The sequence below is a fragment of the Pseudomonas sp. SWRI92 genome (assembly GCF_014268685.1).
Lineage (GTDB): Bacteria > Pseudomonadota > Gammaproteobacteria > Pseudomonadales > Pseudomonadaceae > Aquipseudomonas > Aquipseudomonas marvdashtae.
In genome coordinates, this window is the sequence record NZ_JABWQY010000013.1 from 57,672 (window position 1) to 115,180 (window position 57,509).

Sequence of the window (57,509 nt, forward strand, 5' to 3'; positions counted from 1 at the left end):
CGATGTACAGCCCCATCGCCAGGCCGATGTGCCTGGGATGGATTTCCTCGCTCAAATACGTCATCGCCACCGCCGCCAACCCGCTCAACGACAGCCCCACCAAGGCGCGCAGCAGCAGTACACCTTCCCAAGTCGGCATCATGGCGCTGGCAATCGTGCACAGCGACGCGGCGAACAGCGCCGTGACCATCACCGGCTTGCGCCCGATGCGGTCGGAAATCGGGCCGGTGATCAACAGGCCGATGGCGAGCAGGCCGGTCGCCACCGACAGGATCAGGCTGCTCTGCGCCGCGTTGATGGAAAACTCCCGAGACAGCAGCGGCATCATCGGTTGCACGCAATACAACAGGGCGAAGGTCGCAAAGCCACCGCAGAACAGCGCCAGCACCGTGCGCATGAACAACGGCGTGCCTTTCTCGATGTAGATGTCCTTCAGTTCGGCGGTGACGTCCTGCGCACGCGGCGGCATTTCATGGGCCAGTGGAGCGACAGCAGTTTTCACGGTGGACCTCGCAAGAGCACGATCAGGCAGGCAATGAAAAAAGCATATAGCCGGCTAATGTTTCTATCCAATATATTATTCGACCTGTTTAAGACGTTCAGCGACCTATTGGATGGCCTCATGGAACTGCGTCACCTGCGTTATTTCATCGCCGTTGCCGAAGAATTGCATTTCGGCCGCGCTGCGCTGGTCCTGGGCATCTCCCAGCCGCCGTTGAGCCAGCAGATCCAGGCACTGGAACAGGAGATTGGCGCACGGTTGTTCGAGCGCACCAATCGTCGGGTCGAATTGAGCGAGGCCGGGCGGTTGTTCCTTGAAGAAGCGCGACGGGTGTTGGTCCAGGTGGACAAGGCCGCCGACGTGGCCCGCCGTGCCCAGTTGGGTGAATTAGGCGAGCTGAAAATCGGCTTCACCTCCTCGGCACCGTTTAATTCCACCATTCCCCAGGCGATCTTCTCATTCCGGCAACGCTTCCCGGCGGTGCACCTGAACCTGCGGGAAATGAGCAGCACCCAAGTGGCCGATGCACTCGTGGACGACGTGATCGAGGTGGGCATCATGCGACCGTTACCGCTGCCCGACACCTTGACGGAAATCGAACTCAGCCGCGAACCGCTGGTGGCCGTGCTCAGCGCCAAGCATCCCCTGGCCCAGGGCAATGAAGAGGGCCTGTTTCTCTCGGCCTTGGCCCTGGAGCCGTTCGTGTTCTTCCCCCGCAGCTACGGCAGCGGCCTCTACGCCCAACTCCTGAGCCTGGCCCGCGACGCCGGCTTCAGCCCGCATTTCGCCCAGGAAGCCGGCGAAGCCATGACCATCATTGGCTTGGTCGCGGCGGGGTTGGGCGTCTCGGTATTGCCGGCGTCCTACCAGCGCATGCGTATCGATGGGGTGGTCTATCGACCGCTGCTCGACCCGGCTGCGGTGTCGGCGGTGTGGCTGGTACAGCGCAAGGACCAGCGCTCGCCGATGGCGGCGGCGTTTGTGGCGTTGTTGACCGATGGGGTGGAGTTGTAAGGCCATAAAGCTGAAGTGGGTAATGACAGGCCCACCCGTGCTCGGGCATACCAACATTACTTTAGTTTTCCAACGCTTCGGCCGATATCCCATTGTTCGACCAACCCAATCATGGAGAAACAGGATGTTCAAGCAGTTGACCTTTACCGCCTTGCTGGCAGTCGCCGCGCTGACCACAGGGTGTGCTTCGGTAAAAATGGCGGATGACACCCAGGATGCGCAAGCGAAAACCTTCCAGACTGTCCCTGACAAAGCGAACATCTACGTTTACCGCAACGAAAGCATGGGCGCTGGGGTGAAAATGCCGGTAACACTCAACGGTAAAGCTGTTGGGCAGACCGTTGCCAAGTCGTATTTGATGCTATCGGTACCGGCCGGCCAGCAGACGTTGGTGTCGTCTGCGGAAAACGATTCAGAGCTCAAGCTCAGCACAGAAGCTGGCAAGAACTATTTTGTCTGGCAGGAAGTGAAAGTGGGTTTCATCAAGGCTCGTAACAACCTACAGGTTGTCGATGAAAAAACCGGCCGCGCCGGGGTGGTCGAAAGCAAGTTGATTCAAGCTGAGTAACTCGGCTGTCTTGAGTCGTGCTGATTAAGAAGGGCGCCCCAAAGGCGCCCTTCTTCGTTCATGACGCTGTGGGGGCTTCTCTTTCAGTCATCCCCCCCAGACCGTCGCAGGCTTGTTGACGTGATAGTCATAAAACCCCTGCAGCGTCCAGGTATCGCCCTGGCGTTCAAACGCGGCGCGCCATGCACCTCGGCCGCTGCCGGGGGACAACTGGGCCATGTCGTACCAGTAATATTGATTGATTTTTTTAGTGGTCACCCTGCCCGCACGAATGTTATCCATGATTTCCATTGTTTTTGCCCTGGCTGTTTCGGGGAAGTTGGCGTATGACATTTGTGTTTCAGCCAGTGGGCTGGTGTCTACCTCAAACTTGTCCCGTGCGAGGGTTGGCTCGGGTAAAACAGGGGAGGGAGGCGCGGGCTGTGTGCCGGTCACTTTATTTGTCCGTGCCTGGGTGACGATTTCGATGTCGAAGGGTTCGTAGTACGAAAGTGTGTTTGTAAACTTATTGATATCCTCTCCGGTGACCAAGGTCATGGATCGCTGTGTCTGGCCCTTGTTGGCAATGAAGTAAGGAATCCGATGGTTCCTTATTTCTGTCAACAGCCCCGGTTTGTGCCGGCGTATCTTCTCTTGCCTGAGGGCTTCAACCAACTCGTTGTGGTATTCGACCGAGGCGATGTATGTTCGCCTGGCAGCCACTGTTTCCGGTGCATTTCCAGGGAACAGTTTCAATGCCTTGGCATTCATGGTGGTTTCTGCCGCCTCGATCATTTCCCGGGTTTCCCTCGCTATTTTTTCTATGGCTGTTTTCTTTTTCCCTTGATTGGCGGTATACGCCATGAATACGGCGCCGGTGACGTTATCGGTGATGACCGCTGTATTGACGTGAATCCGGTCGTCGCTAAAGAACTCTTTTTTATTTGTCAGGACCGTGTCGTAGATTTTTATTTTCTGCGGATCCGTGAGGTGTACGCCTGATACATTTGTCTCGATGTCTTTACTGCTGAGGAGGACGACGCTCCAAGTGTTCATCTTGTCCAGCAGGTTGTTATGCGCCGTTTGATGGGGCGCCAAACTGGTGGGGTCTTGCGTCAGGTCATATATCCGTGAGCGATAAGCTTCTATATCGGGCACGCCTGTCTCCGCCATGCTTTCGCGAAGGATGCGTTCGGCCAGTTCATCGGGCATCGAGTTGAAGATACGCTTTGCGGTGTTGACTGTATCGCCGTAGCGATAGCGATTCTTGACCAGCACCCCTTCCACCAATGCATTGATCGTTTTCTGCCGTGGGGTTTCCGCGGTCCAGCCGAGCAGGCTGTGTACAGGTCCACCGCCGAGCAACCGTAACGGCTCTTCAATTTTCCATTGGCCATTTTGCCAAGTCACTGTCCGTTGGTGCGTGCGGTTGTTTGGCGCATAGATGATCCTTTCGCCCGCCTGCACCTGTGTCTTGTAGTAACCCTCGCCCAGCTTCAAATAATCCTGCCCGCTTGCGTCGCTGTAGCGGCTGCGCCCCTCGGGCACCAATCCCTTGCCGTCAAATCCTTTGAGAACGAACGGTTCCAGGTCTGGGTCCGGCATGCGAGGCAGGGCCGATAGCGCCGGGCGTGCCTGACCTCGATGGCGGCCGGCGCGTGCCATGATCAAGTCCTGCCCTGCCTCGGCCAGGACGTCCCCCAGCCCGCCGATGAAATCGTGGGTCCACTGATGGAGGCTGCCGCCCTCGGAGTCTATCGCGGACACTGCGGCGCCCGCGGCCATGGTCGGCAGGATCGCACGCCCCAATAGGCCGCCCAGCCGACCTGCCGGGAACATTGACATCGCGCCCGTCAGCAGCATGACCGCGCTGCGGCGTCCTTCTTGGGCGGAGGCGCTGTCGCGCTCGGCATTGGTCACCGTCAACATGTCCACCGTCTTGATCCCATGGGTGATTTGCGTCTCATGCAACGCCTTGAACACATCCCCCTCTACCACGGGCGAAGAGATTGTCTTCGCGAAATCATCCTGTGCCCTGTCCTTGGCCCTGGCGAAGACCGACTGTGTGACTTGCTTGATCTTTTCATCGAGCGTCAGCTCTTCGGAGGCCACCACCAGGCTGGCAAGTTGCTCGGCCTGTTCGAGCAGCGGCAAGTGTGAAATGAGCCAGCGGGTCATCTGCGACGTAGCGGTGAGTGTTTGCGCCAAGGTTAATTCCAATGCCCGGGCGCTTGCCGCATCCACGTCCCTGAACGTCTTGCCATCGGGCGCGCCTGGCGTGTACAGCGTCAACGAGGGGCGGCTCGCCGTCATCTTCACCCCAAACGCCAGCAATTCCTTCAGCACGCTGTCGCCCCATTGCAGTTGGCGGACCACTACCTCGTGCCCATTGACCTTACCGCGCACTGCCGCCGTCGGACCGTCCAGCGCGGCCAGCACCAACTTCAAGCCGGTATTGTCCCGGTCTTGCCTCAAGTCGCCCGAAATATGAGCCGCCCACACTTGGGCGCGCATCTGTTGCGCTTTCAGCGCCATCCACTGTGCCTGGCGCTCTCGGGCTACACGTTGCAGCTCGGCCGGAAGCAGGGCGCCAATGTTCGCCCTTTCAATGACTTCCACAATCTGTGCGAAGCTCAGCGGCCCTTCCACGGTTGGGTGAGGGGCATTGCGTTCGTCCCGGGTCAGGTTGGACATCGCCCACTGCGTCAGGGAACGACAGTCATCGACGATCCTCATCACGCTGCCTTGCGAGACCCCGGAGCCAAACGGCGAGCCCCCCGTTGGAGCGTGGGGATCGACCACGGTTTTCCTGATGCTCAGGGACACGTCCTCAGGGTCGACCGGTGGGTATTTCGCCTTGATGACGTCGGCGAGCAACTGGCGGGTCCGGTCCTCAAGGGCCTCCGGAGTGGCCAGCGTTACCGGGTCCGGTGGCAGGGGCAGGTCGGTCAGGGTTTTGTGCACGGCCTGCGTCGCCGTCCACCACGCCAGGCGATCGCTGGCGGTGACGTGCGAGTTGCCGTGCAGCCAGGCATGGAGTCTCTTCAGATTCAGCCGCAGCTCGCGCTCGTCCATGGCGCTCGCCAGATCCAGCTCGTGGCCGATGTCTGCCGCCACGTCGATCCTGTTCATCCAGGCGGTGATTTCTTCCGACACTGCCGGACCTTCCAGCACGGCGTTGCACACGGCGGCTTTCTGCGCTGCCCGCAGTTCCGTGACCAGGCGAATGAGGAAGTGCTCGGTGACGGGCTCGGCATTGACTTCATCCCCAGTGTTGCCGTCTTGCGTCAGGTCGGTCTTGAGCGCCTGCAATGTTTCGTACATTTGCAACGGCTGGCCCGGGCGGTACAGCACGGCAGCCCCCGGATCGCTGGCGTTGTCATGTCGCGACAAGGCCACGGCCCCGGACACCGGAACGCTGAAGCTCCACCGGCGGGGTGTAATTGCCAGGCTGAACACCCCGGGTCGAACCCGCTCCGCCAACTTTGCGCGAGACGCCGCGTCCGGTGCCGACAGCGCATAATCGGTCAGCGCTTTGTGCATCGGCGGGCTCAGTGTCGTGTCCAGCCGATGAAGGTCGGCCTGGGCCTTGAGTTGTCCGGCGAGTTCATCCACCAGCCAGTCGCCGACGTTACGCGCCTGGCTGAAGCTGGCCGGGTTGTTCCAGAACTCATCCAATGCACGGGTGAGCAGTCGTTCATAAAGCGCCGGCGTGGTGTTGATCAGCCGCTTGATTTCCGTTTTTACGGCGCGCTCGTTCAGGGCGACGGGCGCTACGGTAGCGTTGTCACGGTGGGTGACAATCTCGATGTCGTCCAGGTCATGGAAGAACGCGCTTGGATCGATCCTGCCGGCGACGGCTTGTAGTAAAAGCGTCTCGAGAAAGAGGATGTCCGCCACCGTCTTACGGATTGCCGGGCCATCGGCTGTGCGCTGCGCAGGCGGGATCGTCTCTTCTCGCAGCGTGCGCACGGACAGCTCGTGCACCGTCACGCTGTCCGCCAAGGCAGGGAAGGTTTTCCTGAACCAATAATCCAGGTGTTGCCTCATCACATTGGAAGGCCGTGGGATGGCGTCGTTCAGGCGGATCATGTCTTGCTGCGAAGCCTTGAGCTGGCCGACCAGCGTGGCATCCGGCAGCACGGCGCTGTCAGCCAGCGGTGGGTCGTCGGGTCCGGCGGAAGGGACCGAACCGTCAGTATCGGGGGTGCCCACGAAAGGCGGTAAGTCGTAAGAAGCTGTTAACGGGTTGTGTTCCACTGCTTTCTTCCTGGAAGAATGTTGGCAGCACAACCTATTCAAGAAAAGTTTGGGTGGGTGGTATATAGGTACCGCACTCAGGGGGGAGGAGGTAGGGTAAGACGAATCAAGGAATGCCGGTGAGGTGGGCGCACGCTTGTCATTTTTCTCTTGTGAGGAACACCAGGATCGCCGCGCGGGTAGCCTGCGTTTGCTCTTCCAGCAAGCGGCAAAGAGTGCCGATTCGATCGGTATCAACAAGACGGGGGCGGATGAAAAGTTGCGTCACGGACCCTTCGGCTGTAGGAAAACGCGCATTTCTAGTTACGACACTTCCGATTCGTAGCGCAGACCACTCCGCAGGGGTTGCGACTCGCCCACGCTGCAACGTCTTATTCACCATTCCGAAGCCGCCGGCTCAGCGCTCCTTCCCCCAGTGGCAAGGGAAGCAGCCTGAAGCCCATGAATGAGGTCCCTGGAAATGCACTCATCTTTGGATGCCCCCTACACCAACGAAATCTCCCATGAATCTCTTCTCCATCTGGATGACTTGTACTTGGAGCAGCCCCGGCAACTAGAGGGTTACGGCGAAGAAGTCGCGGCATTCATGAGTCGACAAAAAGCCTTCGTCGAAGCTCATCCGCCAATCGCCATCTACCGAGTGGCCACCGAGGGAAGCCAGACGCGCAATGGCGGAACGATCCAGCAAGTGTCATCGTCGTTGACGTTCACCTTGGACAATGGCTGGAAAGTACGCGCCGCGCAGAAAGGCGACCAGGTGGTGTATGCCGATGGCAGCACGGCACGGATCATCACCGGCGCCGGGAAAAACAATAGCGACATTGCACTGGTCGGCAGCCGCCTGAGCAATGGCGACAAGATCATCAATACGCTTCAGAAACGTTTCATGATCATCGTGCGTGAAGGCGTGCCGATGGCGGAGGATTTTTTGCCTGCTCTTCAACTGGCGGAGGTTCATTACCTGCACTCGCAAAGACTGTAATCAAATGAGGCCGGATAGGCGAATGCAGAAGAAGCCATGAGTTTTAAGAGAGAAATCTTGAAGGGCGCCGCAAGGCGCCTTTTCTTCTGTCAGGTTGCGACTTGCGCCTGCAAGCGTCGACCGACGACATCCAGCAAATCGCAGCCCTCATGCAAAGAGATCACCGGCAAGCGAGCCAATTCACTGTAGGCACCCTCTTCGAACACCAGGTTTTCGGGGTTCAAGAGTTAACGTTGATTGTTTAACGAAGCGTCCGGCGTGCCTACGGGGGGCTCCAGGTTCTCCAAAGCACGATTGACCAGCAGCTCGCCAAGCTCTGTCAGTTGTTGAAGGGCCATTGCCATGCTGCGGTTTGCGCCTTGCAGCTCGCCGGCGAGGTCGGTGGACATGACGTTCAGGGAGGCGAGGGTTTCGCTGGCGTGGCAGAGCAGGGATTGGGTATCGATGTTGGGGAGGACAGTAAAGACTCGACTAATGCATTCTGGGTGTTCTTGATGTGTGTCGACGGTAGAAACATCCTGTGATTCCGTGGCGTTTGGGATGACCTTTTGCATTCTGAAGCTCCTTGCTCGGTTATGAACTCGCCAATATCAAGCGATCCGCCTCATGAGGTGGTGGCTAGGCCTGATTTATTACCAGAAAATTTTGCTGGATTAATCATATTTCTGAACATCTATGTAAATAAATGCTTCCGATGTTAGTTGGATCGGTGTGATTGTTTGGGTGTTGCGTAATTGTCTGTAAGAATTTTCATCTTTGTTTGTAGGGTTATATCCGTGATTTGTGATTTTGTGACGAAGATGTAGCAGTGGTTGCAATTCACCAATTATCGACTATTTGACTGTATTGTTTTTTCTCATGATCGGGGTGTGTAGGATGCAGCCTGGCGAAAGCCACCGGCTCGGACTCGCCTAGGCGCGTGGTCGAGGGTGGTTTTAAGGAAAGGGTGGGTGTGTATGTATAAGAAAGATAGAACAGAACAACTAAAAAATAACATCAAGTATCTTATCAGGAGTCGAGGTGAAACACGGCTGTCATTGTGCAGTGCCAGTGGTCTGACTCGAACGACTATTTATAATATCCTTGAAGGTAGGGTTGTTAATGTCCAGCAGTCGACTATTCAAAAGATATCCGATTTTTTCGGGGTGTCTTATAAGGAAATAGAAACGGTGGACCTGGAAGGGCGGGAGGTCATAGAAAGCAGCGCTTCGTTATATGGAAATATGAATCCGGCGGCGGTTCCTATTATAAGAGAGAGTCAATTGGTCGACAGCCTGGGCAAAAGAATTGGTGAGCTGGTGGTGGCCAATCCGTTGACCTACTACTTTGGCGCGGCCAGCAATTTGATTGGCGTCCTTCTGGAGAAGGATATTAGCGGCGTGTATGACCGGGGAGACTTATTAGTGGTGAGGAAAGGTGGAGCGAGTAATTCAGGGGAAAAACTCGTCTACAGCAGGGCGACTAAAAAATTATTTGTTGTTAGTGAGCCTGGTTTTGATTCTGATGTGGCTTTGGTAATAGGTGAAGTGGTGGAGGAGCGATTCAATGGCCAATAGTGTGGAGATTGAGAATGATAAATACAAGCTCTTGGGTTTTGAGAGAAACAAAAAGCTTGCGATCATTATGGTGATGACGACCGGGAAGGTGATAAAAGTAAAGCTAAACGAGTTGGTGGGAAGTGAGATTGTAGATAATTTGAATAAGGTTGAAATTAAGGATATTTACAGGAAGTTTTATTCTGGCGGTAGCGCGGTGACTGCTTATGAAGTCAGCGATCGTCATGAGCGGTCTTGGATGGCCTATGTGGTGCTGAACTTAATGCTGTTCGGGCTCTATATCTTCACCAATGTTGCTGCGGCGAAGCTGGTCCATATAGAACTGTTTGATATTGTTGTGACTCCAGGGCTTTTTTTATATCCGTTGACATTTCTCATCGTGGATCTGCTTAATGAGTTCTATGGGCTTAGGCTTGCAAGGAAGGCGATATTGCTTGCTTTTGTAAGTAATGCTTTTATCCTTGCGCTACTGAGTTTTACCAATTGGCTTCCCGGGTTGACGGGTTGGAAGTTGGATGCGCATTATGGGGAAGTTGTTACTCATGTGTCAGCTGCATTAATAGCGTCTTCGGTTTCTTTTCTGTTTTCGGAGTACGTTAACTCTTATTTGTTGAGCAAGATAAAGAGGCTTACAAATTCTAGGTTTTTATTTCTGAGAGTGTTTGTCAGTACTTTTTTTGCGGTTATTCTCGATAGTTTTATTTTCTGTTTTATCGCCTTTTATGGAAAGATGGGAAACGCTGAGCTGTTGAGTATAATATATGTGCAGATAGCAATAAAAATTTGCTTCGCTCTATTCAATATCCTCCCCGCTTATGGGGCGAGGTCATTGTTCAAGCGTTATATCACTAACGTCCAACCTGCTTGAAATGGGCGGGATGGGTAATCTCCGATAACCCATCCCCTTCGAGCTGCCCTATACCTACAGCGCCAGTTTCTCTTTCAGGCGGGTCATGGTTCCTACCTTGTTTTCGAGAAACTGTTCCAAACCCCTGGCACGCAGATGGCAGGCATCACATTCCCTGCAGCCACTTCCTTGTATGCCGTTGTAGCAGGACAGGGTGTGGTGCCTGATCACTTCCAGTTGTTGATGATGATCGGCCAGCGCCCAGGTTTCTGCCTTGTCGAGCCACATGAGCGGCGTCTCAATGCGCAGTTTGTAATCCATGCCTGTTTCGATGGCATTGTTCAGGAGCCTGACGAACTGATCGCGACAGTCCGGGTAGCCTGAGAAGTCGGTTTCGCAGACACCGGTGATGACAGTTTCGGCGCCCACTTGATAGGCGTAAATCGAAGCCAAGGTTAAAAACAGGATGTTGCGCCCTGGGACAAAGGTGCTGGGTACACCGTGGGCGGCATTGCTGACATTCGGGACTGGGATGTTGTCCCGGGTCAAGCTGCTGACGGCCAGTTCATTCAGCAGCGAGGTGTCCAATACCTTATGGGCCGCGACGCCAAATTTTTTGCAAAGCTGTCGCGCCACTTCGATTTCTGCACGATGGCGCTGGCCGTAATCGAAGGTGATGCAGTGTATTTCGTCATACATCGGTAAGGCATGAATCAGGCAGGTGGTTGAGTCTTGACCGCCGCTGAAGACGATCACTGCTTTCTTGGGCATTTCCTTCATCCCTAAAATTCCGGCTTATGGTTGGGAAGGCGACCCTAGCGCGAAATTCAAGCTCTTTGGTGTGGGAAATATCGGAAATACGGTGGTTCGTTTTCTGAGTTTGCCTGCGATTGGAAAACTGTTTCAGGCAACGCACCCGTAAAAAAGGGCTGCTGCGCAGCCCAGCGGGAGCAAGCTCCCTCGCCACGGGGAATGCGAGGTCTATTGCACCTTCGCCAAATCCCCTTTCAACGCAACGCCCGCCATGATCGCGCCCGCGTGGCATTCATAGGTAGTCGGGTCCTTGCGTTCGTTGCTCTTGTAGAAGCTGACGATGTTGGTGACGGCGTTGGCGCCGGCATTCTTGGCGGCCTGGTGCAGGCTGATCAGCGCCGATTGCAGCACCCATTCGCAAGCCACTTCATCAGACTTGTTGAACGCGTTGGTTTTCTTGTTGGTGACCGCGCCAGGGCTGACCACGGTGACGTTGCCGGCCGGTTTGTTGCCGGCCAGGTAGAACTTCACGCTGCCGTCGATCTTGCCGGTGCGGATGGCTTCGGCGACGACTTTGTCGAACGGCAGGAACAGCGCGGTATCACGGGCCTGGCTGAGGCTTGGCAGGGTGCTGAGCAACAGGGCGGCGGTTACGGCGATTTTCTTCAACGACATAATGGTCTCCTTGACCAGAGCTAACGAGAATCAGTGCCAGCGGCGGAAGATCAGCGAAGTGTTGACCCCGCCAAAGGCAAAATTATTGTTCATCACGTATTCATTGCTCAACGAGCGGAACTCATTGCGCAGGTAATCGAGTTTGCCGCATTCGGGGTCGACTTCATCGAGGTTGAAGGTGTGCACGTACAGGTCGCGGTTCATCATCTCGATGCTGAACCAGGACTCCAGCGCGCCGCACGCGCCCAAGGTATGGCCGAGAAAGCTTTTCTGCGAACTGATGGGCATGTGTTCGCCAAACAGGCTGCTGGTGGCCAGGGTCTCGGCAATATCGCCCTGCTCGGTGGCGGTGCCGTGGCCGTTGACGTAGCCGATCGCGGACGGTTCGAGGCCGGCGTCTTCCAGGGCCAGCTCCATGGCGCGGCGCATGGTGCTCAATTCGGGGCGGGTGGCGTGTTGGCCGTCGGCGTTGCTGCCGAAACCGACGATTTCAGCATGGATCCGTGCGCCGCGGGCCAAGGCGTGCTCAAGGTCTTCAAGTACCAGCATGCCGGCGCCTTCACCAATCACGAGTCCGTCGCGGCCCTTGTCGTAGGGGCGTGGGCTGGTTTGCGGTGCGTCGTTTTTCAGGCTGGTGGCGTAGAGCGCATCGAACACCATTGCTTCGGTCGGGCACAGTTCCTCCGCGCCGCCGGCGAGCATCAACGGCAGGCGACCGAACTTGATCGCTTCATAGGCGTAGCCAATACCATGGCTGCCACTGGTGCAAGCGCTGGACGTGGGGATCAGCCGTCCGGTCAGCCCGAAGAAGATGCTGATATTGGCCGCCGTGGTGTGGGGCATCATGCGCACATAGGAGTTGGCGTTCAGCCCTTCGGCGACGCTGTTGAGCAGCATGTTGCCGAATGCCTTGATCTCGTCGGTGCTGCCGGTCGACGAACCGCAGGACACGCCCATGCGCCCATCCTTGATCGACGGATCGCCCAGCAGCCCGGCGTCGGCCAGGGCCTGCTCCGCCGAGCCCACGGCCAAGCGCGAAACCCGGCCCATGCTGCGCAGTTGCTTGCGGGTCCAGTGAGCGGGCACCTGATAGTCATCGATAGGTCCGGCCAGCCGGGTGTTCAGCTCGGTGAAGCGGTCCCACTCATGCATGCGCCGGATGCCGCTGCGGTTGGCGGCGAAGTTGGCGGCGATGGTGTCCCAGTCGCTGCCAATCGAGGTGATGCCGGACATGCCGGTGACGACAACGCGCTTCATCAGCACAAGCCTCCGTTGACGGCGAGGACTTGCCGGGTGATGTAGGCCGCTTCGGCGGACATCAGGAAGTTCACCGCGCCAGCCACTTCTTCCGGGGTGCCCATGCGCTGGGCGGGGATCATTTTCATCAATTCTTCCACGGGTACGTTTTCATCAAGCATGGCGGTGTCGATCAAGCCCGGCGCGACGCAGTTGACGGTGATCTTGCGCTTGCCCAGCTCGATTGCCAACGCCTTGGCCGCGCCGATCAACCCGGCCTTCGACGCGCTGTAGTTGACCTGGCCGCGATTGCCGATCAGCCCGGAAACCGAGGTGATGCAGACGATTCGTCCAGCGGCGCGACGACGGATCATCGGCATCATCACTGGGTGCAGCACGTTGTAGAAACCGTCGAGGTTGGTGCGCATCACCACATCCCAGTCGTCCTCGCTCAGGGCCGGGAAGGCGCCATCGCGGGTCAGGCCGGCGTTGAGCACCACGCCGTAATAGGCGCCGTGGGTTTCGACGTCGGCCTCAAGGATGGCCTTGCATGCGGCGCGATCGGACACGTCGAATTGCAGCACCCGGGCATTTCGACCCAGGGCCAATATCTGCGCCAGGACGGCTTCGGCCTCGGCGCGACCGCTGCGGCAGTGCAATACAATGTCATGCCCGGCCTGGGCCAGGCGCAAGGCGATGGCGCGGCCGATGCCACGGCTGGAGCCGGTGACCAGTATGGATTCAGTCATGGCTGGGTTCCTGTTGCGGACGGTTCGTTGAGGTACTGGGCGGCATGGGGCGGACGGAACACATTCAGGCGCGCGGTAGCGTGGATGCCGGGTGCGCGAATATGGCATTCGAACACACCCATGCCGTTGTCGTCTTCCAGGGAGCGCAGGCCGTGGATGGCCAGTTCTGTGCCGAGGGGGAAACACTCGACGTTGCATTCGAATTTGCGCGTACCGAGCAGGAAGCCCAGTTCCACGGAACCGCCCCGTCGGCGTGCGTGGCAACCGGCAAACGCCGCCACGCTCTGGGCCATCAATTCAATGCCGACCCAAGCCGGCAGCGCACCGTCTTCACGGTTGAACAAACCGTCGGGCTTGACGGTGGCAAGTGCGTGGATCTGCTCGTCATCGAAGGACAGGATCCGGTCGATGAGGATCATGTCGCCTGCGTGAGGCAGCAATTCGGCGAGCGGCCAGTCAATCATTGGGCGTTTCCGATAATAAGGCTGACGTTGTTGCCGCCGAAGGCAAATGAATTGCTCATCAGGCGACGGGGTGTTGTCGGGTTCAGGCGGGCGCGGGTGTCGGTCCATTGCAGTGCCGGCAGGTCGGGATCGGCTTGGCCGTCCCAGACATGCGGCGGCAGTGCCTGGTCGGGGTTTTGTGAGCTCAGGGTCAACCAGCAGAACGCCGCTTCCAGCGCTCCGGCCGCGCCGAGGGTGTGGCCGGTCATGGGTTTGGTCGACGAGCAGGGTACGCCGGCTGGGAACAGCCCGGCCACCGCGTGGCTTTCCATCGCGTCGTTATGTTGCGTGGCGGTGCCGTGCAGGTTCAGATAATCGATCTGGCTGGCGTCCAGGCCCGCGCAGCGCAGGGCTTTTTCCATGGCCTGGCGGGCGCCGCGGCCACTGGGTTCGGGTGCGGAAATGTGGTGCGCGTCGGAACTGGCGCCGTCACCGAGCAGGGCGATCGAATGCTCATCGCCTGGCGCCTTGCTCATGAGAAACAGCACCGCCGCCTCGCCGATGTTGATACCGCTGCGGTTCACCGAAAACGGGTTGCAGCGTTCGCTGGAGACCGCTTCCAGTGCCGAGAAACCGTTGAGCGTCAGCTTGCACAAACTGTCCACGCCGCCGCACAGCACCGCATCGCACAGGCCAAGGTCCAACAGGCGACGAGCGCTCATCAAGGCTCGCGCGCTGGAGGTGCAGGCAGTAGAGATCACATAGGACGGACCGCTCAGGCCAAGCCAGTCGGAGAGGAAATTGGCCGGCGCGCTGAGTTCCTGCTGTTGGTAGTCGTACCCATCGGGGAACCGCTGCTCGCGCAGATAGTGGGCGATGCCCTGGCTGGCTTCATCGATGCCCGATGTGCTGGTGCCCAGGACGATGCCGATGCGGGCGCGGCCATAGGTACTGATCGCCTGGTCGATCTCGGGGCGAATCTGCATTCCGGCTTCGAGCAACAGTTGATTGTTACGGCTGCGTTGTGCCACCAAGCATTGCGGGATGGAGGCCAGTTCGCCCGTCACCGAAGCCACCGGCAACGTCCGCTCAGGCACCCAGCCGGCTTCGACACGCAGGCCCGAGCAATCGCCGGCAAACAGGTTGCGCGCGACGCTTTGCTTGTCTCGGCCCAGGGCGCAGATCACCCCGAGGGCGTTCAAATAGGCGGTCATGGGGCGTTCTCGGTCAACGGTGTGATGCGGTAATGCGGGCCTTCAGGCAGGCTCAGTTCGAAGTCCAGCGGTTGCTCGTAACGCACCTGCCAACGTGTGTCGAGGGTCCGCTGGGTGCTCCGCTGCCGAGCGGTGGGGTAGTTGCCGGCCAGCTCCGCTTCGGGCGTCAGGGCGAACAGCAGCGCGGCGAACAGCTCCCGGGCTTCGGCATTCGGTGGTAGCAAACCGTCGGCCTGCCACTGGCTATCGACCAGGCGCTGGCGGGCCAGGGGGATGCCCAGCGGGTCCATCATCGACCAACGGATCCCGCTGTTTTCGCGCTGGATCACCAGTAACCAATCCTGGCGTTGGCCGGCCAGTTGCCGTTCGATGTGCAATTGCAGCGGCAGCGCCAGGGTCGGCGTACGTTCCGGCAGCGGCGCGTGGCTGGCGCAGGCACTGAGCAGCAGCAGACAACCGATCAACAGGCCACGGATCATCGGGCGTCTCCTTCGAGCGGCTTGCGGGCGACCACGTTGACCAGGGTTTCCTCCCGTTCGCCAAACGGCTTGGGCCGGCGCAAGCCCAAGCGTTCCAGCAGGCCGAAATCCTTGGCTCGGCTCCACCACAAGTACGGGTAGGAGACGTTGTGGTCTTCGAACTGGAACCCTTGATTGCGAATCATCGCCAGGTACTGCGCGGCGCTTTTCTGCACGTGCATCGGGTGGCGGAACAGCCAGCGGATCACCCAGGTGTCGATGTAGGCCTCGGTGGATTCGGCGAACATCAGGTAGCCGCCAGGCTTGAGCACGCGGTAAAACTCGGCAAGGGCCTTTTCCTGCTCGACCAAATGATGAAACGTCTGGTGGCAGAACAGCAGGTCCACGCTTGCGTCAGGCACCGCCAACGTCGCGCAGTCGCTGCCGATCAGCTCCACGGCCATGCCCTGGCGGGAAGCTTCTGCGGTGCTCAACGCCAGGCTGTGCGGGTCGGCGTCGACGCCAATCAGTTGTTGTGGTGCGAATACTTGGCGCAGGTATTGAAACGACTTGCCCTGGCCACATCCGGCGTCCAATAACACCGGGTTGGAGGGCGGCAAAGTGCTGAACAGACCGCGCAGATCGTTGATCGCCACGCGCAACACATGGTGCTGCCAGGTGTGGCTGCGCAAGAACCAGAAACCGAAGCGGGTTTCTTCGACGTAGTTGTCGCTCAGGTAGCTCATGACGGCTGACTCATGGCGTCGGGCTCGCGCAGATTTCCGAAAGCATGCGCAAGCGCCGCTTGGGTTCGCTGACGAAGGGATTACGCTGGTCCCAGGCGTAGCCGGCCAGGATCGAACTGATCATGCGCCGGATGTCGGCGGAACCTTCGGTGTAGAAAATCACGTCCTGGAACGTGCCGGCGTACCAGCCCTCGACATAGCAGCGGAAGGTGTCGACGCCGCGCTTGAGCGGCTCGGCGAACTCGCTCTGCCAATCGACGCTTTCGCCTTGTAGCTGACGATGCAGCACGCCCGCGGCCATGCTCGCCGAGCGCATGGCGATGGTCACGCCGGAGGAAAACACCGGGTCGAGGAATTCCGCAGCGTTGCCCAGCAGGGCGAAGCCAGGGCCGTGCAATGTCTTGACGTTGGCCGAGTAGCCGCCGATGGTGCGCGCCGGGGTGTCCCACACAGCGTTCTGCAGGACACCGGCCAGGCTTGGAGTTTCATTGATGAAGCCGCGCAGGCAGGCGTCGAGGTCTTCGGTGCGTCCCTCGAAATGTTCTGCCGCCGCGACCACGCCCACGGAGCAGCGGCCACCGCTGAACGGAATGGTCCAGAACCACACGTCGCGTTTGCTCGGATGGGTGGTGATGAGGATTTTTTCGCGGTCGAAGGCTGGGCCGTCGATGCGATCCTCGATGTGAGTGAACACCGCCTGGCGCACCGGGAAGTTCGAGGGTGCCTCAAGGTCCAACAGACGCGGCAGGACTCGGCCGTAGCCGCTGGCATCGAGCACGAAGTCGGCCTCGACCCGGTACTCGCTGCCGTCCTCGCGCTGCACGCCCAGTTGCGGCTTGGCCAGGGTGAAATCTACGTTGGCGATGGCCTGGCCGTAACGGATTTCCACGCCTTGCAGCGCGGCTTGGTCGGCGAGCAACTTGTCGAAGTCGGCGCGCTGGACCTGGAACGTGGTGGGCTTGCCTTCGCTGAAGGTGTCGCCGAAATCGAAGGCGCTGTAGCGCTCGCCCCAGGCGAACGCCGCGCCGTTCTTGCGCTGGAAGCCGGCGGCGTTGACCGCGTCGAGCATGCCGGCTTCTTCGACGAAGTCCAGGCAATGGGACAGCAGGCTCTCGCCGATTGAGAACCGTGGAAAATGCTGGCGCTCGATGACCAGCACATCGTGGCCCCTGCGCTTGAGCAGCGCAGCGGCAATGGCGCCGGAAGGCCCTGCGCCGATGATCACGACCTGTCGACGTTCCATTTCAACTGTTGACACTTGGGCTCCTGGCCGGGACGGCATGCGAAGGAATACGGTGGAAACCGGCCACGGCCGGCAGCAAAGTGGCGATCAGGCCCATCAGCATCAGCGCGAAGTACAGCGCCGGGCTGATGAGCTGTTGTTGCAGCAGCAGATTGAGGAAGACGATTTCACTCAAGCCGCGAATGTTCAGCAAGACACTTTCCCGCCAGCGACTGGCGCCGACGAACGAGGCCCCGGCCCAACCGAGCCCCAGCCAGTTGCCGAGCAGTTTGCTGGCAATCGGCAACAGCAGCAACGCACCCAGCTGGATCCAGCCAAGGCTGTCCATGGCGCTGTGCACATTGATCTGCACGATGCCGAAGGTCAGGATCAACGGGATCGCCAGGTAGGTCTGCAACCGATGCATCCAGGCGGCGCTGAGGGGCAATACCAATGGCACCTTGAGCGCGGCCATGCACAGCAGATAACCGATGCCAGTGATCAACGCATTGAGCCGGTAATGTTCGGCGACCACCAGCAGGGCAAAGAACAGGCCGCTGTGCAGCAGCGGTTGGCGCAGGCCGGCCAGTCGCAGCAGCAAGGGCACGCAGGCGCCGGCCAATGGCAGCAGCAGGCTGCCCAGGTGCAGGCTGCCCTGGGCCAGGGCGAACAGGCTCCAGCAGATCAGGTCGATCAGAATCGCGGTCTGCACCAGGCGCCGGGTGGCGGCGGGCGGGTAAGCGATGTGCCGCAAATACAGGTACAGCACCGGAATCGCGGTAATCGCAAACAAAAGCCCGACCGCCAGCGAACTGATCCAAGGCTGTGGCGGCAGCAGCCAGACCGCAGTCGCCAACCCGAACACGAACGGCACGCCAAAGCTCGGCAAGGCGATTTTAACGCTCTGGCGGTCCAGCCTCAGGTCGATCACATCGCTGAGAATGTGCCCCAGCAACAAGGCGAACGCGAGGCTGTAGAGGTTTTTCAGCCACACCGGCGAGACCAGTTGCGCGCCGCTGAGGTGCCAACCCGGCTCGATCCAGAAGTACATCAACAAGGGCAGGCCGAACGTCGCCAGCAGCAATTGGCTGACGATCGGTATCAGCCCGAAGCGACGGCCAACCAGGGTCGCGAAGGCAAACAGTGCCAAGGTCAGCAGCCAGAACAACGCGGTCATCATTGGACGGGCTCCGCAGTGCCGGCATGGACCTGACGCCCCGCCCACGGCGCGAGCAGGAAGCTGAATGCCAGCCCCAGGCTTACCGCCAAGCCGAAGTTACTCACCGCCGGCGTACTGGACAACGCCAGCAAGCCGAACGACAGCCACGTCGTGACCGCCGCCAGCAGTGTGCCCAGCAGGCTCACGGCGGCACCGCCGATCTGTTCACGCATGAGAATGGCGTAGTCGACGCCGATGGCCGTCACCAGCAGCAGGCCGAACAGGCTGAACAGCGTCAACGGTTGCCCCAGCCAGCCGAGGCTCGCCAGGCTGCACAGCGCAGCCAGCAGCGGCAATGCCACGACGCGCAAGGCACCGCCGACGCCGAATGGCCAGATCAACACCAATACGATCAGCACGCACGAGGCCAGTTTCAGTTCGGCGGCGCTGACTTGCGTGGCAGCGAACACCCGGTTCAGGTCGCCCAGGCGATCCACCAGCTGGACGCCGGGCAGGTCCACCGCCTGCACCCGCAGCAGCGCGGCATCGTTCAAGCCTTGCAGGCTGACCACCGCCGCCACGCCTTGCGCCGTCGGGCCGAGCCAGAGCGTGCGGTAGGGTTCGGCCAGCGGCCCGGTCAGCGCGGCGTCAATGTCGGTGACCGGCAAGGCCTGCAATTGCGCCAGCTCCGTTTCCAGCGCGGCGGCGGGCACGCCGAGGTCCAGGAGCGGCTGCCAGAACGCCGGCAGCCGGGCCAGGGCCTCACGAACCTGTTGTTGCTCGGCGGGCGGGCTGACCAATTGATTGAGGGACAGATAGCCTTGGAGTTTTTCCAGGCCGATCAACTGGTCAAGCCGCTCGTTGAGGGCCGTCTGGCGTTCGAGCAGCTGTGGCTGGTTCTCGGCACGGATCAGGAAGAACTGGCTGGTGGGCTGGAAGCCGGTGATGCGGGCGATGGCCTGGGCTTCATCGGTCAGGTGTTGGGGCGTGCCGATCCACTGGCGAATGTCGTTTTTACTGGTCAGTTGCCAAAGGCCACCGCCACAGAAGCCCAGCAAGAGTGCAAACAGGATCGGCGTGCGTACCCGGGTCAGCAACGCGTCGCGGCACTGGAGCAGGCTGTCGCACAGCCGCAACGGCCATTGGGCAGGGCGCAGGTCAGCGTGTTGAAGCAGTGCCGGCAACAGGCAGACCGCCGACAGATAGGCGCCGATCAGTCCGGCGGCAGAGAAAATTGCGATTTGGGTCAGGGCCGGGAACGGGGTCCAGGCCAGGGCCAGGTAACCGATGCACGTGGTCGCCAGGCTCAGGCTCAGCCCCGGCAGCGTCAAGCGCAGGGCCGGCCAGCTGCGCCACGGCTTGAGGCTCCAGCTCTTGGACAGGTAGTGCAGCGGATAATCCACTGCCACGCCAATCAGGCTCGAACCCAACACCAGGGTCATCACGTGCATGCGTCCGAACAGTGCCACGCAGGCCACCGCGCCGAACAACATGCCCACCAGCACCGGCACGAACGCCAGCCACACGGCAAAGCGTCGGAAGGCCAGCAACAACAGCAACAGGATGCCGACCGTCGCGCCCCCGCCAACCCAGGTGATTTCCCGCGACGCCTGTTGCTGGCCGCTAGCGGCATACAGCAGGCCGCTGGCGGCCAGCAGTTGCCCTTGGGCCTGGCTTGCGAGGTCACGGCTGCGTTGCAGCAGATCGGCCACTTGCAGCGGCAGGTTCATGTCGAAGGCATTGCCTTGGGTGCGCGCCCGCAGCATGACCCATTGCTTGCCGTCGGCTTCGGCGATCAGTGCGCCGCTGCCCACGTCCAGCTGTATCGCGCCGCGTTGCGGCTGGCTGTTCTGGATACGGCCGGTCAGGCCGAGCCAGTCATCCTGGCTTGGCACCAGGCTGAAGCCGCTGAACGGGTCGAACAGGGCCTGCACCCGTTGCTGGATAAAGGCCTGGGGTTGATCAATCAACTGCTGCCGATCGGCGGCCGACAGCATGGCCAGTCGGCCGTCGAGCAATTGCTTGCGCAGCGCCGGCAGGTCAGCCTGCAGCGTCCACTGGACCCTGTCGAACAGGCCGCTGGCTTGCCATTGCTCGCCGAGGGTTTGCGCCAGGGTGATGGCGTGCTGGCGGTCGGCGTGGCCAACCAGCACCAGCACTTCGCGGTTCAGCGGCTCTTGCATGCGTTGTTCGGCAATCAGTTCCAGCGCATCAGGCGACGTGCCGGGCACCAACTCCATGAGATTGGCCGACAACGGTGCGCCGTTGCGCCATTGCCAACCGGCGAGCGCCAGCACCGCCAGCAGCAGGATCAGGAACAGCCGGGGCAGCATCCGTTCACTCGGCAAAATCATGTTGCTCCGCTTCGCTCAAAGGCTGCGCACTGGTGCTGTCCTGCATGCGCAGCACGGTGCTGTCACCCTGGGTTTCCAGCAGTTCGATGCGCTGGACCAGCTCGCCGCCGTCGATGTTGATCTGGTTGAAGACTTGTTTGAGCAGCACCGAGCGCGGGGTGAGGGTGAGTTTCCACTGCTGCGGCTGGCCCGACAGGCTCAGCTCGAAATCCCGTTGCAAGCCACTGCTGTCGCCCTGCAGTACCGCGAGGAACAGGCGGTTTTGCTCGGCGCCGGCACTTTTGTTCGGCAGCAGCTGCCAGCCATTGCCGTCGCGCCGTGCGATGCCTTTGGCGGTGATGCGGTAATCCTGTTGCAGCGGCGTTTGCAGCAGCCAGAGCAGGCCGTGGTTTTTCGCCAGCACGAAGCGGCCCTTGCTGGTGAGTGGTTGGGGCAGGGCGCGCAGGTGTTTTTCCTGGATGAACTGGCCGTGGATCACGTCCGGGCGGGCCAGTTGGTCGCTCAACTGTTGCAGGTCGAACGCCTGCGCCAGGGGCGAGAGGCCACACAGCAGCAGCCAGGTGAGCAGGCGTTTCATGAGAGTTTCCTTTCGACGGCTTCGACAAATACCCGTGGCGAGGCCAGGAGCATTTCGCGGGTGGCCATGTCCACGGCCACTTGCACCGAGCTGGCACGGGTCAGGCGTTCGCCGGTCGCGGCATCGCTGATCAGGTAATTGATCTTCAGCCGGTTTTCCCATTCCACCAGGCTGGCGCGTACGGTCAGGGCCTGGCCGAAAACCGCACTGCGCACGTAGCGCAGTTGCAGGTCGATCACCGGCCACGCATGGCCGGATTCGAGCATGTCGTTGTAGTTGTGGCCGATCAGGTCGAGCAGCGCACAGCGGGCCACTTCCAAGTATTTGACGTAGTGGCCGTGCCAGACCACGTTCATCGAATCGACGTCGAAAAACGGCACCACGATCGGGGTGTCGACGTGCAAAACACCATGGCTACGCATGCAGCCTCCAGTGTTGTTCAGCGATGCGTTGCAGGCACAGGCGCAGTTCGCCTTCCAGCGCGCGGTCTTCGATCACAGGTGGGAAGTCCTCGGCCAGTTGCTGGTGCATGGCGGCCAAGGCAGGCGGCAGTGGTCGTGCATCTTCGGCGCGGCTGCGCAGCCAGACGCCTTGGTTGGCGGCCAGCAACGTGGCGGCGGCGACTTGCTCGGTCAGTTCCAGTACGCGGATCGCGTCCCGGGCGGCGATGGTGCCCATGCTGACCTTGTCCTGGTTGTGGCATTCGGTGGAGCGCGAGAACACGCTGGCCGGCATGGTGTTTTTCAGGGCTTCGGCGGTCCATGCGCTGGTGCCGATCTGCACGGCCTTGAAACCATGGTTGAGCATCGCCCGCTCGGCGCTGGCGCCGGACAGGTTGCTCGGCAAGCCATGGTTGTAGCGCTCGTCCACCAGCAGGGCGAGCTGGCGATCCAGCAAGTCGGCGACGTTTGCGACCAGGTTCTTCAGGCTGTCCATGGCGAAGGCGATGTGTCCGCCGTAGAAATGCCCGCCGTGAAGCACGCGCTCCGCTTCGGCATCGATGATCGGGTTGTCATTGGCGCTGTTGAGTTCGGTTTCGATGAACGAGCGCAGCCAGCCCAGGCTGTCCGCCAGCACACCGAGCACATGCGGCGCGCAGCGCAGGGAGTAGCGATCCTGCAGGCGATGCAGCGGCGCGGTCGGCGCGTCGATCGCCAGGTCCTTGCGCAGCCACGCGGCGACTTGCATCTGCCCCGGGTGTGGCTTGGCGGCGAACAGGCGTTCGTCGAAGTGCTCCGGATTGCCTTGCAGGGCGACGACATTCAGCGCCGTGATCCGGGTTGCCAGTTGCAACAGGTAATCGGCGCGGGCGAAGGCCAGGCAGGCCAGGCCGGTCATCACGGCGGTGCCGTTCATCAGCGCCAGGGCTTCCTTGGGCCGCAGCACCAGCGGCGTCCAGCCCAGTTCACGGTGTACGTCGGCGGCCAGGCGGCGCTCGCCGCGGAACATGACGTCCCGTTCACCGGACAGCGTGGCGGCGACATAGGACAGCGGCGTCAGATCGCCGCTGGCGCCCACCGAACCTTCTTCCGGGATCAGCGGCAGGATGTCGAGTTCGAGAAAGGCCTGGAGCCGTTCCAGCAGTTCCACCCGCACTCCCGACACGCCGTGGCACAGCGACTGCAAACGCGCCGCGAGCACGGCGCGAGTGGCCTGGGCGTCGAGCAGCTTGCCCAGGCCGCAGCCGTGGAACGTGTACAGGTGACGCGGCAACGCCTCGACATGGTGCAGTGGCACGGCCACCACGCAGGAATCGCCGTAGCCCGTGGTGACGCCGTAGATCACGCCTTCCTTGTCCAGCAGGGAGTCGAGAAATTGCGCACCCTTGGCGATGCGCTGGCGGAACGCCGGATCATCCTGCAGCTGCGTCGGCGCCTGGCGGTTGGCCAGGGCCAGCACGTCTTCGATGCACAGGGGGCGTTCGCCGAAGGTTACCGGCTCAAGAATGGGCTTCGTCATCGGTCTTCCAGAAAGGGTAAAAGTTGAACCATTGTTGTGGCGCCTGGAGACAATAGTGCGCCAGGCGGTCGGCATACAGGCCGGCCCAATGGGCAATCACTTGCTCGCGGTCGTTGCGCTTCCAGGTCACGGCGTCGGCAAACGGCTCGAGGGTGACGCGATAGCGTCCCTCGTGCTTGAGACACATCAGCAGATTGACCGGGCATTTCAGCAGGCCGGCCAACAGCCAGGGACCTTGCGGGAATGCCGCCGGGTGACCCATGAAATCCACGGTCACGCTGCGTCCCCCATGTAACGGCACGCGGTCGCCGGCGATCGCCAGCCATTCGCCGCGCTCCAGGCGTTCGCTCAGTTGCAGCATGATCACCGGGTCCAGCTCGCTGACTTGGATAAGGCGCAGGTGCGTCGCGCCAGCTTCGCCCAGCAACCGGTTGAATTGTTCAGCGTGCTTGGTGTGCACCAGCACGTTCATGGTGACTTTTTCACCCAGCTCGGCCAAGGCCCGGCACATTTCCAGGTTGCCCAGGTGCGCGCCCACCAGCATCTGCCCGCGGGTGTCGCGCAAGTGGTTGCGCAGCAGCGCCGGGTCGACGATTTCGATCTGCTCGATGCTCAGTTTGCCGTTCCAGACGTCGAGCTTGTCCAACAGGGAATCGGCAAACGCCATGAACTGCCCGAAGACGCGCCGGTGGGTCGGGCGCAGCTCTGGGCGGCTGCTCCAATCGGCCAGGCGCTGTTGGTACTGCCAGGCCGCGTGACGGGCGCTACGGCCGAAAATGAAGAAGTACAGGACGATGCCGTACAGCACCGGGCTCAATAACCGACGACCCAGCACCTTGGCGGCGAACGCCGTGAGTTTCATCAGCCAGAAACTGCCGCGCTCCTGGCGATCGGCCCAGTGTTGTTTGTCAGTGTTCATGCTCGCCACCGTCGCCAGAGAATCAGCGGAAAGCGCACCAGCATGCCGAAGAACAGCCGGGTGTGCATGCTGGAGATCAGCACGTTGTCGTGGAACAGGCGAAAGTGCGAGACCCCGTCCAAGGGGTAGTGAACCCGGGTGCGCAGCCAGCGCATCGGCTGGTTGCGCCAGGCCAGGCGGACCAGGATGTCCGAGTCGAAATCCATGCGCTTGCCGATGTTCGCCGAGTCGATCAGCGCCAGGGTTGGCACCAGGGGATAGACCCGGAAGCCGCACATCGAATCGCGGATTTGCAAGGACAGGCTGTTGATCCAGACCATGACGTGGGTCAGGTAGCGCGCGTACAAGCGACCTTTCGGCACGCTAGCGTCGTACCGCGGATAACCGCAGATCACCGCGTCCGGATGGGTGCGCGATTGCTCGATGAACGCTCGAACATCGCCAAGATCGTGCTGCCCGTCGGCGTCCACCTGCAAGGCGTGGCTGAAGCCCAGGCGCGCCGCTTCGCGCAGGCCGGTCATCACCGCGCCGCCCTTGCCCTGGTTGACCGCCAGCCGGACCAGGTGAACCCGCTCGTGCTCGGCCAGTTGCTCAAGCACCGCGGCGCATGCCGGGCTACTGGCATCGTCCACCAGCACGCAGGGCAAACCGTTGCCGAGCAACGTCTGGACCACCGTAGCGATGGCGGTTTCGTGGTTGTAGACCGGGATGACGGCGCAGGGGTTATGCATGCGGCATGTCTCGGTGACCGAGGAGCATTGTGTGCAGGTACTCAGGCATTGTTTTCCCCCAACACAATCCGCCCACTGGAGCAGGCCGCCGCCGCGTTGCGGTAGGCGAAATACAACTTGCCGCGCTCACGGTCGAAGCGCAGGTGCAGTTGGATTTCATCGCCGGGTCGCACCAGTTGCTGGAATTTAAGAACCTCCATGCCAAGGAATCGGGGCGGCAAGTTCAGCAGTTGCCGGCCGAGGCTCAAAGCCCAATCGACCTGAACCACGCCCGGAAGGACCGGCGCGGTGGGAAAGTGGCCACTGAAGTAAGCCAAGTCTGGCGGCACTGCCAGGCACAGGTTCCACTCGCCTTCGGTTTCGGTTTGCTCAAGCAGTTCGGGGGTTTTCGGGCGGGGCGCCATCAGCACGGCTTCGACTTCGGCCTGGGGCAGCTTGCCTTGGGTGTTCAGCGGCAGTTGCCGCAGCCAGCGCCAACGTCGGGGCAAGGCCAAGGTTTCGCAATGCCCGCTCAGGTGCTGGCGCAGCGCTTGGGTAACGGCGCGTCGGCCCAGATTGCGCAGAGCGTGCAGGCCGGTTTCGCTAAGCACCAGCAGGGCACCGAGGGAGGCGCGATTCTCCTGCACGACTCCCAACCGCGCTTCACTGACCCATTCATGAGCCGTCAACGCCTGTTCCAGCATCGGCAAGGAGATACGTTTTTCTTCAAGCTTGACGATGCGATCCAAGCGACCGAGCAATTCGAAACGCCCATCTGCGGCGATCCGCGCCGCATCGGCGGTGTGTTCCACATGGCCGATCGGCAGATAGGGCGAGGTAATCAGCAAGGCGCCGTCACTGTCCTGGCTCAGCTCGACACCGGCGAAGGGCTGCCATAGGTTGCCGCCCTGGCGCCAGGCAATGCCGCCGGTCTCCGAGCTGCCGAACACTTCGGTCGGCCATTGTCCCAGGCGTTGTTGCAAGCTTTGCGCAGCCTCGGGAGGCAAGGCACCGCCGGAGGAAAATACCCGGCGCACGCAGCTCAAGGCCGGCCAGTCGAGGTTGTCGCCCATGCGTTTGAGCAGCGCCGGACTGGCGATCCAGGCAAATGCCGGCTGTTCGCGGCTGGCGCGTTGCAGGTCTTCCGGAAACGCCAATTGCCGACGCACAAAGGTGCGTCCGGCGCACAGCGGCCACAGCACCCGGAACAGCAGGCCGTAGATGTGTTGAGTGGCGACGCTGCCGATCATGCAGGCTGCCGGGCCAAGGTCGGCACCCCACAATTGCTCCAGCGCCTGGACTTCGTTGCTCAGCTGACGCAGGGTTTTCTCGATGCGCTTGGGTTCGCCGCTGGAGCCGGAGGTGCAAAGGCTCAGCCAACAGTCATCAAGGTCCAGTTCGGCGGCGTCCAGCGGGGCCTGATGAAAATCGTTGGGATGCGTGTCGCCGGCCTGGTCGGTCAACCACAGGTCGACATCGGCCGACCAGCGTTGGCGCGTCTGGGCTTGCAGGTCGGCGGGCAGCAGGATGTGCGCGCCCGCGCGCCAGGCACCGAGCAGCGCTGTCGCCAGATCGGCTGCATCTTCGAAGTACACGGCCACGCGGCGGATGCCCCCGGCTTGCAGGCCTGCGGCCAGGCCTAGCGCGTTTGCGCGCAACTGTGCGTGATTCAACGCCGGATCGACGGTTACAGCGCGTTCCGGTTGCGCCTCGAGCAACAGTTGCTCAAGCGTTATCCAATTCATGGGCGGCCTCTTACCCGTTGTCGTATGAGCCATTCAATGGCAAACAGCAGCCCCATCAATCCGTAGGAAATCAGGCCGGTGTACAACATCCACCAGCTCAGCGGCGCCCATAGGGTCAGGGCGGCGGCGAGCAAACCGTTACACAGGAAAAATACACTCCAGGCCACCGTGACCTGGCGTGTATACACCACCGCTTTGGCCGGCAACTGCGGTTCGCGCAGGCGGGCCAGGCGTTCAATCATTGGTGGGCCATATTTCAGGCTCAGCGTGAACAGCCCGAGCATGAACGCGCTGATCAGCACCGGATACCAGCGCAGCAGGAGCGGGCTATCGAACACCGCGAGCAGCACGCAAAAGATGATCGCCGTGCCCGCCATCCAGCGGCGGCCCGGCCTGCCCTTGCCAAGCAGCGCCCGGGCCAGCCACAGGCAGCCCAACAACAACCCGAACTGCCAAGGAGCAAAGTGCTCCATGCCGAAATACACCGCAAAGGGATACAGCAGGCCCGCCAGCAGCAGGCCAAGGCCGATCAGCCGGCTCATGCGGCCGGTTGGACCAGTCGATAGACCGCCTCGACCACGTCGTTGACGGTGCGCACCGATTTGAATTCCTCGGCGGCGATTTTCTTGCCGGTCTGGCGCTTGATGTGGTCGATCAGGTCGACCGCATCGATGCTGTCGATTTCCAGGTCCTGGTACAGGTTCGAATCCAGCGTCACACGCTCGGGCTCCAGCTCGAAGAGCTCGACCAGGGCATCGCGCAGGGTAATGAAAATGTCGTCACGAGTTTGCATAGTCCGGTCTCAGGGGCGTTTTGCAGTGACGAAGGCCGCAAGGCTTGCCACATTGCTGAAATGGTTACGGGTGTCCTTGGCGTCGGCGTCGATCTTGATGCCGTACTGCTTCTGGATCGCCAGGCCGAGCTCCAGGGCATCCACCGAGTCCAGGCCCAGGCCTTCGCCGAACAGGGTCTGCTCGTCGCCGATGTTGTCGACGCTAATATCCTCAAGGCCGAGGGCGTCGATGATCAGCTGTTTGATGTCACGGTGCAGATCGCTCATCTACGGCGAGCTCCTTGATGAAATAATGATGCAAAAAATCGTTGAGCCTGCGCGAGGCCTGCGGCGCGGGGCCCAGCGCGGCGAACGCCTGTGGGTCTATATCGGCCCCCACGCGAAAACTGAAGTGCACGCGGCGCTTGGGGATCCGATACCAGGGTTCGGCCTTGGTCAGGGTGGTCGGGCTGACCTTGATCGTTACCGGCGTCAGGATTGTCGCGCCCCGCAAGGCAATGGCCGCCGCCCCCCGATGAAAGGCCGGTGCCTGGCCTGGCTGGGTGCGCGTGCCTTCGGGGAAGACAATCAGGCACTGGCCGTCTTGCAAGGCGTCGCTGGCGGCGTCAAGCATGTCCATGCTGCCATCGTTGCTGATGTATTGCGTCGAACGCAGCGGGCCCCGGGTGAAAGGATTGTCCCACAGACTTTGCTTGACCACGCAATTGGCGTCGCGCACCAGCCCGATCAGGAACACCACGTCAATCAGCGACGGATGGTTGGCAATGATCATCTGGCCGGGACGGCCGAGTTTCTCCGCGCCGTCGATTTGATAGGTCAGTACGCCGGTACGGGCCATGAACCGGATAAAGAACCAGAACAGGCGCCCCACCGTGCGGCGGGCCCGTTGTCGATGGGTCCGGGGATCGCCTGGCAACGCATTGAGCAACGGGAACACCAGCACACGCAGGCACAGCCCGCCCAGCCCGAAAAGGGCGAAGCTTGCAGCGGTCGCGAAGAGGCGCCAGTAATAGGCGTCGCGATGTTTACCGGTCACTGGTTGCGTTGCCAGGTCCATAGACGATTCTTCCAGGCATGTTGGCAAGTGGTTTGATTGCCCAGCAGCGTACGCACCAGATCCAGTGCATGGGGCCAGTCGCAGCCGGGCATTGGGTCTGGCGGGCTGGATAGTGCCAGTTGCCAATCTTCGCCTCGGGTCAGCAGCAGCCCCACTGCGTAGGGAAACGGTACGTCATCGACCCAGTGCGCATACACGCTGGGCGGTTGTTCTTCGGTGATGACCAACAGCACCGCGGGCTCGCCTTCGTTCAACAGGGCGGCGGCTTCCAGCATGCCGTGTTCCAGGCCATCGCCCGTCGCGGCCAGAGCGGTCATTTCGCTGGTTTCGCCGCGCATGATCGACCACAGGCCGATGACGGCGTTGTGCACCGACAAGCTGAACTGGGTGGGCGACAAGGGTTGGTCGGCTGCCAGGTCCTTGAGAATCTCAAAGGTGCGTGGGGTTTCGCCGTGACGGGAAATAAAGACCAACGGTAGGTCCGCTCGCCCCTCGGCCAGCGGCCAGGCGGCGCTGAAAGCCATGCGGGCCAGGCGGCTTAGGCGTCGCCGCTGCATGGCGGGCAGGAACGATACGTCAGGGGCCGCATCGCTGACGGGCGGCACGACCGGTTGTCGGCTCCATGCCCGCCAATCGTCCACGCTTTCGAGCCCAGGAGCCCACGCGCGCCATTGGGCGATATTGAAGTTGATCACAGACTTATCCCACCCCTGCGGGCTTTTATTGTCACGGTTCAGTGGCTTGACCCGCGTCTAACCCTGCATGGCCTTGCGACCCAAGTGGCGCGCATTATCCCGGTGCGGTTGGCTTGTAGCAAATACTGGTTACATTTTGTCCAGGGCAACCGTCGGCTGGTCGGGGCCGGCTCGGCAGGGCCATTGTCACGATTGTGACGAGGCTCGTCTGTAAGCCACTTCCGTCATCTTGCAGGTCAATTGACGCTCGGTTGTCCGAAAAAGCCACCGATGCCGTAATCCGCCCCCGCTGAAGGTAGCGAAGCGGCGCGTAGGCCTACTACACTCGGGAATCTTTGATACACGGAGGTTTTGATATGCGGCGTGTGGTGTTCAATCAGAAAGGTGGCGTGGGCAAGTCCAGCATCGCCTGCAATCTGGCGGCGGTCAGCGCCAGCGAGGGTTATCGCACGCTTTTGGTCGACCTGGATGCCCAGGCCAATTCCACTCAATACCTGACCGGCCTGACGGGCGATGACATTCCCATGGGTATCGCGGACTTTTTCAAGCAGACCCTATCGTCCGGGCCTTTTTCGAAAAAGAACAAAGTGGATATCTACGAAACGCCCTTCGATAACCTGCACGTGATCACCGCCACGGCGGAGCTTACGGATTTGCAGCCCAAGCTTGAGGCGAAACACAAGATCAACAAGCTGCGTAAATTGCTCGAAGAGCTGGACGAGGATTACGACCGGATCTATCTGGACACGCCGCCAGCGCTGAACTTCTACGCTGTATCAGCGTTGATCGCCGCCGACCGTGTGCTGATTCCCTTCGATTGCGACAGTTTTTCCCGCCAGGCGCTGTACGGCCTGCTGGCGGAAATCGAGGAACTCAAGGAAGACCACAACGAGGGGCTGGAAGTCGAAGGCATCGTGGTCAATCAGTTCCAGGCCCGCGCCAGCCTGCCTCAACAGATTCTCGACGAACTGATCGCCGAAGGCTTGCCGGTGCTGCCCGTCTACCTGAGCAGTTCGGTGCGCATGCGTGAGTCGCACCAAGCGAGCCTGCCGCTGATTCACTTGGATCCGCGGCATAAGCTGACCCAGCAGTTCGTGGAGTTGCATGGCTTGCTGGAAAGCGCCTGATCCTGGCTGCGCAAATAATGCGGGGCTTCAAATCCCCTGGCTGCGCAACCAACTCATCAGTTGTGGCAACGGTAACGCGCCGCTCTGGCGCGCTACCTCCCGACCGTCCCTGAAGAGAATCAGGCTGGGAATCGAACGAATCCCCAACTGCGCCGAGAGCTGCTGATTGGCTTCGCTGTCGAGCTTGGCCAGTCGGCACTTGCCGGTCAGCTGTGCGGCGGCCTGTTCGAACACCGGCGCGAAGGATTTGCACGGGCCGCACCACTGCGCCCAGACATCCATCAGCAACGGCAGATCGCCCTTGATCTGGCTGGCGTAGTCGCCTTGCTTGAGTTCGAACGGTTTGCTTGAAAGCACCTGGGCTTTGCAACGCCCGCACTTGGGCTGGTCGCCCAGGCGTTCGGCGGGGATGCGATTGAGCCCATTGCAATGGGGGCAGGGGATCAGCATCGGATCGTCTCCTGGAAAAATTCAAATGGCCTGGCACAGATTGAACACCAAGTTGCGACCAGCGCAAAACCCCCGTGGGCGTCTGCACGCTCCACAGGGGCGGAAGGGGTGTGGCTGTTATTTAGCGTTGGTCAGCGTGTTGTAGCTGGTCATCAGGTTACGGTAGTCCGGGATGTGGTTGGAGAACAAGGTCGCCAGTCCTTCCACATCGTTGCGCCAGTCGCGGTGCAGTTCGCAGGCCAGGCCGAACCAGGTCATCAGTTGCGCACCCGAGGAAGACATGCGGTCCCAGGCAGATTGACGGGTCAGTTCGTTGAACGTTCCGGACGCATCGGTGACCACGAACACTTCGAAACCTTCGGCCAGGGCCGACAGCGCCGGGAAGGCCACGCAAACTTCGGTCACTACGCCGGCGATGATCAGCTGCTTCTTGCCGGTGGCCTTGATTGCCTTGACGAAATCTTCGTTGTCCCAGGCGTTGATCTGGCCAGGACGGGCGATGTACGGGGCGTCCGGGAACAGCGTCTTCAGTTCGGGCATCAACGGGCCGTTGGGGCCGGTTTCGAAACTGGTGGTGAGGATGGTCGGCAGTTGGAAATACTTCGCCAGGTCGGCCAGGGCCAGCACGTTGTTCTTGAAACGGTCCGGATCGATGTCGCGTACCAGCGACAGCAGGCCAGCCTGGTGGTCTACCAGCAGAACAGCAGCGTTATCTTTGTCGAGACGGTTGTAGGAAGTAGTCATGGCGTAGCCCTCATTAAGTTTTGGTTGCCGAAGGTTCGGCGTGGTTAAGGTTTTTAATGTCGGTGCAGCGATTATTCGGTAACTCATCTGGCCGAAGCGCCGGTTTGAATCCGTGTTGCGTTTCGATGGGTGTAGATTAAAACTGGCACCTTTGAACCGCTAGACTGCGAAAATCAGCCTTAGCGTTCTATTTGGAGAACGATCATCGAAGACCTCAACACGCTTTACTATTTCACCCAAGTGGTTGAGCACCGTGGGTTCGCCGCGGCCGGCCGCGCACTGGACATGCCGAAGTCAAAGCTCAGCCGGCGTATCGCCCAGCTAGAAGAGCGGCTCGGGGTGCGATTGCTCCATCGCACCAGTCGCCATTGCACGCTGACGGAGATCGGCCAGGCCTATTACCAACGGTGCCTGGCGATGCGGGTCGAGGCCGAAAGCGCTGCGGAGGTCATCGAGCGCAACCGCTCCGAGCCCCAAGGGCTGGTGCGCATCAGTTGCCCGACGGTGCTGCTCAACAGTTGGGTCGGGCCGATGCTGACGCGCTACATGCTCAAGTACCCGCGGGTGGAGTTGTTCATCGAGAGCACCAACCGCCGGGTCGACCTGATTCATGAAGGGTTCGATATCGCGTTGCGGGTGCGCTTTCCGCCGCTGGAAAACACCGACATGGTCATGAAAGTGCTGAGCAACAGCACCCAGTGCCTGGTGGGCGGGCCGTCGTTTCTCGAGCGCTTGTCTTCACCTGCCTCGCCGGCGGACCTCAATGGCCTGCCGAGCGTGCATTGGGGCGCGGCGCAGCGCGAGTATCAGTGGGAATTGTTCGGCCCGGACGGCACCCGCGCGCTGATCCGCCATGAGCCGCGCATGGTCACCGATGATTTGCTGGCCCTGCGTCATGCGGTACTGGCAGGCATCGGCATCGCCCACCTGCCCACCGTAGTGGTGCGCGAGGACATCGCGGCCGGGCGGCTGGTGGAACTGGTGCCAGGCTGGACGCCCAAGTGCGGGATCGTCCATGCGATCTTTGCGTCACGGCGCGGGTTGCTGCCGTCGGTGCGCTCGCTGATTGACTTTCTGGCCGAGGAGTTCAGCCACAGCGATATGGCCTAGGGCTGTCTCCAGCAGGTTGCCATTCATCAGGTGCGCCGCACTGTAAACGTGTCACGGCCTCAAAAAAGACACGACGTACCCGTTTGCAACCTCAGGAGGTCCCATGAGCCATCCTCAAGACCCAGCTACTCCCCAGGCAGTAGACAACCCCAACGACGACGGCTTCGTCCTCGGCACCGCCGGCCGCGACGAAGACCCCAACGCCGCCCCGGCCTACGCCACCGACAGCCGGCACGACCGTGATGAATTGACCCCTGAAGACGCCCGCGGCATGCCTGGCTATCCCGATGAAAAACCTGCGCAAGAACCGGCCAGTGAAGAGACGGAGTCAGGGATCGAGACGCCTGAGCAGGGGAACGATAAGGCGGGGTGAGCAGCCTACGATGACTCTCGTCCAGGCAACCCTGATTCCGTGGCGAGGGAGCTTGCTCCCGCTCGGCGGCGCAGCCGTCGTAATCTGGTTGACGCGGTCAGTCTGAAAAGCGCGTCAGTCCATTTTGGGACTGCTGCGCAGCCCAGCGGGAGCAAGCCCCCTCGCCACGGGGATTGATGCGTCTGGCGAGAGGGTCACGACGAGCAACTGATCTCCAAGTGCTTGCCCCATTCCGGAGGGCGCTCGGCGTAGCTGTCCATCCCCGGTTGTTCTTCGAACGGCTTGCTCAGTACGGTGTGCAGGCGGCGGACTTCTTCGTAGTCGCCGGACTCGGCGGCGTCGATGGCTTTCTGGGCCAGGTAGTTGCGCAGCACGTACAGCGGGTTGACGGCATGCATGCGGGCGCGGCGCTGGTCTTGATCAATGGGGCCTTCGCGATTGACCCGGGCGATGTAGCGTTCGCCCCAGGCGTCGAAACCCTTGAGGTCGACAAAGTCATCGCGCAGGGTGGCGACGGCTTGCTCGGGAGATTGCTCGCCCAGTCGACGGAAGAACAGACTGTAGTCGACGCCGCTGTTTTGCATCAATTGCAGCAGGCGTTCCACCAACTTCTGGTCATCTTCTTCGGCCTGGGTCAGGCCGAGTCGGCGGCGCATCAGGTCCAGGTAGTGGGCCTGGTACAACGGCAAGTACAAACCGAGCGTTTCGCGCAGGGCGTCGACGCTGATGAACGGCGTCAGCGCCTGGGCCAGGGCGCTGAGGTTCCACTGGCCGATGGGCACCTGGTTGCTGAACGAGTAGCGGCCCTGGTCATCGGAGTGGTTACAGATGAAGTTCGCATCGAAGTCGTCGAGGAAGGCGAACGGCCCGAAGTCGAACGTGATGCCCAGGATCGACATGTTGTCGGTGTTCATCACGCCGTGGCAGAAACCGTAGGCCTGCCACTTGGCAATCAACTCGGCATTGCGCTCGACGATCTCGCGGTACATCGCCAGGTACGGTTCCGGCTGCTCGCGGCATTCGGGAAAATGCAGGTTCAGCACATGCTCGGCCAGCGTCGCGTGTAGCTCGGGCTTCTTGGTGTAGTAGAAATATTCGAGATGGCCGAAGCGAACATGGCTCGGCGCCAGGCGCAGCACCATGGCGGCGCGCTCCTGCTTTTCGCGCCACACCGGAGTGTCCGAACCGATCACGCACAAGGCACGAGTCGTGGGGATGCCCAAGGCATGCAGCGCTTCGGAGGCGAGGAATTCGCGGATCGAGGAGCGCAGCACCGCTCGCCCATCGCCCATTCGCGAAAACGGTGTCTGCCCGGCGCCCTTGAGGTGCAGGTCCCAGTGCTCACCGGCCTCGTTGTACACCTCTCCCAGCAGCAGCCCTCGGCCATCGCCCAGTTGCGGGTTGTAATGGCCAAACTGGTGCCCGGAATACACCATCGCCCGAGGCTCGGTTTCGGCCCACAGCTTGTGGCCGCCAAAAATCTCGGCGAATAACGGTGCCTCGGCTTCGGCCGGATCCAGGTCCAGCAGCGCCATGGCGGCCGGGCTGGCAACCACCAAGCGCGGATTGTCGATAGGCTCGGGCAGCACGTGGGCCGAGAAACCGTCGCCCAGGCGGGCAAAACGGTTATCGAAGGTCAGCGTTTCCAGCGTTTTCATGGCTGTCTCCGGCGGGTTGCCCGCAGGCACCGCGCGATCAGTCGAGAGTCTGTTGCGGTGGCTCCGGAACGGGCTTGATGCTGGCTACCGCCGAGGGCACAGGGCCGAGGGTCTTGTTGTCGGGTTCGGCGGGCACCAATTTGTATTCCTGGCCTTGCAGATTTTTCAGATAGATCTCCATCTGACGGAACGAGATGTTGATATGTTCCTTTTTGAATTCGCGGTTGATGAAACGGTTGATTTCATCGAGTACCGGGTTGCGGTCACCCAGGTCGCGAACGTGCATGCGCAGTTCATGATCGAGGGTGCTTTCGCCGAAATTCAGGAAGTACACGATAGGCTCCGGTTCCTTCAGGACACGCGGATTGTCGCGGGCAGCCTTGAGCAGCAGCTCGCGCACCCGATCGAGGTCCGAGCCGTAGTCCACGCCCAACTTCAACGTCACGCGGGTCACGGTGTCGGTCAGCGACCAGTTGATCAATTGCCCGGTAATGAAGGTCTTGTTGGGGACGATGATGTCCTTGCGATCGAAGTCGGTGATGGTGGTCGCGCGAATGCGGATCTTGCTGACCGTGCCCGACAGGTTGCCGATGGTGATGGTGTCGCCGATCCGCACCGGGCGCTCGAAGAGGATCATGATCCCCGAGATGAAGTTGGCGAAAATCTCCTGCATGCCGAAGCCCAGGCCCACCGAGAGCGCGGCCACCAGCCATTGCAGTTTGTCCCAGCTCACGCCCAGGGTGGACAGCGTGGTGACGAAGCCGACGCCGGCGATGACATAGGACAGCAGCGTGGTGGTGGCATAGGCGCTGCCCTGGGCCAGGTTCAGCTTCGACAGCACGAACACTTCCAGCAGGCCCGGCAGGTTGCGCGCCAGGGCGAAGGTGATGCCGATGATGATCAGCGCGCCGAGCATGTCGCCGATGCTGATGGGCACCATGCTCATGTTGACGCCAGTGCCGCTGGTGTATTCGTAAAGGGTGATGTTGTCCAGGTAGGAGAACACGCTGATCAGGTCCGACCAGACCCAGTACAGCGCGGCCATGAAGCCGCCCAGCAGGGCGAGGCGGATCAGGCGCAGGGACTGTTCGTTGACCTTCTCGATGTCCAGGGTCGGTTCCTCCACCACCGCTTCGCCGTCGCCGGCTTCCTTGGCCGCCTGGCGCTTGGCCAGGGCACGCTGGTAGGCCAGGCGCCGCGCAGCGACCGACAGGCCGCGCACGAAGGTGGCTTCGATGACCAGCCAGAACATCAGCAAATAGAGCGTGTTGATCAAGCGGTCGCTGAGCTTCAGCGCGGTGTAGTAGTACCCGAAGCATACGGCGACAAACAGTGCGATCGGCAGCGCGGTGAACAGCACGCCGACGGCCTTGCGAAACAGCGAGGTGTTCTTGTGCGTAGGGCTGCTGAGCAGCAACCGGCTGAGCAACCAGGCCATCGAGGCGTAGCAGGTCAGTACCACCGGCATGCCCAGCACGTCATCGGCCAGGGCCGACGGTTGCAACTCCGCCACGGCCACCACTGCGACCAAGGCCAGCACCACCAGCCCAAGTCGACGGATCCAGCCCTGGAGGAATTCCACCTGGGGTTTTTCCCAGCGGAAGTGCAGCTCGGCCACGCCGCCTGGGGAGAGGATTCGATAGGCGGTGTAGAACACCAGCCAGGCTTGCCCGATCTGCAACAGTGCCGCGCCGAGATTGGTGTTCTGGCCGCGGGCGTCAATCTGTAGGGCGTAGCCGCACAGCGCCAGCGCCAGGGCCACCGGCATCGCCAAGAGGATATTGATCAGGATCGCCTGGGGCGTGTGCCACTGGCTGTCGCGCTTGAAGTGCCCGACATCCTGGTGAACCTTGTTCAAGCGCGCGTAAAGATTCTTGCGGCGCCACAGCAGTGCACCGATCAGCAGCGCCAGCGGCAGGAACAGCAACGGTCGCTGGGTCAGGCCGTCGGCCAGTTCGCTGAGGCTGGAAGCCCAGGGCAGCGAGTCGACCTGTTTCTCCAGGCGGGCCGGCACGCCACGCATCCATTCGAAATCCAGCGGCTTGTTGCTGGGAATCCAGAACATCTGTTCTTCGAGGGTGGACCGCAGGTTCTGGGCCGTGCTGAGCAATTGCTTCTGGTTGAGCTGCAAGGTAATGGATTCGTTGAGCACCGCGCTCAATTCGCGGTTCAGTCGCTCCAGCAGGTCAACGCGAGTAAGGGCCAGTTCCAGCAGGGTCTTGCGCAGTTGCGGCGTGACCTGCTCCGACGGCTGGGACGCCAGCAGGCTATCGACGTAGGCGCTCGGATTGTTCAGCAGCTCGCGTTGCTGGCTGACTTCAAATTGGTAGAGGCGGATGTCGGCGATCTGGTCGGCCAGGTTCTGATCCAGCTTCAAGCGCGGCAGGGTCTGGCGCTGCTTGTAGAGAATCTTGGAGAGCAGCAGGCTGCCCTTGAGCACGCTGATCTGTTCATCCAGGGCCGCATCGGTCTGGGTCACGCTGTCCAGAAGCTGCTTGGTCTGCAGGTTCTGCTGGGTGACCTCGTTGAGGCGGTCGGTGCTCTTGAGCAGGTAATCGGAGAGCTTGAGGTTGGCCGAGCTTTCCGTCGCCAGCAGGCTGCTGCCGCCGGCCTTCTGCGCTTCGATGGACTGCTGGGTCACGGTTTCCTGGGATTGAGCCAGGCGCTTCTGATTGATCAGGTTCTGCAGGTCCTGGATTTCCCGCTCCATGCGATCGATTTTTTCCGACAGCAAGTCGTGCTGGCTGTTGCCCAGGTCTTGCAACTGGCTGTTGCCGGCGAGTTCCTGGCGGCGCAGCGGAATTAGCGCATTCAGGGCCGCCAGTTCGGCGTTCAGCTGGTCGCGCTGCTCGCCGCTCAAGGCTTTGCCGGCATCTCGGCCGGCCTTGAGGATGGTATTGATTTGCTGGATGCGGGTCTGGCTGGCGGAAATTTCAGCCTGGGCCCGCTCCGGACGGGTCTGCGCGGTGATGACCAGGCTGTTGGCATCGGCCAGGGCTTTTTGCAAGTCGCTCTGCTGGGTGGAGCGTTCCGTCAGCATCTGCTCGAGTTGGGGGATCGGCAGGTTGGCGTAGCGTTGCGCCACCGGAACAACGGTGGTGCCCTTGAGTCGCGCCAGCTCACGCTGGTTCTCGATGTTCTGCCGAGGTGCGTTCGCCAATTGCTGCTTGAGCGCCTGCAGCTTCTGCTCGTAGTCGGCCTTGCTGGAGAGTTGCGTCAGGGTGTTCTGCAACACGGCCTGCAAGGCTTTCTGGTCGGCCTCCGGCAGCTTGCGGTCGCCGATCTTTTCCAGGCTGGCCTGCACCGAGGTGCTGGTGGGCGGTTCGGCGGCTTGCACCGTGCAGATGGAAAGACTCAGGCCGAGCAGGGCGATGGCAAAAAAGGAGCGCAGGGTAGGCATAGAGACCGGTCAAGCAAGTGAGAGTGGGAGCAGTTTAGAGGAACAAGCCGGGACCCGGGCGACTTCCTTTGGGGAATCTGACGCCCACTTTGCCGATCTTGTTCCCATCCATGGCCGCGACGGTCCACAGGGTGTTGTTCCAGTCCACCTGGTCGCCGACTACTGGCGCTCCGCCAACTTTCTGGGCAATGAAGCGGCCCAGGGTCATGTCTGGATCGATGCCATCGAGTTGCAGCCCGTACAGCGCCGCAACCGCGGCCAACTGGGCGTCTCCTTCGAGCACGAAGTCGCCGAAGAAGCGCAAATCCAGGCCTCGTTGCGGTGCCTGGCTGAACAGTTTTCCCAGGGCCGGCAAATCGTGTTCATGGCCAATTACGCACAGCAAATCATCGACTTCCAGCACCGTACTACCCGACGGATGGAGCAGCTGCTGGCCACGAAACAGGGCCGCGATACGTGTTCCGTCGGGCATTTTCAGGTCGCGCAGCGGTGAGCCGATGCACCATTTTTCGGCGCCGAGGCGATAGATGAACAGCTCCCACTCGCTGGTGACATGAACTTCCAGCGCCGCCCGCGAAATCGGCAACGGCTCTGGCGGAACGGTCACATGCAGCAGCTTGGCGACCCAAGGCAGGCTCGTACCTTGCACCAACAGCGACACCAGGACGATAAAGAAGGCCAGATTGAAATACAGCTGCGCGTGGGGCAAGCCGGCCATCAGCGGGAATACCGCCAGGATGATCGGTACAGCGCCGCGCAGGCCGACCCAGGAAATGAAGGCTTTCTCGCGGCCGTGGAACGCCTTGAACGGCAACAGCCCCACCATGACCGACAGCGGCCGCGCGAACAGAATCATCCACAAGGCCAGGCCGAGGGCGGGCAGGGCGATAGGCAGCAAGTCATGGGGTGTGACCAGCAGGCCCAGCACCAGGAACATGCCGATCTGCGCGAGCCAGGCCATGCCATCGAGCATGTGCAGGATGCCGTGGCGGCTGCGCACCGGACGGTTGCCGATCACCAAGCCGCACAAGTACACAGCGAGGAAGCCGCTGCCGTGCAGGGCGTTGGTCAGGGCGAACACGGCCAGGCCGCCGCTGATGACCAGGATCGGGTAGAGGCCGTTGGCGAGGTTGATGCGATTGACCAGTTGCAACATCAGCCAGCCACCGCCCAGGCCGATCACCGCGCCGATGCCGAACTCGCGCACCAGATGCCCGAGCAGGCTCCAATGCAGGCCGGTTTCACCGCTGGCGAGCATGCCGATCAAGGTGACAGTGAGGAACACCGCCATCGGGTCGTTGCTGCCGGACTCGATTTCCAGGGTGGCGCTGACCCGTTCGTTCAGGCCCTTGCCGCCCAACAGCGAGAAAACCGCCGCGGCGTCGGTGGAACCGACGATTGCGCCGATCAACAAGCCCTGCATCAGATTGAGATCAAACAGCCACGCCGCCGCCAAGCCGGTCAGTCCGGTGGTGATCAACACCCCGACCGTCGCCAGCGACAGCGCCGGCCACAAGGCCACCCGGAAGCTTGAAACCCGCGTGCGCAAGCCACCGTCGAGGAGGATGACGGCCAATGCGAGGTTGCCGACCAGATAAGCCGTGGCGTAGTTGTCGAACAGAATACCGGCGCCGTCGACACCGGCTACCATGCCCACGGCCAGGATGATCACCAGAATGGGGATGCCCAGGCGGGACGACAGGGAACTGACCAGAATGCTCGCACTCACCAGCAACGCGCCGATCAAGAACAGGCTGTTGATGGTCGTCGCGGTCAAAGGCAGTACTCCGGAAATCTTGAGGGGACAGGGCACAAACTGACCATGCAGTCTGCGTGCCAGCGATTCTAACCTGTTGAAATGTGATGCTGTCAAAAAAGGTTGGGGATAGCCCTTGTGGCGAGGGGATTTATCCCCGCTCGAGTGCGAAGCGCTCGCCTGCTGACTGCATGGCAGCACATATCGGGGGGTCGCTTCGCAGCCCAGCGGGGATAAATCCCCTCGCCACAAGGGCAAGTTTCGGTTAAAGGCTGAACCGCCCAACCATGCTGTTCAAGTCCACCGCCAAACGCGACAGCTCTGCACTCGCGGCACTGGTCTGGTTGGCGCCGGTGGCCGATTGCACCGACAGGTCGCGGATGTTCACCAGGTTGCGGTCCACTTCACGGGCCACTTGGGCTTGTTCTTCGGCGGCGCTGGCGATCACCAGGTTGCGTTCGTTGATTTCGACGATGGCCGTGTTGATCGTGTCCAGGGACATGCCTGCCCCGCGGGCGATGTTCAGCGTCGACTCGGCGCGCTCGGTGCTGTTGCGCATCGAGTCCACGGCGTGTTCGGTGCCGCTTTGGATGCTGCCGATCATGCGTTCGATCTCGCTGGTCGACTGCTGGGTGCGATGGGCGAGGGCGCGGACTTCGTCGGCGACCACCGCAAAACCACGACCGGCTTCACCGGCGCGTGCCGCTTCAATCGCCGCGTTCAGCGCCAACAGGTTGGTCTGGTCCGCCAGGCCGCGGATGACATCGAGCACCTTGCCGATGTCGCGGGACTCGTTAGCCAGGTTACCAATCAACGTAGCGGTGCTCTGTACATCGGCGCTCATGCGTTCGATGGCGCCGACCGTTTCTTGTACCAAGTCCCGGCCATCGCCCGCCGACGTGGTGGCATGTTTCGAGGCTTCGGAGGTGCTGACCGCGTTGCGCGCGACTTCTTCCACGGCGCTGGTCATCTCGTTGACTGCGGTGGCAGCCTGCTCGATTTCGTTGTTCTGCTGGGTCAGGCCTCGGGCGCTTTCGTCGGTGACGCTGTTGAGCTCTTCGGCGGCGGAGGCCAGTTGCGTGGCCGAGCCGGAGATCCGCTGCAGGGTGTCGCGCAATTTGTCCTGCATGGTCGCCATTGCCCGCAACAGGCGGCCGGCTTCGTCGCTGCCATCAACGGTGATCGGCCGGGTCAGGTTGCCCTTGGCGATTTCCTCGGCGGCATCCAGGGCGTTGGCGATCGGCTTGGTGATGCTGTTGGTCAGCAGCCAGGCGAACAGCAGGGTCAGGCCGGTGGCGATGGCCAGCAGCGTGACGACCCAGGTGAACGCTGTTGAGTACTGGTGTGCCGCGTCCTGGTTGAGCGTCTCGGCTTGCCGGTTGTTGATCTCGGTAAGACGGGTGATCGCCGCGTTGACGGCGTCGGAGTTGCTCAGCAACTCGGTGTTGAGCAGCGCTTGCAGCTGGTCGAGCTGATTATTGCGCGAAAGGGTTTTCATCCGCTCTTCAAGCTGGCGGTACTGGTTCAGCAGCTGTACGTACTGGTCGTAGGCGGCTCGTTCGTCAGGGGCGCTGATGAGTTTTTCATATTCGGTCTGCGCTTCGCGGATCTGCTGGTTGCGCTGCTCGAACAGCTCGTAGGTTTTTTGCTGGACGTCCGATTCGCGGTTGGTCAGCAGGCGATAGGACAACACACGCAGGCGCAGGGCGAGCTGGGTGAACTCGTCCAGGGCCTTGATGCTGGGTACGCTGTTCTGGGCGATGGTTTCGCCCGACTCGCGGATCTTGCTCATCTGGCTCAAGGCAAAGACGCCCAGGGCCAGCATCAGGGCGCCGATCATGGCAAACCCCAGGAACGCCCGCGGCGCGATGTTCATATTACGTAGGGACATGGAAGTTACCGTGAAGAAGCGCGTCCGTGCGGGGCTGTGACTGGTTTCACTGACTTATCGGTCTGGCCTGTCAAGTCTTGAGGGCACTGCGTGCTTTTGTCGCACTCCGTGGCCGGTGGTGCGACGAAGGGTCGGAACCAGATGCTGTGTTCACAGTCTTTACAGCTCGCGAGCGGAGCACTGCCGCCCTCTGAGTCGTGGCGCCGACGGTGACTTTTCTTTATCGTACGCGCCCCTTGAAAAAGCCTGGAAATCAATATGTTGGAAGCATCCCTAAGTCAGCTGGAGCAATTGGTCAACGACCTGGTGCAACAGAACCGCGACCTCACCAGCCTGAACGAAACACTGAGCGCTGAACTGGCCAAGGCCAAGGATGAAAACGAAAGCCTGCAGCTGAACCTCATGGAGCAGGAAGAATTGCATGGCGCTACCACCGCGCGTATCAAGGCCCTGGTCGAGCGCGCCAGCAACGCAACGGCCAGCGCATGAAACACGGGGTCGACGGGGTAACAGTCGTCTCGATTCTCGGGGAGGATTATTCGATCAAGGCACCGGCCGGGCAGGAGCAGGCCTTGCTGGACGCCGCTTCGATGCTCAAGTCCGCCCTGGCTGATACCAAGCGCAAATATCCGACGCTGATCGGTGACCGCCTGCTGGTGCTGGCGGCCATGAACCTGTGCTCGCAGCAGATCGAAATGCAAAAGCAGCACCGGGCGGAACTCGACCGATGCCAGGAACAGGTCAACGCCACGGTCGAGGTAATTGCCAAGACTATTCAGCAGGCCTGAAGCCCATCGCGAGCTTTCTCGCGATTGGATTTCAGCCGCGTTGAATGTCTTGGCTCAGAACCACTCGTCCCGCATCGCCAGGCAGGTATCGTCTCGCGTCTCTAGAATTGCCAGTTCGTGGTGGCAGCCGGGCACTTCCCAAGTCAGGAAGTAACGCGCGGCCTGCAGCTTGCCGTGATAGAAGTCGCTGTCCGCTGCATTGCCCCTGGCAAGTCCTTCCTCGGCACGGATCGCCTGTTCCAGCCAGCGCCAGCCGATCACCATGTGCCCGAAGACCTTCAAGTACAGCGCTGAGTTGGCCAGGCTGCTGTTGACCTTGCCTTGGGCCAGGTCTGTCAGCAGGCCGAGGGTGACCGTTTGCAGGCGCGTAACCAGGGCCTCCAGCGGCTGACGCAAGGACGTCAGCGATTCATATGGCTGGGCACGTTCGGTGGTGTCGGCCACCAGGCGAATCAGTTGTTTGAGCCCGGCACCGCCGTTTTGCGCCAGTTTGCGCCCCAGCAAGTCCAGCGACTGGATACCGTGGGTGCCCTCATGAATCGGGTTCAAGCGGTTGTCGCGGTAATACTGCTCCACCGGATATTCGCGGGTGTAGCCGTGGCCGCCGAGGATCTGGATCGCCAGCTCGTTGGCCTTCAGGCAGAACTCCGATGGCCAGGATTTGACGATCGGCGTCAGCAGGTCCAACAGCTCATGGGCCCTGCGGCGCTCGGCCTCGCTTTCAAGGGTGGTGGTGTCGTCGAACAGCCGCGCCGCGTACAGGCCCAGGTCAAATGAGCCTTCCACGTAGGCTTTTTGAGTCAGCAACATGCGGCGCACGTCGGCGTGCTGGATGATCGCCACGGGCGCGGCGGTCGGGTCCTTGCTGTCGGGTACCCGGCCCTGCGGACGTTCGCGGGCGTATTCGAGGGAGTACAGGTAGCCGGCATAGCCCAGCATCACTGCGCCCATACCCACGCCGATTCGCGCCTCGTTCATCATCTGGAACATATAGCTCAGACCGTGGTGCGGTTTTCCTACGAGATAACCGACACATTCGCCGTTGTCGCCGAAGTTGAGCGCGGTAGACGTGGTGCCGCGCCAACCCATCTTGTGGAACAGTCCGGCCAACAGCACGTCGTTACGCGGGCCGAGGCTGCCGTCGTCGTTGACCAAAAACTTGGGCACGATAAACAGCGAAATGCCTTTCACACCTGGCGGTGCATCCGGCAGTTTCGCCAGCACCATGTGCACGATGTTTTCCGACAACGGATGATCGCCGCCGGAAATAAAGATCTTGTTGCCCTTGAGTCGATAGGTGCCGTCGCAAGCCGGCTCCGCGCGCGTACGAATATCCGCCAGTGATGAGCCCGCGTGGGGCTCGGTCAGGGCCATGGTGCCGAAGAATCGGCCGTCGATCATCGGTTGCAGGAAACGGCGTTTTTGCTCTTCGCTGCCGAAGCTCTCGATCAGGTTCGCCGCGCCCATGGTCAGGAATGGATAAGAGGTCGAAGCGGCATTGGCCGATTGAAAATGCGCGAAGCAGGCCTGGGACAGCAATGTCGGCAGTTGCATTCCGCCGGCGTCGAAGCTGCGCGCGGCGTTGAGGAAACCGGCCTCCAAAAAGGCATCCACCGCCGGTTTCACCTCGGGAATCAGGATCGCCTCGCCGTTCTCGTAGCGCGGTTCGTTTTCATCATTCTTACGGTTGTGAGGTGCGAAAAATTTCTCGGCGATGCTGCGGGCCGTGCCAATGGCGGCATCGAAGGTTTCGCGGTTGTGCTCGGCAAACCGTTCGCGCTGGGTCAGGGCTTCGGCATCAAGGACTTCATACAGCTCGAAAGCCAGATTGCGGGAACTGAGCAACGTCTCGGACATGGCGGCCTACCTTTTTTGGAAGTGGGCCGAGTCTAGGTGGGCTGATAAAGGCTGAACAGGATGATTGATGGGGTTGATAAAGCAGTACAAGCCGCAAGCTGAAAGTAAGCGAATTTGCCTACTTGCAGCTTGCAGCTCGAAACTTGCAGCTGCCCTTAACCTATCGTCATCAGGCTGGCGTTACCGCCCGCCGCCGCGGTGTTGACGCTCAGGGCGCGTTCGATGACCAGGCGTTCCAAGGCGATATTGGTTTCGCCCTGGGACAAGCCATGTACCCCGACAATGGCGCCGGCGCGCTTGGCCACTTGCTGGCACACCCCACGCAGTTGGTCCGAGTCGCCGTGATGCAGGACCGCGTCGAACAGCACATCGTCCTTGGTCCAGTCGGCTACCCGCTGGATGCGTGCCTGAATGTCCTTCGGCAAGCGTGCAAACACCGCCTTGCTGGTGTCGGTTTCCGGCCACACGGCCGAGCCGCCCACGGCCAGTACGGCCGCCAGTTGCGTCAGCAGATCGCCTTCGACGTCGGCCAGGCACAGCACGTGCTCACGCGGCAGGATGGCGTAGCTGTTGCGCTCGCCGGTCGGGCCGGTCAGCTGGCGGGTGATACCGCTCTGCGACTGGGCCGCGAACTGCACGCACAAGGCGCTCAGTTCGGCGAGTTTCTGACTGTCGGCCCAGGCTTGCAGCGCCGCCAGCGGTTTACCCATGGCGTCGCGCAAACGCAGGTCCGGCGCCGCCAGGGCATCGCCACGCACGAACGATTGCTGGATCGCATCGGTAGGACGTGTCGATAGCAGGCGGTACAGGTACAGCGGACCACCGGCTTTCGGACCGGTGCCCGACAGGCCTTCGCCGCCGAACGGCTGCACGCCGACCACGGCACCGACAATGTTACGGTTCACGTAGACGTTACCGGCATGGACGTTGTCGATGACCTTGGCGATGGTCTCGTCGATACGCGTGTGCACGCCAAGGGTCAGGCCATAGCCGGAGGCGTTGATCTGGTTGATCAACTGGTCCAGCTCCTTGCGCTTGTAGCGCACCACGTGCAGCACCGGGCCGAAGATTTCGCGCTGCAGCTCATCGAAGCTTTCCAGCTCGATCAAGGTCGGCATCACAAAGGTGCCGCGCTTGCACTCGTCACTGTCGGCGATTGCCATCTGGTACACAGTGCGACCTTTGTCACGCATGGCCTGGATGTGTTTCTCGATGCCGGCCTTGGCCTCGGCGTCGATCACCGGGCCGATGTCTACCGACAGGCGTTCAGGGTTGCCGAGGCGAGATTCGGCCATGGCGCCCTTGAGCATTTCGATGACGCGGTCGGCGGAATCTTCCTGCAAGCACAGGACCCGCAGGGCCGAGCAACGCTGGCCGGCGCTGTCGAAGGCCGAGGACACCACGTCGATGACCACTTGTTCGGTCAGCGCCGAGGAGTCGACGATCATTGCGTTCTGGCCACCGGTTTCGGCGATCAGCGGAATCGGTCGGCCCTGGTTGTCCAGGCGTCCGGCGACGTTGCGTTGCAACAGGCGCGCGACCTCGGTGGAACCGGTGAACATCACGCCTTTGACCCGCTCGTCACCCACCAGGCGGGCACCGACGGTTTCGCCGCGACCGGGCAGCAGTTGCAGGACGCCTTCCGGAATGCCGGCTTCGAGCAACAGGCGCACTGCCTGGGCAGCCACCAATGGCGTTTGCTCGGCGGGCTTGGCCAGTACCGGGTTGCCAGCGGCGAGTGCGGCCGCGACCTGGCCACTGAAAATCGCCAATGGGAAGTTCCACGGGCTGATGCACACAACCGGGCCGAGTGGGCGGTGGGCGTCGTTGGTGAAATCGTTGCGAGCCTGTACCGCGTAGTAGCGTAGGAAATCCACGGCTTCGCGCACTTCGGCGATGGCATTGGCGAAGGTCTTGCCGGCTTCGCGGGCCAGCAGGCCCATCAGCGGCTGGATCTCGCCTTCCATCAGGTCGGCGGCGCGTTCAAGGATCGCGGCGCGCTCGGCCGGGGGCGTGGCCTGCCAGATCGGTGCGGCGTTGAGTGCGCACTGGATGGCGTTGTCGACATCGGCGACGGTGGCTTCCTGCACATGACCGACCACGTCGCGGTGATCGGCGGGGTTCAAGACCGGCGCAGGGGCTTCTTCGCTGGCGGCGCAACCGAGCATCGGCGCGGCTTTCCAGTCGTTATGGGCGGTGGCCAGCAGGGCGCAGGACAGCGAAGCCAGGCGATGCTCGTTGGCCAAGTCGATGCCGCTGGAGTTGGCGCGCTCGCTGCCATACAGGTCGCGCGGCAATGGAATGCGCGGGTGCGGCAGGCCGAAACCACCTTCCAGCGTCGCCATCTGCTCGATGCTTGCTACCGGGTCGGCCACCAATTCCTGGATGGAAATGGACTGGTCGGCGATGCGGTTGACGAACGAGGTGTTCGCGCCATTCTCCAGCAGGCGACGCACCAGGTAAGCCAGCAATGTTTCGTGGGTGCCGACCGGGGCGTACACGCGGCACGGACGGTTCAGCTTGCCTTCGGAGACTTTGCCTACAACCTGTTCGTACAGCGGTTCGCCCATGCCGTGCAGGCACTGGAATTCGTACTGCCCCGGGTAATAGTTCTGACCGGCAATGTGGTAAATGGCCGACAGGGTATGGGCGTTGTGCGTGGCGAATTGCGGGTAGATGACTTCCGGCACCGACAGCAACTTGCGTGCACAAGCGATGTAGGAAACGTCGGTGTACACCTTGCGGGTGTAGACCGGGTAGCCTTCCAGGCCTTCGACTTGGGCGCGCTTGATCTCGCTGTCCCAGTACGCGCCTTTCACCAGGCGAATCATCAGGCGGTGACGGCTGCGACGGGCCAGGTCGATGACGTAGTCGATCACGTACGGGCAACGCTTCTGGTACGCCTGGATCACAAAACCGATGCCGTTCCAGCCGGTCAGCTGCGGTTCGAAGCACAGGCGCTCGAGCAGGTCCAGGGACAGTTCGAGACGGTCGGCCTCTTCGGCGTCGATGTTCAGGCCGATGTCATATTGCTTGGCCAGCAAGGTCAGCGACAGCAGGCGCGGGTACAGCTCTTCCATGACGCGTTCGTACTGGGCGCGGCTGTAACGCGGGTGCAGGGCCGAGAGCTTGATGGAAATACCTGGGCCTTCGTAAATCCCACGGCCATGGGACGCTTTGCCGATGGAGTGGATGGCTTGTTCGTACGAGGCCAGGTACTTCTGGGCGTCATGTTCGGTGAGTGCGGCTTCACCCAGCATGTCGTAGGAATAGCGGAAGCCCTTGGATTCGAACTTGCTGGCGTTGGCCAGGGCTTCAGCTATGGTTTCGCCGGTGACGAACTGCTCGCCCATCAGGCGCATCGCCATGTCGACGCCCTTGCGGATCATCGGCTCGCCGCTCTTGCCGATGATGCGGCTCAGGGACGAAGTCAGGCCGGCTTCATTATGGGTGGCGACCAGTTTGCCAGTCAGCAGCAGGCCCCAAGTGGCAGCGTTGACGAACAGCGATGGGCTGTTGCCCAGGTGCGGGTGCCAGTTGCCGGTGCTGATCTTGTCGCGGATCAGGGCATCGCGGGTGCCTTTGTCCGGGATCCGCAGCAGCGCCTCGGCCAGGCACATCAGCGCCACGCCTTCCTGGGACGACAGGGAAAATTCCTGCAACAGGCCCTGAACAATACCGGCACGGCCGCCGGCACTCTTCTGGTTACGCAGTTTTTCAGCAATCGACGCGGCGAGCTTGTTGGTGGCCTCGGCCATTTCAGCCGGCAGGCGAGCCTGCTCGATCAGCATTGGCACCACTTCGGGTTCCGGGCGGCGGTAAGCGGCGGTAATGGATGCGCGCAAGACCGATTGCGGAAGGATGCTCTCGGCGAATTCCAGGAAGCACTGGTGAGCGTGATCGGCCTGGACCTCGCCAGCGTCGTCGCTGTCGGCGCGGATCGAACCGTTCAGTTCGGTCAGGGTTGCACCACCCTCGAGTTTCTCCAGATAATTGAAGATTGCCTGCTTGATCAGCCAGTGCGGCGTGCGATCAATCGAGGACGCGGCCGCCTTGAGGCGTTCGCGGGTCGGGTCGTCGAGTTTGACCCCAAGGGTGGTGGTAGCCATATTTTTATCCTCATGTTTGCCACGTACCGCGTGGCATCAGCTGGCGGCAAGATTAGCTGCGAGCTGAATGAGGTGCAACCGGGTGCAACCCTTTTTTGTCGGAATATTCCGCAGCTCGTCAGGAAATGAATTCCTGTGTTCGCTTAACTGCACCCCCTTAGTGCTTTGGCTTCTAGCGAATCGCTGTTACTGCACTAAAAGGGAGCAAAAAAGGCCGGTTCGGCGAAAAAACCGACTGGGTGCAACTGATTCGAACGAAACTGGTTGCACCTTATTTGATTTGTTGAATAGCATTCGCGGCCAAGGTGCAACCGGCTCCAAGCCGAGGGGCATCGGCTGATGGCTTTCCTGGGGAAACATCAGTCATAAATTTGCGGGTCTGCAAACCGTCGGTACAACGTCTGCGTTGTCGGCGCTTTCAACTGCCACCGCACCATAAAAACAAAGCCAGGGCGTAACTCATGAGTGTTAGCAACCCCACCCTGATCACCTTCGTGATCTACATCGCAGCCATGGTCCTGATCGGCCTGATGGCTTACCGCTCCACCAATAACCTTTCCGATTACATCCTGGGCGGTCGTAGCTTGGGCAGTGTCGTGACGGCCCTCTCTGCCGGTGCCTCCGACATGAGCGGCTGGTTGTTGATGGGTTTGCCCGGTGCTATCTACATGTCCGGCCTGTCGGAAAGCTGGATCGCCATCGGCCTGATCATCGGTGCCTACCTGAACTGGCTGTTCGTGGCCGGTCGCCTGCGGGTCCAGACCGAGCACAACGGCGATGCGCTGACGCTGCCAGACTATTTCTCCAGCCGTTTTGAAGACACCAGCGGTTTGCTGCGAATCATCTCGGCGGTCGTCATCCTGGTGTTCTTCACCATCTACTGCGCTTCCGGCATCGTCGCCGGTGCCCGCCTGTTCGAAAGCACCTTCGGCATGTCCTACGAGACAGCGCTGTGGGCCGGTGCTGCCGCGACCATCGCCTACACCTTTATCGGCGGTTTCCTGGCCGTGAGCTGGACCGATACCGTACAAGCCACCTTGATGATCTTCGCGTTGATCCTTACGCCGATCATCGTGCTGCTGGCCACCGGCGGTGTCGACACCACGTTCCTGGCCATCGAAGCGAAAGATCCCACTTCGTTCGACATGCTGAAAAACACCACCTTCATCGGGATCATCTCGCTGATGGGCTGGGGCCTGGGCTACTTCGGCCAACCGCACATCCTGGCGCGCTTCATGGCGGCGGATTCGGTCAAGTCGATCGCCAAGGCGCGTCGCATCTCCATGGCCTGGATGATCCTGTGCCTGGGCGGCACCGTTGCCGTCGGTTTCTTCGGTATCGCTTACTTCTCGGCGCATCCTGAAGTCGCGGGCCCGGTTACCGAAAACCCTGAGCGCGTGTTCATCGAACTGGCCAAGATCCTGTTCAACCCTTGGGTTGCCGGGGTACTGCTGTCGGCCATCCTGGCCGCTGTGATGAGCACCCTGAGCTGCCAATTGCTGGTGTGCTCGAGCGCCCTGACCGAAGACTTCTACAAGACCTTCCTGCGCAAGAGCGCTTCCCAACTGGAATTGGTCTGGGTCGGTCGTGCCATGGTGTTGTTGGTGGCATTGGTCGCCATCGCCCTGGCTGCTAACCCGGAAAATCGTGTACTGGGTCTGGTGAGCTACGCCTGGGCCGGTTTCGGTGCCGCATTCGGTCCGGTTGTTCTGATCTCGGTAATCTGGAAGAACATGACCCGCAATGGCGCCCTGGCCGGTATCCTGGTTGGTGCGATCACCGTCGTGGTCTGGAAACACTTCGAACTGCTGGGCCTGTACGAAATCATCCCGGGCTTCATCTTCGCTAGCCTGGCTATCTATTTTGTCAGCAAGATGGGCTCGCCTACCGCCGGTATGCTGCAGCGCTTCGACGCGGCCGAGAAAGATTTCCGCTTGAACCAGTAAGCTTTCGGCGAGGCCTGCACGGCTCGTCCTAGCATCAAAAAACGGCCCGCCTCCCTTGGAGACGGGCCGTTTTTTTTATGGGTGTCCGTCCGAATCGTCGGGCTGGTTGAGGAAGATCAGCACGCCGGAGTCCGCTAATGGCCCACCCCTTGTAGCGGGCTGTCATGGTTGCGATTCATGCGTGCGAATGCTTCCAGCCACCCACGACGCAAAATTTGTCTGTAAGAAAGTACAGCGCGCCCCGAAGTTTTTGGCTTATCAGATGTAAGGCAAATCTGTTTTTCACAACGTCCGATCCAGACTCCGAATAGCTGATGCAGAATCGCCCGTCTTCATTCAGCAGAGGCACATCGGATGTTCGCGCCTGCCAACCAACCACGTTTCACGCTGACGTTCGACAGCGGGCCAAATGAGCTCAGGGTGCTTGAGTTCAAGGGCAAGGAAGCTATCAGCCAGCCCTACTGCTTTGACCTGGAGCTGGTCAGTGAGCGGCCCGACCTGGCGCTTGAAGATCTACTGCATCGCCAGGCGTACCTGAGTTTCGATGATCGAGGTGGTGGAATACACGGCCAGGTCTACAGCGTGGCCCAAGGCGATTCGGGCAAGCGCCTGTCCCGCTACCAGATCAGCCTGGTGCCGCGCCTGGCGTACTTGCGCCATCGCATCAACCGGCGGGTTTTCCAACACCTGAGCGTGCCGGATATCGTCGCCAGTATCTTGAAGGACCACGGCATCTTCGCCGACGCCTACCAGTTCAGCCTTGGCGGGCAATACCCCGAACGTGAATATTGTGTGCAGTACGGTGAAAGCGATCTGGCCTTTATCGAGCGGATTTGCGCTGAGGTCGGCATTCACTATCACTTCCAGCACAGCCTTGGCGGCCACCTGCTGGTGTTCGGCGACGACCAGACGATGTTTCCTCGCTTGCCTGAATCGACGCTGTACCTGCCGGGCAGCGGCATGGCTGCCGGCGAGCCGGCGATCAAGCGCCTGGCGGTGCGTCTGCAGACCCGCACCACGGCCGTGACACTGCACGATTATGACTTTCGCAAGCCCGGCCTCCAGCTTCAGGCTGGCCTCGACAACCAGCGATTACCGTCGCTTGAGAGTTATCACTACCCGGGTCAGTTTATCGATCGTGAGGATGGCAAGCTCTTGGCCCGGCGCACCCTCGAACGCCATGGCGCCGACCATCGCGTGGCCCAGGGCAGCGGTGACGACAGTGCCTTTGCCAGCGGGCATTTCATGCGCATCAAGGAGCACCCACGGGCGCCATGGAATGACCTTTGGTTGCTGACGCAAATCGACCACCATGGCCGCCAGCCGCAAGTGCTTGAAGAAACCGCCTCGATTGGCCCGGAAGAGTTCCAAGGCTACCGTAATACCTTTCTCGCAACGCCGTGGGATGTGTTCTTTCGTCCGCCCTTGCAGCACAAGAAGCCGACCGTTAACGGCTATCAGCCTGCCGTGGTGACGGGGCCGCAGGGCAGTGAGATCCATTGCGATGAGTTCGGGCGGGTCAAGGTGCAACTGGTCTGGGACCGCGACGGTGAGCGTGATGAACAGTCCAGTTGCTGGCTGCGCGTGGCCACCGGTTGGGCTCATGGTCACTATGGCAGTGTGATGATTCCGCGGGTCGGCATGGAAGTCCTGGTGGGATTCATGGAGGGCGACGTCGACAAGCCGCTGGTGGTTGGCTGTCTGCCGAACGGTGCCAACCCGGTGCCGCTCGACCTGCCGGCGGACAACACCCGCAGCATCCTGCGCAGCCAGAGCAGCCCGGGTGGTGGCGGCTACAACGAGTTGCGCATCGAGGACCGCAAGGGCGCCGAGGAAATCTACCTGCGGGCGCAGCGCAACTGGACCCAGCACGTACTGCATGACCAGCGCGTGCAGGTCGATCACCAGCGCAGCATCGTCGTCACTGGCCTGGCGCGGCATGAGCTCAAGGCTGACGAGCAGCGCATCACTCAGGGGCGGCGCCAGGTTGAAATCCGCCAGGACGATCATTTGCTGGTCGCGGGCGACCGGCACATCCGCGTCGCCAACCAGGCCGTCAGCGCCGCTGGGGGATTTCATGTCAGCGCCGGCCAGCAGGTCGTGTTGGAGGCGGGCGCCAGCGCGACCATCCAGGCGGGGGGGCACTGGATCAACATCGGACCGGGTGGGATCTTCAGCAGCGTGCCGATCCAGGTGGGCGGCGCCGCAATGGTCGCAAAAGGCGCCGCACCCATCGCGCCCGGCGCCCCGGAAAAGCTCACCGCAGCCGTGGCCCCTCACCTTTCCCTCGCGCAAATACTGAGCTTGAGAAGTCCGGCACCCTTCTGCGAGGAGTGCGAGCGGTGCAAGGACGGCGCTTGTAGTTTGTCGTAGCTCGCCACAGGGCCGGGCTGACGACTGTTCGTCCGCTCGGCCGCGAACCCCTGACGTTCGGCGCGCTTCAAGGTAAACTCGGCGGCCTTCGCAGGAGCCGCCATGAATTATCGTCACGCCTTCCACGCCGGCAATCACGCCGACGTGTTCAAACACCTGGTCTTGACCCGCCTCATCGCCTTGATGTCGCGCAAGGATCAGCCTTTCGCCTATCTCGACACTCACGCGGGCATCGGCTTGTACGACTTGCAGGGTGACCAGGCCAATCGCACCGGTGAATACCTGGAGGGCATTGCGCGGCTGTGGGGCCAGGATGACTTGCCGCCGCTCACCGCCGACTACATGAACGTTCTGCGCGAGATGAACCCGGACGGCCAGTTGCGCTATTACCCAGGCTCACCGGAACTGGCGCGGCGCCTGACACGTGCCCAGGACCGCGTCTTGCTCAACGAGAAGCATCCCGAGGACGGCGTGCTCCTCAAGGACAACATGAAGGGTGACCGTCGCGTGGCGGTGCATCTGGGCGAAGGCTGGCATGTGCCTCGGGCGCTGCTGCCGGTGACCGAGAAGCGTGCCTTGATGCTGATCGATCCGCCGTTCGAACAGCTCGACGAGATGCAGCGCTGCGCCGCGTCCCTCAAGGAGGCCATCAGCCGGATGCGCCAGACCGTGGCGGCAATCTGGTACCCAGTGAAGGACCAACGGATGTTGCGTCGCTTCTACCAAGACTTGGCCGGCACCGGCGCACCGAAGCTGTTGCGGGTAGAGTTGCTGGTGCATCCATTGGCAACGCCCAACAGCCTGAACGGCTCCGGCCTGGCGATTGCCAATCCCCCTTGGGGACTCGAAGAGGAATTGCGGGAGTTGCTGCCGTGGCTGTCCAAGAAGCTTGGGCAGACCCAGGGTGGGTGGCAGATGGATTGGTTGATCGCTGAGAGTTGAGGCATTGATGGCGCCTGGAAGGGCGCCATCATGTGGGCAAGACCGGAAGGTCAGATCGGGCAAGTCACGCCCGTACCGCCGATCCCGCAATACCCTTCAGGATTCTTGGCCAGGTATTGCTGGTGATAGGCCTCGGCAAAATAGAACGTCGGCGCTTCGTCGATTTCGGTGGTGATTTCGCCCTTACCGGCCTTGTTCAGTTCGGCCTGGAAGATCTCCTTGCTCTTATTCGCCGCTGCCAGTTGCTCAGGCGTGGTGCAGTAGATCACCGAGCGGTACTGGGTGCCGATGTCATTGCCCTGGCGCATGCCCTGGGTTGGGTTGTGCAGTTCCCAGAACATTTTCAGGAGTTCTTCGTAGCTCACTTTTGCTGGCTCATAGACCACCAGCACCACTTCGCTGTGGCCGGTCAGGCCCGAGCACACTTCTTCATATGTCGGATTCGGCGTAAAGCCGCCCGCATAACCCACCGCCGTACTGACCACGCCCTCGCGTTGCCAGAACTTGCGCTCCGCGCCCCAGAAACAGCCCAGGCCGAAGATCGCGAAGTCCACGTCCATGGCAAACGGGCCCAGCAGCGGCGCGTCATGGACGAAGTGTTTTTCCGGCACTGTCATCGGGGTTTCACGGCCAGGCAGAGCTTGTTCTTGAGTAGGAAGCACGTTTTTGTTCACCAGGATTTCCGAGCGCAAGACCATTATCAGTCCTCTCAGTCAGATTGAGTTGAGCGAAATAGACCGTCAGTGTGCCTCAGAAAAGCGGCCGCAAGCTATAAGCGGCTGTCAGACAAGCGGCCCGCGCGGGTAGCGCTTGAGCTTCTCGATGAGCTCGGAGCCAGGGATCGGCCGGTCAAACAGGTAGCCTTGGCCGACGTCGCAACGGTGGCGACGCAGGAACGCCAGCTGCTGGGCGGTCTCGATGCCTTCGGCCACGACCTTGAGTTTCAGGTTGTGGGCCATGGCGATCACGGCGGAGGTGATTTCCATGTCGTCCTGGTTGTCCGGGATTTCGTGGATGAAGCTGCGATCGATCTTGATGATGTCGATCGGGAATTTCTTCAGGTAGCTGAGGGATGAATACCCGGTGCCGAAGTCGTCCATGGCCAGGGTCAGGCCCAGGCGCTTGAGCTGGTCGAGCTGCAGGTGGGTGTCTTCGGTGGCTTCGAGCAGCAGGCCCTCGGTCAACTCCAGTTCCAGCAATCGGGCCGGCAGCTGTTCTTCCTTGAGGATGCTGGCGATCGAGGCCACCAGGTCCGGGTCGGAGAACTGCTTGGGCGACAGGTTGATCGCCACTTGCAGGTTGCCCAGGCCGGCGGCGGTCAGTTGTTTACTCATGCGGCAGGCCTGGCGCGCGATCCATTTGCCGATGGGGATGATCAGCCCGGTTTCCTCGGCCACGCTGATGAACTGGTCCGGACGGATCATGCCTTTTTCCGGATGGTTCCAGCGCAATAGCGCCTCCATGCCCAGCAGGCGTCCGCTGCGCAGGCACAGCTTGGGCTGGTAGAACACGTCGAGCTCATTCTGGGTCAAGGCGCGGCGCAGGTTGTTTTCCACGAACAGCTTGTAGCTGGCCTCGGCGTTCAGCGCTTCGGTGAATACCTGGACCTGATGCTTGCCGTTGGCCTTGGCCTTATGCAGGGCCAGCCCGGCGTTGCGCATCAGTGTCTGGGGGTCGCGCCCATGCAAAGGTGCGCAGGCCAGGCCGACCGAGCCCGTCACGCTGATCAACTGGTTGTCGACGAACATCGGCTTGTCGAGCGTCATCAGCAACTGGCTGGCGATCTGCTGGCCGGCTTCAAGGTCGGTATCGTCCAGCAGTACCGCGAATTCATTACTGGCGAATCGTGCCAGGCTGCCGCTGGGGCTCAGGCTGTTGCGCAAACGCCGGGCCAGGCTGATCAGCAACTTGTCGCCGGTCTGGTGGCCAAGGCTGTCGTTGATGCGCTTGAAGTTGTCGATGTCCACCAACAGCAGGCTGATAGGCGAGTCGCTGTCTCGGGCGAAGCGCTCATCAAGGTTGCGAATGAAGGCCGGGCGGTTGCCCAGGTTGGTCAAGTTATCGGTATAGGCCAGGCGCTCGATGCGCTGTTGGGCGAGCTTGGTCTGGGTGATGTCTTCGTAGATGCCGATGTAGTGGGTCAGTTCGCGGTTGTCGCCATAGACCTTTGAAATCGACAGCTGGCCCCAGTAGGGCTCGAGGTTTTTGCGTCGACTCTTGAATTCGCCCTGCCAACTGTTGCTCTGGGCCAAGGCCGACGGCGCGTCGAACAGCAGTTCGCTGAGATTTTCCAGGGCGGGCAGCTCGGACAGGCGCTGGCCGTGGACTTCTTCGGTGGTGTACTGGGTGATGGCGGTGAAGCTCGGGTTGACGTACTCCACCACACCGTCGCAGTTGACCAGCAGGAACGCGTTGGCGCTTTGTTCCACGGCACGCTGGAACAGGTGCAGGGCGCTGGTGGCTGTGCGGCGGTTGTGGTTGTTGATGACCTGGGCGAATTGGTCCGCCAGTTCGCCGGCGAAGGCGATCTCGTCCGACTGCCAGGCACGAGTGGCACCCACTTGCTCCAGACACAGCACACCGACCACCTGGCCGTCGATCCGGATGCTGGCATCGAGGATCGCATTGACGTCGCGGGCGCGCAGGTTCTCGGCCATTTCTCGCGTGCGTGGGTCGCGCATTGCATTGTGGGCGTCGATGGCCCGGCAGGTCTGCAATGCTTCCATGTAATCCGGGAATTCATCGGCATTGATCACTGCCGGCAAGTAATAAGCCTGGGAGGCTCGGTTGTAGGCCGAGATCGGCAGCAGCTTGCCGTCGTCCAGATTCCAGATGCTCGCGGAGTCGATCTCATAGATGTCGCAGGCGCTGCGGGTAATCAGCTCGGCGGCTTCTTGTAGCGAATTGTTGGCGCTGTAGCGTTGCCGGGTCAGCAGCAAGATCAGGTCTTGTTGGGCGCGGACCCGATCAAGGTGCTGGAGCTGCTCCTGTTGGGCGCGCTGGTTCAGTTCCAGGGCAATTTGCAGTCTTGAATTCTGAGTTTCCAGGTCTAAGGCCGGTAGGGATGGCCCGTCTTGCAGCAAGTTGTCCACGGCGATCAGATAGCCGCGCAGCAGATGACGATTGTGCTGCTTGTAAGCCTCACCGGTTTCCAGCAGGTTCATCGGTCCCTGGGCGGTGTGCAGCGTATAGCGGATCAGGTAGTGCGACGCCTGGGCCAGCTGCTGCTGGATCGCGTCATGCAGCTGATAGCGCGCTTCAGGCTCCATCAGGCTGGCGTAAGGGGAGCTGATCAGCGAGCACAGCTCAACCGCCGGCACACCGAAGTAACGTTCGCAATTGGGATCAAGAAATAGCAGCGCCCAGCTTGCTTCATTCAGCCGTTCGAAACGCAGCATACCGAGCCGCGAGGGCACCGGTAACTGCGTCACTACCTCGGCCGCCATACGGCTGGCGGCATCGGGTTGGCTTTTCATGGGGAAACTCGCTTCGAAAATGCTGATCGCGCCGGGCTGACGCCCTCGTTATTACGGATTCCCGCAAGGTTGCATCATTGCGGCACCGGCTGACAAGAGACATGAAGGCCAAGTGCTATAAACCTTTTATCGGCCGACAAGGAGATTTCTCCAGTTGTCAGCCGATCAGAGGCACTTGTTGTGCCTTGGCTGCTCAGCGCAACGGTATATCGACGATCTCCAGCGCGGTGCCGTCACGGTCATGAAACGTCACCTGAATGCTCTGGGTCGTGACGTTCAGCTGGGCGAAATTGTCCTGGCTGATTACCTTGCTGGTCAGTTCATAGTGATAGTCGCC

Annotated in this window: 50 protein-coding genes (2 of these 50 cut by a window edge); 13 read left to right on the plus strand and 37 right to left on the minus strand. The window is 61.1% G+C overall.

What is annotated here, in order from left to right:
* Nucleotides 1-502, minus strand: partial view of an MFS transporter gene (locus tag HU762_RS19225; protein WP_186639687.1) — the 5' portion only. The gene continues 773 nt to the left of window position 1, outside the view; only the first 502 of its 1,275 coding nucleotides appear in the window; the start codon lies at nt 500-502; the stop codon falls past the left edge of the window.
* A gap of 120 nt (nt 503-622) precedes the next feature.
* Here HU762_RS19225 and HU762_RS19230 point away from each other — a divergent pair, with 120 nt between their 5' ends.
* A complete protein-coding gene (locus HU762_RS19230; RefSeq protein ID WP_186639689.1) occupies nt 623-1,516 on the plus strand; it encodes a LysR family transcriptional regulator in 894 nt (297 codons plus the stop codon).
* Between the two features lie 124 nt (nt 1,517-1,640).
* Entirely contained in the window at nt 1,641-2,084 is a 444-nt protein-coding gene (locus HU762_RS19235; RefSeq protein ID WP_134922538.1) for a DUF2846 domain-containing protein, read from the plus strand.
* An 87-nt stretch (nt 2,085-2,171) separates the two neighbouring features.
* Here HU762_RS19235 and HU762_RS19240 read toward each other — a convergent pair whose 3' ends face one another.
* On the minus strand, nt 2,172-6,323 hold the full coding sequence (locus HU762_RS19240; protein ID WP_346656874.1) for a DUF6543 domain-containing protein: 4,152 nt from the start codon (nt 6,321-6,323) through the stop codon (nt 2,172-2,174).
* 460 nt (nt 6,324-6,783) lie between these two features.
* Between HU762_RS19240 and HU762_RS19245 the strand changes: the two genes are divergently transcribed.
* Nucleotides 6,784-7,305 (plus strand): PAAR domain-containing protein, encoded by a 522-nt coding sequence (locus HU762_RS19245; protein ID WP_186639691.1) that lies wholly within the window; start codon nt 6,784-6,786, stop codon nt 7,303-7,305.
* 89 nt (nt 7,306-7,394) lie between these two features.
* Here the strand turns inward: HU762_RS19245 and HU762_RS26920 are convergent, their stop codons facing one another.
* Nucleotides 7,395-7,529, minus strand: coding sequence for a hypothetical protein (locus HU762_RS26920; protein WP_264082746.1), 135 nt, complete (start codon nt 7,527-7,529; stop codon nt 7,395-7,397).
* A 3-nt stretch (nt 7,530-7,532) separates the two neighbouring features.
* Nucleotides 7,533-7,859 carry a DUF6124 family protein gene (locus HU762_RS19250; protein WP_186639693.1) on the minus strand — a complete coding sequence of 109 codons (327 nt, stop codon included), beginning with the start codon at nt 7,857-7,859 and terminating at the stop codon, nt 7,533-7,535.
* Nucleotides 7,860-8,261: 402 nt separating this feature from the next.
* Between HU762_RS19250 and HU762_RS19255 the strand changes: the two genes are divergently transcribed.
* The gene (locus HU762_RS19255) at nt 8,262-8,861 is read left to right on the plus strand and encodes a helix-turn-helix transcriptional regulator (RefSeq protein WP_186639695.1); all 600 of its coding nucleotides are present in this window, start codon (nt 8,262-8,264) and stop codon (nt 8,859-8,861) included.
* Nucleotides 8,851-9,729, plus strand: a complete 879-nt coding sequence (locus HU762_RS19260; RefSeq protein WP_186639697.1) for a queuosine precursor transporter — start codon at nt 8,851-8,853, stop codon at nt 9,727-9,729. The genes HU762_RS19255 and HU762_RS19260 overlap by 11 nt, the downstream gene beginning before the upstream one ends.
* Before the next feature lie 54 nt (nt 9,730-9,783).
* Here the strand turns inward: HU762_RS19260 and queC are convergent, their stop codons facing one another.
* The 22 genes from queC to HU762_RS19370 form a co-directional block, all read right to left on the minus strand.
* Nucleotides 9,784-10,479, minus strand: coding sequence for a 7-cyano-7-deazaguanine synthase QueC (queC, locus tag HU762_RS19265; RefSeq protein WP_186639832.1), 696 nt, complete (start codon nt 10,477-10,479; stop codon nt 9,784-9,786).
* Nucleotides 10,480-10,689: 210 nt separating this feature from the next.
* A complete protein-coding gene (locus HU762_RS19270; protein ID WP_003197008.1) occupies nt 10,690-11,136 on the minus strand; it encodes a hypothetical protein in 447 nt (148 codons plus the stop codon).
* 30 nt (nt 11,137-11,166) lie between these two features.
* A complete protein-coding gene (locus HU762_RS19275) occupies nt 11,167-12,393 on the minus strand; it encodes a beta-ketoacyl-ACP synthase (RefSeq protein WP_186639699.1) in 1,227 nt (408 codons plus the stop codon).
* Nucleotides 12,393-13,121, minus strand: coding sequence for a 3-oxoacyl-ACP reductase FabG (fabG, locus tag HU762_RS19280; RefSeq protein WP_186639701.1), 729 nt, complete (start codon nt 13,119-13,121; stop codon nt 12,393-12,395). Before fabG ends, HU762_RS19275 begins: the two co-directional genes overlap by 1 nt.
* Nucleotides 13,118-13,585 carry a hotdog family protein gene (locus HU762_RS19285; RefSeq protein ID WP_186639703.1) on the minus strand — a complete coding sequence of 156 codons (468 nt, stop codon included), beginning with the start codon at nt 13,583-13,585 and terminating at the stop codon, nt 13,118-13,120. The genes fabG and HU762_RS19285 overlap by 4 nt, the downstream gene beginning before the upstream one ends.
* Complete coding sequence (locus HU762_RS19290) at nt 13,582-14,778, minus strand: beta-ketoacyl-[acyl-carrier-protein] synthase family protein (RefSeq protein ID WP_186639705.1); 1,197 nt, start codon at nt 14,776-14,778, stop codon at nt 13,582-13,584. Before HU762_RS19290 ends, HU762_RS19285 begins: the two co-directional genes overlap by 4 nt.
* Nucleotides 14,775-15,257: a DUF3261 domain-containing protein gene (locus HU762_RS19295; RefSeq protein WP_186639707.1), complete on the minus strand. Its 483-nt coding sequence runs from the start codon at nt 15,255-15,257 to the stop codon at nt 14,775-14,777. Before HU762_RS19295 ends, HU762_RS19290 begins: the two co-directional genes overlap by 4 nt.
* On the minus strand, nt 15,254-15,982 hold the full coding sequence (locus HU762_RS19300; protein ID WP_186639709.1) for a class I SAM-dependent methyltransferase: 729 nt from the start codon (nt 15,980-15,982) through the stop codon (nt 15,254-15,256). Before HU762_RS19300 ends, HU762_RS19295 begins: the two co-directional genes overlap by 4 nt.
* A gap of 10 nt (nt 15,983-15,992) precedes the next feature.
* Complete coding sequence (locus HU762_RS19305; protein ID WP_186639711.1) at nt 15,993-17,240, minus strand: tryptophan 7-halogenase; 1,248 nt, start codon at nt 17,238-17,240, stop codon at nt 15,993-15,995.
* Entirely contained in the window at nt 17,227-18,384 is a 1,158-nt protein-coding gene (locus HU762_RS19310; protein WP_186639713.1) for a sodium:proton antiporter, read from the minus strand. Before HU762_RS19310 ends, HU762_RS19305 begins: the two co-directional genes overlap by 14 nt.
* Entirely contained in the window at nt 18,381-20,717 is a 2,337-nt protein-coding gene (locus tag HU762_RS19315; RefSeq protein ID WP_186639715.1) for a hypothetical protein, read from the minus strand. The genes HU762_RS19310 and HU762_RS19315 overlap by 4 nt, the downstream gene beginning before the upstream one ends.
* On the minus strand, nt 20,701-21,294 hold the full coding sequence (locus tag HU762_RS19320; protein WP_186639717.1) for an outer membrane lipoprotein carrier protein LolA: 594 nt from the start codon (nt 21,292-21,294) through the stop codon (nt 20,701-20,703). The genes HU762_RS19315 and HU762_RS19320 overlap by 17 nt, the downstream gene beginning before the upstream one ends.
* Entirely contained in the window at nt 21,291-21,716 is a 426-nt protein-coding gene (locus HU762_RS19325; RefSeq protein ID WP_186639719.1) for an acyl-CoA thioesterase, read from the minus strand. The genes HU762_RS19320 and HU762_RS19325 overlap by 4 nt, the downstream gene beginning before the upstream one ends.
* The gene (locus HU762_RS19330; protein WP_186639721.1) at nt 21,709-23,253 is read right to left on the minus strand and encodes an aromatic amino acid ammonia-lyase; all 1,545 of its coding nucleotides are present in this window, start codon (nt 23,251-23,253) and stop codon (nt 21,709-21,711) included. The genes HU762_RS19325 and HU762_RS19330 overlap by 8 nt, the downstream gene beginning before the upstream one ends.
* Nucleotides 23,234-24,172: a glycosyl transferase gene (locus HU762_RS19335; protein ID WP_186639723.1), complete on the minus strand. Its 939-nt coding sequence runs from the start codon at nt 24,170-24,172 to the stop codon at nt 23,234-23,236. The genes HU762_RS19330 and HU762_RS19335 overlap by 20 nt, the downstream gene beginning before the upstream one ends.
* Nucleotides 24,169-24,903 (minus strand): glycosyltransferase family 2 protein, encoded by a 735-nt coding sequence (locus HU762_RS19340; RefSeq protein WP_186639725.1) that lies wholly within the window; start codon nt 24,901-24,903, stop codon nt 24,169-24,171. The genes HU762_RS19335 and HU762_RS19340 overlap by 4 nt, the downstream gene beginning before the upstream one ends.
* A gap of 41 nt (nt 24,904-24,944) precedes the next feature.
* Complete coding sequence (locus tag HU762_RS19345; RefSeq protein WP_186639727.1) at nt 24,945-26,627, minus strand: AMP-binding protein; 1,683 nt, start codon at nt 26,625-26,627, stop codon at nt 24,945-24,947.
* The gene (locus tag HU762_RS19350; RefSeq protein ID WP_186639729.1) at nt 26,624-27,169 is read right to left on the minus strand and encodes a hypothetical protein; all 546 of its coding nucleotides are present in this window, start codon (nt 27,167-27,169) and stop codon (nt 26,624-26,626) included. The genes HU762_RS19345 and HU762_RS19350 overlap by 4 nt, the downstream gene beginning before the upstream one ends.
* Nucleotides 27,166-27,420, minus strand: coding sequence for an acyl carrier protein (locus HU762_RS19355; protein WP_186611795.1), 255 nt, complete (start codon nt 27,418-27,420; stop codon nt 27,166-27,168). The genes HU762_RS19350 and HU762_RS19355 overlap by 4 nt, the downstream gene beginning before the upstream one ends.
* A 9-nt stretch (nt 27,421-27,429) precedes the next feature.
* Nucleotides 27,430-27,687: a phosphopantetheine-binding protein gene (locus HU762_RS19360; protein WP_186639731.1), complete on the minus strand. Its 258-nt coding sequence runs from the start codon at nt 27,685-27,687 to the stop codon at nt 27,430-27,432.
* Nucleotides 27,668-28,477 (minus strand): lysophospholipid acyltransferase family protein, encoded by an 810-nt coding sequence (locus HU762_RS19365; RefSeq protein WP_186639733.1) that lies wholly within the window; start codon nt 28,475-28,477, stop codon nt 27,668-27,670. Before HU762_RS19365 ends, HU762_RS19360 begins: the two co-directional genes overlap by 20 nt.
* The gene (locus tag HU762_RS19370; RefSeq protein WP_186639735.1) at nt 28,453-29,172 is read right to left on the minus strand and encodes a beta-ketoacyl synthase chain length factor; all 720 of its coding nucleotides are present in this window, start codon (nt 29,170-29,172) and stop codon (nt 28,453-28,455) included. Before HU762_RS19370 ends, HU762_RS19365 begins: the two co-directional genes overlap by 25 nt.
* Nucleotides 29,173-29,528: 356 nt before the next feature.
* On the opposite strand from HU762_RS19370, the gene HU762_RS19375 reads away from it, so the two are divergent.
* Nucleotides 29,529-30,299, plus strand: a complete 771-nt coding sequence (locus tag HU762_RS19375) for a ParA family protein (RefSeq protein ID WP_186639737.1) — start codon at nt 29,529-29,531, stop codon at nt 30,297-30,299.
* A gap of 27 nt (nt 30,300-30,326) precedes the next feature.
* On the opposite strand, the gene trxC is transcribed toward HU762_RS19375, so the two are convergent.
* Together trxC and ycaC are read right to left on the minus strand one after the other, a co-directional pair.
* Nucleotides 30,327-30,749 (minus strand): thioredoxin TrxC, encoded by a 423-nt coding sequence (trxC, locus tag HU762_RS19380; RefSeq protein ID WP_186639739.1) that lies wholly within the window; start codon nt 30,747-30,749, stop codon nt 30,327-30,329.
* A 117-nt stretch (nt 30,750-30,866) separates the two neighbouring features.
* A complete protein-coding gene (ycaC, locus tag HU762_RS19385) occupies nt 30,867-31,493 on the minus strand; it encodes an isochorismate family cysteine hydrolase YcaC (protein WP_018603387.1) in 627 nt (208 codons plus the stop codon).
* A 204-nt stretch (nt 31,494-31,697) separates the two neighbouring features.
* On the opposite strand from ycaC, the gene HU762_RS19390 reads away from it, so the two are divergent.
* Nucleotides 31,698-32,603, plus strand: a complete 906-nt coding sequence (locus HU762_RS19390; protein WP_346656875.1) for a LysR family transcriptional regulator — start codon at nt 31,698-31,700, stop codon at nt 32,601-32,603.
* A gap of 103 nt (nt 32,604-32,706) precedes the next feature.
* Nucleotides 32,707-32,976: a hypothetical protein gene (locus tag HU762_RS19395; protein WP_186639741.1), complete on the plus strand. Its 270-nt coding sequence runs from the start codon at nt 32,707-32,709 to the stop codon at nt 32,974-32,976.
* A 194-nt stretch (nt 32,977-33,170) separates the two neighbouring features.
* Here HU762_RS19395 and HU762_RS19400 read toward each other — a convergent pair whose 3' ends face one another.
* From HU762_RS19400 to HU762_RS19415, 4 genes are all read right to left on the minus strand, one after another.
* Complete coding sequence (locus tag HU762_RS19400) at nt 33,171-34,634, minus strand: protein adenylyltransferase SelO (protein ID WP_186639743.1); 1,464 nt, start codon at nt 34,632-34,634, stop codon at nt 33,171-33,173.
* 37 nt (nt 34,635-34,671) lie between these two features.
* Entirely contained in the window at nt 34,672-38,034 is a 3,363-nt protein-coding gene (gene mscK, locus HU762_RS19405; protein WP_186639745.1) for a mechanosensitive channel MscK, read from the minus strand.
* A 34-nt stretch (nt 38,035-38,068) separates the two neighbouring features.
* Nucleotides 38,069-39,811, minus strand: a complete 1,743-nt coding sequence (locus HU762_RS19410) for a potassium/proton antiporter (protein WP_186639747.1) — start codon at nt 39,809-39,811, stop codon at nt 38,069-38,071.
* Nucleotides 39,812-40,055: 244 nt separating this feature from the next.
* Nucleotides 40,056-41,681 (minus strand): methyl-accepting chemotaxis protein, encoded by a 1,626-nt coding sequence (locus HU762_RS19415; protein ID WP_186639749.1) that lies wholly within the window; start codon nt 41,679-41,681, stop codon nt 40,056-40,058.
* Between the two features lie 258 nt (nt 41,682-41,939).
* Here HU762_RS19415 and HU762_RS19420 point away from each other — a divergent pair, with 258 nt between their 5' ends.
* Together HU762_RS19420 and HU762_RS19425 are read left to right on the plus strand one after the other, a co-directional pair.
* Complete coding sequence (locus HU762_RS19420) at nt 41,940-42,170, plus strand: hypothetical protein (protein ID WP_186639750.1); 231 nt, start codon at nt 41,940-41,942, stop codon at nt 42,168-42,170.
* Complete coding sequence (locus tag HU762_RS19425) at nt 42,167-42,469, plus strand: cell division protein ZapA (RefSeq protein WP_186639752.1); 303 nt, start codon at nt 42,167-42,169, stop codon at nt 42,467-42,469. The genes HU762_RS19420 and HU762_RS19425 overlap by 4 nt, the downstream gene beginning before the upstream one ends.
* Before the next feature lie 54 nt (nt 42,470-42,523).
* Here the strand turns inward: HU762_RS19425 and HU762_RS19430 are convergent, their stop codons facing one another.
* Nucleotides 42,524-44,326, minus strand: coding sequence for an acyl-CoA dehydrogenase (locus HU762_RS19430; protein ID WP_186639754.1), 1,803 nt, complete (start codon nt 44,324-44,326; stop codon nt 42,524-42,526).
* A 155-nt stretch (nt 44,327-44,481) separates the two neighbouring features.
* A complete protein-coding gene (gene putA / locus HU762_RS19435) occupies nt 44,482-48,435 on the minus strand; it encodes a trifunctional transcriptional regulator/proline dehydrogenase/L-glutamate gamma-semialdehyde dehydrogenase (RefSeq protein WP_186639756.1) in 3,954 nt (1,317 codons plus the stop codon).
* 461 nt (nt 48,436-48,896) lie between these two features.
* Here putA and putP point away from each other — a divergent pair, with 461 nt between their 5' ends.
* The 3 genes from putP to rlmJ all read left to right on the plus strand — a co-directional run bounded on the left by putP (nt 48,897) and on the right by rlmJ (nt 53,696).
* Nucleotides 48,897-50,381 (plus strand): sodium/proline symporter PutP, encoded by a 1,485-nt coding sequence (putP, locus tag HU762_RS19440; RefSeq protein WP_186639758.1) that lies wholly within the window; start codon nt 48,897-48,899, stop codon nt 50,379-50,381.
* Between the two features lie 354 nt (nt 50,382-50,735).
* Nucleotides 50,736-52,754, plus strand: a complete 2,019-nt coding sequence (locus HU762_RS19445; RefSeq protein WP_186639760.1) for a type VI secretion system tip protein VgrG — start codon at nt 50,736-50,738, stop codon at nt 52,752-52,754.
* 102 nt (nt 52,755-52,856) lie between these two features.
* Nucleotides 52,857-53,696 carry a 23S rRNA (adenine(2030)-N(6))-methyltransferase RlmJ gene (gene rlmJ, locus HU762_RS19450; RefSeq protein ID WP_186639762.1) on the plus strand — a complete coding sequence of 280 codons (840 nt, stop codon included), beginning with the start codon at nt 52,857-52,859 and terminating at the stop codon, nt 53,694-53,696.
* A 50-nt stretch (nt 53,697-53,746) separates the two neighbouring features.
* Here rlmJ and msrA read toward each other — a convergent pair whose 3' ends face one another.
* The 3 genes from msrA to HU762_RS19465 all read right to left on the minus strand — a co-directional run.
* Nucleotides 53,747-54,394, minus strand: coding sequence for a peptide-methionine (S)-S-oxide reductase MsrA (gene msrA, locus HU762_RS19455; protein ID WP_186639764.1), 648 nt, complete (start codon nt 54,392-54,394; stop codon nt 53,747-53,749).
* An 84-nt stretch (nt 54,395-54,478) separates the two neighbouring features.
* Nucleotides 54,479-57,172, minus strand: a complete 2,694-nt coding sequence (locus HU762_RS19460) for an EAL domain-containing protein (RefSeq protein ID WP_186639766.1) — start codon at nt 57,170-57,172, stop codon at nt 54,479-54,481.
* 193 nt (nt 57,173-57,365) lie between these two features.
* A protein-coding gene (locus HU762_RS19465) for an alkaline phosphatase D family protein (protein WP_186639836.1) crosses the window boundary here: on the minus strand, nt 57,366-57,509 show its 3' portion. 1,251 nt of this gene lie beyond the right edge of the window; only the last 144 of its 1,395 coding nucleotides appear in the window; its start codon lies beyond the right edge, outside the window; its stop codon occupies nt 57,366-57,368.

Excerpts from the sequence above, each read along its gene's own strand:
- HU762_RS19230 (WP_186639689.1), top strand. The coding sequence starts at position 623 with ATGGAACTGCGTCACCTGCGTTATTTCATCGCCGTTGCCGAAGAATTG.
- HU762_RS19235 (WP_134922538.1), top strand. The coding sequence starts at position 1,641 with ATGTTCAAGCAGTTGACCTTTACCGCCTTGCTGGCAGTCGCCGCGCTG.
- HU762_RS19245 (WP_186639691.1), top strand. The coding sequence starts at position 6,784 with ATGCACTCATCTTTGGATGCCCCCTACACCAACGAAATCTCCCATGAA.
- HU762_RS19250 (WP_186639693.1), bottom strand. The coding sequence starts at position 7,859 with ATGCAAAAGGTCATCCCAAACGCCACGGAATCACAGGATGTTTCTACC.
- HU762_RS19255 (WP_186639695.1), top strand. The coding sequence starts at position 8,262 with ATGTATAAGAAAGATAGAACAGAACAACTAAAAAATAACATCAAGTAT.
- HU762_RS19260 (WP_186639697.1), top strand. The coding sequence starts at position 8,851 with ATGGCCAATAGTGTGGAGATTGAGAATGATAAATACAAGCTCTTGGGT.
- queC (WP_186639832.1), bottom strand. The coding sequence starts at position 10,479 with ATGCCCAAGAAAGCAGTGATCGTCTTCAGCGGCGGTCAAGACTCAACC.
- HU762_RS19270 (WP_003197008.1), bottom strand. The coding sequence starts at position 11,136 with ATGTCGTTGAAGAAAATCGCCGTAACCGCCGCCCTGTTGCTCAGCACC.
- HU762_RS19275 (WP_186639699.1), bottom strand. The coding sequence starts at position 12,393 with ATGAAGCGCGTTGTCGTCACCGGCATGTCCGGCATCACCTCGATTGGC.
- fabG (WP_186639701.1), bottom strand. The coding sequence starts at position 13,121 with ATGACTGAATCCATACTGGTCACCGGCTCCAGCCGTGGCATCGGCCGC.
- HU762_RS19285 (WP_186639703.1), bottom strand. The coding sequence starts at position 13,585 with ATGATTGACTGGCCGCTCGCCGAATTGCTGCCTCACGCAGGCGACATG.
- HU762_RS19290 (WP_186639705.1), bottom strand. The coding sequence starts at position 14,778 with ATGACCGCCTATTTGAACGCCCTCGGGGTGATCTGCGCCCTGGGCCGA.
- HU762_RS19295 (WP_186639707.1), bottom strand. The coding sequence starts at position 15,257 with ATGATCCGTGGCCTGTTGATCGGTTGTCTGCTGCTGCTCAGTGCCTGC.
- HU762_RS19300 (WP_186639709.1), bottom strand. The coding sequence starts at position 15,982 with ATGAGCTACCTGAGCGACAACTACGTCGAAGAAACCCGCTTCGGTTTC.
- HU762_RS19310 (WP_186639713.1), bottom strand. The coding sequence starts at position 18,384 with ATGATGACCGCGTTGTTCTGGCTGCTGACCTTGGCACTGTTTGCCTTC.
- HU762_RS19315 (WP_186639715.1), bottom strand. The coding sequence starts at position 20,717 with ATGATTTTGCCGAGTGAACGGATGCTGCCCCGGCTGTTCCTGATCCTG.
- HU762_RS19320 (WP_186639717.1), bottom strand. The coding sequence starts at position 21,294 with ATGAAACGCCTGCTCACCTGGCTGCTGCTGTGTGGCCTCTCGCCCCTG.
- HU762_RS19325 (WP_186639719.1), bottom strand. The coding sequence starts at position 21,716 with ATGCGTAGCCATGGTGTTTTGCACGTCGACACCCCGATCGTGGTGCCG.
- HU762_RS19330 (WP_186639721.1), bottom strand. The coding sequence starts at position 23,253 with ATGACGAAGCCCATTCTTGAGCCGGTAACCTTCGGCGAACGCCCCCTG.
- HU762_RS19335 (WP_186639723.1), bottom strand. The coding sequence starts at position 24,172 with ATGAACACTGACAAACAACACTGGGCCGATCGCCAGGAGCGCGGCAGT.
- HU762_RS19340 (WP_186639725.1), bottom strand. The coding sequence starts at position 24,903 with ATGCATAACCCCTGCGCCGTCATCCCGGTCTACAACCACGAAACCGCC.
- HU762_RS19345 (WP_186639727.1), bottom strand. The coding sequence starts at position 26,627 with ATGAATTGGATAACGCTTGAGCAACTGTTGCTCGAGGCGCAACCGGAA.
- HU762_RS19350 (WP_186639729.1), bottom strand. The coding sequence starts at position 27,169 with ATGAGCCGGCTGATCGGCCTTGGCCTGCTGCTGGCGGGCCTGCTGTAT.
- HU762_RS19355 (WP_186611795.1), bottom strand. The coding sequence starts at position 27,420 with ATGCAAACTCGTGACGACATTTTCATTACCCTGCGCGATGCCCTGGTC.
- HU762_RS19360 (WP_186639731.1), bottom strand. The coding sequence starts at position 27,687 with ATGAGCGATCTGCACCGTGACATCAAACAGCTGATCATCGACGCCCTC.
- HU762_RS19365 (WP_186639733.1), bottom strand. The coding sequence starts at position 28,477 with ATGGACCTGGCAACGCAACCAGTGACCGGTAAACATCGCGACGCCTAT.
- HU762_RS19375 (WP_186639737.1), top strand. The coding sequence starts at position 29,529 with ATGCGGCGTGTGGTGTTCAATCAGAAAGGTGGCGTGGGCAAGTCCAGC.
- trxC (WP_186639739.1), bottom strand. The coding sequence starts at position 30,749 with ATGCTGATCCCCTGCCCCCATTGCAATGGGCTCAATCGCATCCCCGCC.
- ycaC (WP_018603387.1), bottom strand. The coding sequence starts at position 31,493 with ATGACTACTTCCTACAACCGTCTCGACAAAGATAACGCTGCTGTTCTG.
- HU762_RS19395 (WP_186639741.1), top strand. The coding sequence starts at position 32,707 with ATGAGCCATCCTCAAGACCCAGCTACTCCCCAGGCAGTAGACAACCCC.
- HU762_RS19400 (WP_186639743.1), bottom strand. The coding sequence starts at position 34,634 with ATGAAAACGCTGGAAACGCTGACCTTCGATAACCGTTTTGCCCGCCTG.
- mscK (WP_186639745.1), bottom strand. The coding sequence starts at position 38,034 with ATGCCTACCCTGCGCTCCTTTTTTGCCATCGCCCTGCTCGGCCTGAGT.
- HU762_RS19415 (WP_186639749.1), bottom strand. The coding sequence starts at position 41,681 with ATGTCCCTACGTAATATGAACATCGCGCCGCGGGCGTTCCTGGGGTTT.
- HU762_RS19420 (WP_186639750.1), top strand. The coding sequence starts at position 41,940 with ATGTTGGAAGCATCCCTAAGTCAGCTGGAGCAATTGGTCAACGACCTG.
- HU762_RS19425 (WP_186639752.1), top strand. The coding sequence starts at position 42,167 with ATGAAACACGGGGTCGACGGGGTAACAGTCGTCTCGATTCTCGGGGAG.
- HU762_RS19430 (WP_186639754.1), bottom strand. The coding sequence starts at position 44,326 with ATGTCCGAGACGTTGCTCAGTTCCCGCAATCTGGCTTTCGAGCTGTAT.
- putA (WP_186639756.1), bottom strand. The coding sequence starts at position 48,435 with ATGGCTACCACCACCCTTGGGGTCAAACTCGACGACCCGACCCGCGAA.
- putP (WP_186639758.1), top strand. The coding sequence starts at position 48,897 with ATGAGTGTTAGCAACCCCACCCTGATCACCTTCGTGATCTACATCGCA.
- HU762_RS19445 (WP_186639760.1), top strand. The coding sequence starts at position 50,736 with ATGTTCGCGCCTGCCAACCAACCACGTTTCACGCTGACGTTCGACAGC.
- rlmJ (WP_186639762.1), top strand. The coding sequence starts at position 52,857 with ATGAATTATCGTCACGCCTTCCACGCCGGCAATCACGCCGACGTGTTC.
- msrA (WP_186639764.1), bottom strand. The coding sequence starts at position 54,394 with ATGGTCTTGCGCTCGGAAATCCTGGTGAACAAAAACGTGCTTCCTACT.
- HU762_RS19460 (WP_186639766.1), bottom strand. The coding sequence starts at position 57,172 with ATGAAAAGCCAACCCGATGCCGCCAGCCGTATGGCGGCCGAGGTAGTG.